The sequence below is a fragment of the Paenibacillus cymbidii genome, from assembly GCF_004764705.1.
Taxonomy (GTDB): Bacteria; Bacillota; Bacilli; order Paenibacillales; family NBRC-103111; genus Paenibacillus_AN; species Paenibacillus_AN cymbidii.
This window is the reverse complement of sequence record NZ_SHLX01000055.1, coordinates 1-47067: the sequence shown is the minus strand read 5'-3', so window position 1 is coordinate 47067 and position 47067 is coordinate 1. Positions and strand designations below refer to the sequence as shown.

Sequence of the window (47067 nt, the reverse complement as noted above, 5' to 3'; positions counted from 1 at the left end):
CTTGCTGCCGCCGCCCGGCTTCGCGCCGCGCCCGAGCTTGCCGCGCGGCCCCGCTGCGGCTGCGCCCTTGCGCCGCCCGCCGGCTCCGCGCTTGCGCTCGCCACCCGCGCCCGGCGGGCGATTGCTCCACTCGCCGCCTTCGCCGCCACGGCTGCTGCCGTCGCCGAGCGCGATGCCGCCCCGTCCGCGGCCGCCGCTGCGCTCGCCACGCCCCGCGCCCGCGCCGGCGCGATCGCGCCCGCGCGAGCCGCCGACGAAGCTGACGAACTGGCCGCGCGGCTTCATGTCGACCATCTCGAAGTCGATTTCGTGTTCGTCGATTTTGACCCGGGCCACGCGCACTTTCACTTCGTCGCCGATCCGGTACACCTTGGAGGTGCGCTCGCCGATCAGCGCATGCTGCCGCTCATGGTAGTGATAGTAGTCGTCCGACAGATCGCTCAACCGGATCAAGCCTTCGACAGTGTTATGCAGCTCAACGAACATGCCGAAGTTGGTCACGCTGCTGATGATGCCGTCGAATTCTTCGCCGATTTTGTCCAGCATGAATTCGGCCTTCTTCAGTGCATTGGTCTCCCGCTCCGCTTCGACCGCCACCCGCTCGCGCTCCGACGACTGCCGGGCAATGTCCGGCATACGCCCGCCCAAGTAGTCGACCCGCTGCGCCGACAGCGTACCCGCCTCAAGCACCTCGCGCATGACGCGATGGATGATCAGGTCGGGATAGCGCCGGATCGGCGACGTGAAGTGCGAGTAAAAGTCGGCCGCCAGGCCGAAATGGCCGAGCGCTTCCGCTTCGTAACGCGCCTGCTTCATCGATCGCAGCAGCACGGTGCTGATGACAGTTTCTTCTTTCGTGCCCTTGATCTCTTCGAGCAACGCCTGCAGGGCGCGCGGGTGTACGGTATTGCCCTTGCCTTTGACCACGTAGCCGAAGTTCGTAATGAATTCCATGAAGTTGAACAGTTTCTCGGCGTCCGGATTTTCGTGGATACGGTACAGGAACGGCACTTTCATATAATGAAAATGCTCCGCCACCGTCTCGTTAGCCTTCAGCATGAATTCTTCGATGATTTGTTCGGCGATCGAACGCTCTCTTTTGACGATATCGGTCGGTTTGCCGTTCTCGTCGACGAGAATTTTCGACTCCTGGAAGTCGAAGTCGATCGCGCCGCGCTGCATCCGTTTCGCCCGCAGCTTCATCGCCAACTCTTCCATCAGCTTGAAGTCGTCGACCAGCGCCGCATATTTCTTCATTACCTCCGGATCTTCATCGGCCAAAATTTTGCGGACATTGGTGTAGGTCATCCGTTCGGTCGTTTTGATCACGCTGGTGAACACGTCGTGGTTCACAACGTTGGCGTTCGCGTCGATCTCCATCTCGCACGACATCGTCAGCCGCTCCACCTTCGGATTCAAGCTGCAGATGCCGTTCGACAGCCGGTGCGGCAGCATCGGAATGACCCGATCGACCAAATACACGCTGCAGCCGCGCGCGTAGGCCTCACGGTCGAGCGCCGAATTTTCGCGCACGTAGTAGCTGACATCCGCAATATGCACGCCGAGCAGGTAGTTGCCGTTCGGCAGCTTCTCGACGTTGACCGCGTCGTCCAAATCTTTGGCATCTTCGCCGTCGATCGTCACGATCCGTTTCGCCCGCAGGTCGCGACGGCCTTTGCGCTCTTTGGCGCTGATTTTGTCCGGGACGGCTTCGGCTTCCGCCATCACTTCGTCGTTAAATGCTTCCGGCAGCTGGAATTTGCGGATGATGCTGATAATGTCGACGCCCGGGTCGTCCTTGTGCCCGAGAATTTCGATCACTTCGCCTTGCGCCGCCGCCCTGCCTTCCGGGTACGTCAGGATACGCACGACGACCTTCTGCCCGTCAACCGCGCCGAGGAACGCCGACTGCGGGATCAGGATGTCCCGCCCGATCCGTTTGTCGTCCGGCTCGACGAAGCCGAACCCTTCGTGGCTGCGGAACAGCCCCACGACCTGCGTCACCGCCCGCCCCACAACACGTGCGACTTCGCCTTCGAACCGGCCGCCTCCCTGGCTTTTGGCCGTGATGCGCACGAGCACGGTATCCCCGTTCATCGCCGACCCCATGTCGTTCGCATGTATGTACACGTCGGGGTGATCCTTGTCGTCCGGCAGCAGGAAGCCGAACCCCTTGGCATGCGCTTGCAGCTTGCCGCGCAGCAGGTTCATCCGCTCCGGTATGCCGTAGCGCTCCGAGCGCGTACGGACGACTTTCCCTTCTTGCTCCAATCGATTGAGCAGCTTGAGGAACTCCTTGAAGTCCGCCGCTCCCTCAATTCGAAAATGTTTCTCCAGCTCGCCATAGGTCATCGGCTTGTATGCCGTTTCCCGCATAAATTCGAGCAATTCTTGTTCTTCGATCATCATCGCCACCTTCTTTATGGTTATTATTCACCGTTTCCCGTCTTCCGAAACACACCCCGCAGCCAAACAAAAAGCAGCAGGGACGGTCCCCTGCTGCAGGCGTTTGTTCATGAAGTTAAAGCTTATTCACCGCATAAGCCACTAACACGGCGAGCAAAATGAACGCAATCGCAAACCCGGTCGTTACCCGGGACAAAAGCAGGTCGAGACCGCGCGCCTTCTGTTTGCCGAACAAATGCTCCGCACCGCCCGAGATCGCTCCGGCAAGTCCGGCGCTTTTCCCTTTTTGCAGCAGAACCGCTGTAATCAAGCCGATCGAGGCAATAACGAGCAGGATTTTAAACAAGACTTCCATCGTAAACCCTCCTACAATCATGAAGACAGTAAGGGTATTATAACACGCCCGGATGCAAAAGACAACCAGTAGGACGATGAGCAACCGGTATGACAGAAGCCGGCCGATGCGGCATCGCGCGAACAAAATATTTTACCACGAGCACCCTATTTTTCCTTATTTCCTGCTATAATTTAGTCGAAAATTCCATTCCTATCCCATATAAGGAGAATCGCATGGAGACAGAATTGCAAGCCCGCCCCCGCTCGGAAGATTGGAGGCCCTGGCTGCTCGTCTGGTTCAGGCCGCGTTATACGATTCGTCAGTTTCTGGATTCCGCACAGCCGCTGCGGCATTCGGTGGCGATCTGCATGATCGCCGGCACGTTCAACATCCTGCAAAGAGCCTTGGAAAAAGGCATCGGCGGCAAAACCGGTATCGGCGAACTGCTTCCGATATCGGTCTTAACCGCCTGCACGGTCGGTTTCCTCTTCTATTACCTCGCCAGCGTCGTGCTGAAGGTAACGGGCAAATGGCTGGGTGGGCAAGGCACCAGTGCCGATCTTCGCGTCGCTTTGACCCGCGGGGTCAACGCACCGGCGATCCTGCTCGGATTGTTGTGGCTGCTGCAGTTGCTTGCGCTCGGGAAAGAGGTGGGGGCCGGCGACTCGATGTTCGACCTCTATTCGTTCCGCGACCGCCTGGAGTTCCTGTTCGCTGTAATCAACCTTGTACTCGGCATCTGGATCCTGATTATCGCATGGAAAGCGATCGGCGAAGCGCATCGTTTCTCCGCTGTCAAAGCGTTTCTGAGCATGCTTATTCCCGGTGTGATTATTGTCATGCTCATCGCGGTCGTCACGGTCGTTTATTCGATGGCAAGCTGAGCCGCGCGCCATTCCCGACGCCTACAACGCTCCCACCAACCGCCCCGCCGCCACTTTGCCGACCAGTTCCATGGTCGCCACCGCGTCCGCTCCTGCCGGCTGGGGCATCGTTCCCGCCCGAAGCGAGTCGAGAAAATAACGCATCTGCTGCGGAAATCCGTACGCGTAGCCTTTCAGCTGCTCCCCGGCCACGCCGCCCACCGGCTCCGGCTGCGGCTTGAAGGTCGACGCAAGCACGTTGTCGCGATACAGCACGACTTCGTCCGGCAGCGAAGCGTAAAGCGAATAGCCGTGGCCGTGAAACGAATAGCGCTCCACCCGGGCCCCGGACAACCAATGCGAGCTCAGCAGTCCCGTCGCGCCGGAAGCGAATTCCAGCGCCGCCTGATAACCGTTGGCGTAGGTGGAGTCGTCGCGGCGGATCATGCTCTGCACATGCGTCACTTCGCCGAGCAAAAAACGGAGCATGTCAAGGGAATGGACGATGGTCGCCTCAAGGGGCGTTATGCCGAACATACCCGGAAAATCGATCGGTTCGTACTTGTTGAACTCCGCCGTGGCGTGCCATACGGGCGGCAGCTCGGCCAGCAGCCGGCGAATGTGGCCGACGACCGGCATGTGCCTGCGGTTGAACGCCGCCAGCCAAGGAACGCCGCCGGCGCTTGCGGCTGCGGCGATTCGCTCCGCTTCCGCCCGGTCGAGACCGGGCGGCTTCTCCGCATACACGGGAATCCCGCGCCGGAGCGCGGCAATGGCCAGCTCGCACGTGTATTTGGGCGGGACGGCGACGAATACGGCATCCAGCGGCTCCGCGTCAAGCAGCTCCTCCGCATCCGCATAACCGCGCGCGACGCCGAACTTCGCCCGGTTGACATGCAGCCGGTACGGCTGCACGTCGCAGATGGCGCGGACGGCGACGTCCGGCCAGCGGCACAGGTTGGGCAGCAAAATGTTCTGCCCGATATGGCCGAGCCCGACGACGCCGACCCGCAGGGGCGCCGCGCTCATCGCGAAGCCGCGATGCGGTCGTAAGGAAACACGGTCGACTTGAACATGCGCTAACCTCCTCGTTGCTCCATGTGTTTGGAGCTGGTTTATCTCTACAGCCGTCGCATCAGCTCGAGCGCCTTGTCGTCATACAACTGCCGCCATTCCGGGGCGAGCAAACATTCCATTACTTCGTACCCGCCCTTGTCGTAGTGGTCGACAGGCGGCGCGTAGTGCATATACCCGTTGGTAAAAGCGGCGACGAACGTAAACGGATGCGGCGACACCTGCTTCAACTGCAAACCGACTTCCACCAGCAATTCGGCCGGGGCGGTGACGATCGCACAATCGCCGATCCTTATGGCTTGCACCTCGGCCGGGATGTCAGGCTCGCCCGCCGCCTCGTTCAGCGCCTGATGAACCTTCATCGTGGCGATATCCTCCTGGATGTGGATCAATTGCTCCATGGTGCGGATGTTCGCGACGTAACGCGCCAGATTGCCCCGGTTGTGAGCGTCCATCGAGGTCAGTTCGATGGAGCCGATTTTGGCCTCCTGCATGTAGCGGTAGGCATAGTCCGCCGGGTAGTCGGGGGAAAGCGCGTATTTCAGATACAACGGCAGGAACGACTTGAAATTGAGCGCCGTCCGGCGCAGCGACGCCACCAGTTCCTCCTGCTCCCGCAGCCGGGCCTCGATCCGGGCGGTTATGTCCGTCCGGCGCGGCAGCCGAATCGTTTCGGAGAGCACGCCGAGGTCGGCGTCCGGCTTCGTTGCGATGGCGCGAACGGCGCGCAAGGTGCTCAAGCCAAGCATGACGCCGGCCGTTTCGCAGTTGCGGGGGCGGTGAACATCTTTAAAATGAAGCTCGACGATATCCCCGCAAGCGCCCTGCAGAAACAACGCCATCGCGCCATGCCCGAGGTTCTCTTCGATCGTCCGCGAGGCGAAGCCGATCATGTTGGCGGTGACGCCCCGGTCCGGAACGCCGATCAGCAGATGGCAAGCGAAGTTGTACACGACCGCAAACGGTCGGCCGTCCAGCCCATCGAACCGCAGCACCCCGATCGCCGGATCGATCGGCCCCGTATCGGCCACTTCTTCGTCCGGCGGGCACGGGTGGGCATAACGAATGGCCCCGTGCCGGCCGTCCTTCATAATCAGGTTGCGATTGACGCTGATTCGGTCCTCATGGCCGAAGCCTGCGCCAACTTTCACTTCCGTCATATGCAGACATGCTTGCCGAACCGCTGCGAACGATCGCTCGACCTGCTCGTCATCCTCGCAGAGCAGCCGCCCCTGGGGATGAGTGTGCGACGCGTTGACCAGCACATGGCCGCCGGGTATGCCCAGCTCGCTTTCGATCCGTTCCCGCAGCCTCGGCAGGAAGCTGTCCGGGATATCCCCCAGCCCGCCGCCGATCGCCAGCGCATCCAGCGCCAGAATGACGAGCCGGGTGCCGCCGTCGTCCAGCACCAGCGCCTTGGCCAGCAGCGGATCGTGAATCCGCACGCCTTCGGCGCTTGTCGTCAAATCGCTTGCGCCTACTCCCGCGCGTAAACTCATGCTTTTCCCCTCCCGCTTCGCCGCGTTTATCCTTTAATGCCCGAATAATTCATGCCCTGTACAAAATATTTCTGCGTAAACACGAACAGAAACAAAATCGGAATCACGGAGCTGACGACTCCGGCCATGATGCCCGGGTAGTTCATGTGTTCGATGTCGTCCGACATGACCTTCAAGCCGATCGGAATCGTATAGAGCGTGGCGGTGCGAATGTACAGCAGCGGCGCCTCGTAGTTGTTCCAAGTGCCGACGAAGGTCAGTACCAGCAGCGTAACAAGCGCCGGCTTGGTCAAGGGCAGCAGCACGCGCCAATAAATCGTGGCGTGCCCCGCGCCGTCCATTCGCGCCGCCTCGGCCAGCTCATCCGGCACCGACAGGAAAAACTGCCGCAGCAGAAACGTGCCGAACGTACCGCCGAAGAAAGCCGGCAGCCACAAGGCCATATGGGTGTTGAGCAAGCCGAACTGTTTGTACAGAATAAAAGTCGGCAGCATCACGACCTGGAACGGGATCATCATCGTCGCCAGTTTGATCAGGAACAGGGCGTTGCGGCCGGCGAATTTGATTTTGGCATAGGCATACGCCGCCATGGAGCACGACAGGAATGTGCCGAACAGGACGATCGCCGCCACCTTGACCGAATTCCAGTAGAAAAGCGCGAACGAAACGCCGATCAACGATCGTTTCCAGACATATATATAACCGTCCCAAACGAGCGGGTGCGGAATCCATTCGATTGGATAGCGGAATACCTGGGCGTCCGTCTTGAACGAGGTGGACACCATCCACAGGAACGGGAAAATCATCGATGCCGCCAACCCGTACGAAAATACGATGCGCAGGAGCGTGCCCCATTTTTTTGCGTTGCGCACAGTTGTCTCCTCCCGCTACATATAATTGACCCACTTCTTCTGTCCGCGCCATTGCAGCAGCGTAATGACCAGTATGATGACGAACAGCACCCAGGCCATCGCGGAGGCGTAGCCCATTTGGCTATGGACGAAAGCCGCCTTGAAAATGTAATAGCCGATCACCGTGCTTGCGGTGCCGGGACCGCCTTCGGTGAGGATCTGGATCTGCGACCACATCATGAACGTGTCGATCATGGAAATAATCAGGATAAAGAACGACACCGGCGAAATCATCGGCAGCGTGATGCGGAAGAAGCGCTGCGCTGCGGATGCGCCGTCCACTTCGGCGGCTTCGTACAAATCTTTGGAAATGCCCTGCAGGCCGGCGGAATAGAGCAAAATTTTGTAGCCGAGCCCCTGCCAGGTCAGCATGAGCAGTACGGCGGGCTTCACCCAGACGCTGCTGCCGAACCATTTGGGCGGATGCTCGAACCCGAGGCCGAACAGAAACTGGTTGACCACGCCTTGCGTCGGATGAAGCAGTTGAAACCAGATGAGCGAGATGGCGACGAAGCTGGTGATGTAAGGCAAATAAACGACGCTGCGCACCAGATTGCGGCCGAAAAACTTGATGTTGAGGATGGACGCGCATACGAGCGCCAGCAGCATCTGCACCGGAATGAACAGCACGAAAAACAAATTGTTGAGCAGCGACTCCCTGAACCACGGGTCGTGCAAGCTGTCGCGGTAATTGGCCCAGCCGATAAAACGGATGTCGCTCCAGCCGGACAGCATATCCCAGTCCGTGAAGCTGATCGTCAGCGAAAACAACACGCCATACACCGTAAAGATGCCGAAGCCGACCAGATTCGGCAGGATGAACAAATAGCCGGCCGCGTGCTCTCTCCATCGCCCGCGAGACATGGCGGGCCCTCCTTCCCCGGGATGCCCGGTTCGAACGCGGGCGAGGACTTGCACCTTCCGCTCCGCGGTGTACCGCACGAGCTTCGGCAGGAAGCAAGCCCTCATCCGTCCGTTCACACAACCGGGATGTCTCCCTTACTTCTTCTCTTTGTCGTAGATGGCTTGCGCCGCCTTCTGCGCGTCGGCCAGCGCCGGTTCGACCTTCTTCTCGTCCGCCAGCACCAGCGTCAGCTCTTTCGTCAGTTCCTCCAGCATGCGGGACGAATATTCATAATCCGCTCTGTATTTGGGGAAAATCGCCACCTGCGCCGGATCGACGATCTTCTTGTACATCTCGTTCCGGCTCTTTCCTTCCACAGGCGTCCCGTTTTTGTCCTTATAGAAGCGCCAGTCCTGGAACAGCTGCTTGCTGTCCGCCTTGGTCCAGGCGGGAATCCGTTTGGCCACCTTGGCCGAAAGCTCCAGCCCCTTGGTGGTGTACCACTTGAGGAACTGATACGCTTCGTCCGGATGCTCCGACGTCTTCGTAATGGAATAACCCGTGACGATCGTCGTGATCTGGTTGGCCGGGCTGGAGGCGTCCCACCGCGGCATCTTCGCCATGCGGATCCAGTTCTTGTCGTCGGCCTCCTGCGTCATTTGTCCGGTTACCTTCCAGTCGTCCAGCCCCAGCATGTTGTTGGAGGCGGCGAGCGTGGAACCGAGTTCGCCGGACAGCGTGCCATAGACGGCATTCAATTTGGTGGCGTTGACGTCGGCGTTCGACGGCATCGATTTATCGGTGAAAATCGCCTTGTAGTACAGGTCCGCCGCCTTTTTCAGAATCGGGCTGTTTATGTTCGGCTTGCCGTCGGCCGTCACGATGTCCCAGCCGCCGTAAATGGCAAGATCGAGAATGCCTTTCAGCGCTCCCTGCCAGTGCATCCCGCCGAAAACCGTCGACTTGCCGTCGGCCGACTTCTGCGTCAGCTTGGCGATCCAGTTGAAGTAGTCGTCGAACGTCCATGTGTTTTCGTCCGGGAGCGGTACGCCGGCCTTATCCAGCACGGACTGGTTGTAAATGACGACGCTCGGGGAGAGGATCTTGGCGATGCCGTAAATGTCGTCGCCGATCATCGTCGCTCTGCCGTATGCGCCGAACTCTTGCAAGTAGTTCAAGTTGTCCTTCTTCATCAGGTCGTTCAGCTTCAAATACATCTTCGAAGCCTTGTCGCGGAACGTATCGCGCTCCATGATCGCGATGTCGATCTTCTCTCCTCCGGCGATGCCGATGCGGATTTTGTCCCAGGAGTCCGCGCCGGTCAGCACGACCAGTTCGACGCCGATGTTCGGGTGCAGCTTGTTCCATTCCGGGAGGATCCGGTCGAACTCGTCCTTGTCCAGCGCCGACACGGTATACAGCCTGAGATTCACTTTCTTGTCCGACTTGTCCGACTTGTCCGACGTGTCCGCCTTGTTCGTCTGGGTCGGCGTTGCGCTGGCGACGGTCTGCCCTGTCGTCTTGTCGCTCTTGCCGGAGCAGCCTGCGACCAGCATCGCCAGCAAGCCAACGATCAGCCAGGCGGCCAACCACCCTTTCCTCTGTCTCATTCGGCAACCTCTCCTTTACGCATCTTCAATTCGCGATTCGCGCTTCGGTGCGCCTTGCGGTGCACCCGTCTTCTATTTAAGCGCTTCCGGTCCGGGCCGTACATCGCCGGATCTGATCTTTGCTGTGCGATTCCGACTTCTCAGTTCAGGACGACGCCCATTTCGTCGAACCAGGCTTCATGCCCCGCGGTCGTGGAATTGTCGACCGTCGCCATGATGCGCAGCACGTGATCCGGCGCGGAAGGCGCCGTGAAGGTGACGGACTGGGCAGCCCAGGACGTGTTCGTAAACGTGCGCGAAGTCAAGTCGACGCCGGCCGTCAGGTCCGTTACCCGCACCCGTCCGGTCGTTCCCGCCCCGGCCACCTTGCCGGCAAACGACATCGTATAGGAGGCGTTCGGCACGTAGCCTTTCCACTCGTAGTAGAGGAACTTGATCGCCGCCGACGCGCTGGACGTCACATGAAGCGCCGATGTCCCGGCGCTCTTGTCCGCCGCGTCCAGCTTGACCTCCGCTGTCGTATTGCCCCCGTTGCGCTTCCAGTAGCGCGGCAGGGCCGCATCGTACAGGTCGGCCGTCTCGAAGCCGCCGTTCGGCAGATCGGAATCGGCCAGCGCCGGCAAGGCCCGCACTTCGTCGAACTGAACCTCCGCACCCGCCGGCGCGCTAGAGGCAGGATGCAGGCGAATGCGCACATCATGCCCGGCTGGCGGCGTCACGAAAGCAAACGTGTCGTCCGCCCAAGCAGTATTCGCAAACGTGCGGCTGCTGAGCGTCGAACCCGCCGTCACATCGTACGCCTCGACGGTGCCGCTAACCGTACCGTCCGTTATGCCCGAGAACGCAACAGTGTATGCCGTTTGCGGCTCGTAGCCGGTCAACTTCTGCTCCAGCCCTTGTACGGCGGCGCCGTCGGTACGCAGCACCGCAACATGTTTGCCCGCGTAGGGCGATGTCCCGGAGACAAAGGCGGTGCTGGCCGTAGACAACCAGCGGTCCCAGCCGGCCGGCAAAGTGGCGTCGGTTGTCGACGCCAGCTCGAAGCCGGGATTCGACGTTTTGTTCGGGCTGCCCTTGAACACGCCGGAAGCGGGATATACCGTACAGATGTCCGTGCGGCAAATCGCGTTCGCAATGTCCCATACTTCCCGGTTGAACGGGCTGAGATCGACCCAATGATGGAATAAATACGTGCGCAGCACGTCGTCGCGATGATACGGCGTGCGATTCAGGTACCAGGACAGCACCGGCTGCGTCAGGCTGCCGTTCCAGAGCACGTTGGTGAACGTGCGGGCGAACTTGTCGATGTCGCTGCCGCCCATGACGAATCCTTCGCGGTAAGCGGCGAGCACAGCAGGCAGGTTGGCGGCCGCATGCGACAGATCGTCGGAATACTGCGCGTAATTGACATACAAGCCGTCGTCCCAGCTGCCGAGATTGTCCCAATAGTTCCATTCGTACGCGCCGCTGTCAATCGTATTCGTACGCAGATGGCTTTTGAACGTACGCATCAAATCGTTCGCCCGGCTCAAGTAGTAAGGCCGTTCCGCCGCATAGGCGGGAATGCCTTCGGTGGCCGCATACAGGTTATAAAGCAAAGTGACGTAAACGTTGTAGTGGTTGTGCACCTCGCTGCGGGTCGGGAACCATTCCGTGTCGTTGCCGGAAGGCAGCAGGTAAATGCCGGTGCCGTTATCCTGGCCGTCGGTGCCGGTCAGCTGCACCCAGATATTGTCCCACTTGCGGAACAGGTTGTCGGCGGCAAACGCCAGATAGCCGTCGGCAATCGCCTTGTACTTGGCGTGCAGGCGAGCATCCTGGTAAACGGTGCGCACGAATTCGACAATCGGCGCGCCGATCCGGCCGTCGTAATGGAAGTGTTCCGTGATCGGTGCCAGCACTTGTTTGGCGTAATATACTTGCATCGTTTGCCCGGCTGTGCCCGATGTCATGTACACTTCGGCCTGAAGCTCGTGCGTCGGGTCGGCCGGCGTCGTGAAGTCGAGCAGCTGCGAGCCGCTTGTGTTGAACGTCTTCGCGGCAATAACGGCGCCGGCCGTGACGTCGCGGATGCGCATGCCGCCCGTCGCACCCGGGGAAAGCGCCGTACGAATTTCGAAAGCGTGCGGAACGGACGGTTCGTAATTCAGAATCCGCTGACCGATCAGCGGATCGTTCGTGCCGTCGTGGACAAGCTCCATGCCCCAGTCGCCGTTCGGGTAGGCGTCGGGGTCGTTCGTGCGGTGGGCGTTGCCAAGCGGCGTCGTGGCGCTGCGCGTCCAGCCCCCCGCTTCCGTCTGCACGATCGAACGGATCGAGAAGGTGTCCACCGTCACTTCGAATCCGTTCGGCGCGCTGTTGTGGTACACAACGAGCTGCAGATCCTGCCCGGCCGTTGCCGGCGCCGCAAATTCAAACGCATAGCGGGTCCAGCGCGTATCGGCAAACTCTTTGGTTACAATTGGGGTGTTGGTTGTCGCGTTCAACAGCTGCACCCGTCCCCTGTAGTTCGGATCGGATACTCTTCCGTTGAAGGTAACGACGTACTTCTGGTTCGGCGTGTAGGTCAAATGCTGGTAGATTCCCTGAAAAGCGGACCCGCTGCTCTTCACTCGCAGCCCGTACGTGCCGCTGTGCCAGTTGTTGATGCCTGATGCCAAATAGACATTGGCGGAGGTGGAAACGGGAAACCTCGTCCAGCTTTGCGGCAGCGTCGCGTCCCCGGGATCGACGATTTCCATGCCGCGGTTGTTGACGAGCTCCGGACCGGGCGCGTCCGCCAGCTTCACGCTGACGTTGTCGAAGCGGGCTTTCAGCCCCGCCACGTCCGTGCCCTCGAGCCCCAGCCGCAGCTGGATCGTGCCGCTGGACGGCGCCGTGAACTGGAACGGGAATTGCTCGTAATTCAGATGGTGCACCCGGGCAAAAGCAAGCACCTGCGAGGTGGTAGCGTTGTACACCTGGATAAGCCCGTTGGCCTGTTCGGTTTCCACGCCGCTGTAGGCGCTGACCGCATATGTTTTGCCGCCGGCGAGGCCGGTGATCGTCTGCACCAGCCAGTTCGCGTTCGTCCCGTCCAGTTCGACGGTTGCGCCGGCGCTGCCGGCGAATACGTCCGGCGCCGCCGTCGAACGCTGCGACTTGGCCGAATTGACGCCCGGCGTCCACCCGTCGGGAATGCCGTTCGCGTCCGCGTCCGTTTCGAAGCCGCCGTTGACGATCAGCTCAGGCGACGAGGAGGCGCCACCCGCAGCGGCGAAGTCCGTATTTTTCAGCAGCCAGTGGGCCGTTCCTCCGTCCGACCAGCCTTCATAACCGTCGCCGTTGATGTCCTGCGCGCCGGCGATAATCCGGTCGGCGTGTTCGACGATTTTGTCCAGCCACTTGGTGTCTCCGGTCGCATCGTACGCATTCTGGTAAGCTTCCATGAAGTAAGAATCGCCCCAGGCCAAATCCCCGCCGATCGGCGATTCCGAATACCCCAGGCCGTTGTTGACGGCCTGGTCCTGAACCAGCAGCTCGTCCAGGCTGGTGTCCGCCGCCCGGACGTTCGTCGCTGCGCCGAACATCGCGAGCGCCATCGCCGCAATCGCTATTCCCCGCATCGTTCTGTACACGAATCGTTCCCCCTCTTCGTTCGAATGATGAGACACCCCCATTAAAGCATATCGATTTCGCCATGGACATCGTCAGAACCGACCTTTGATTCGCAGAACCGACCGGATCGCCCGCGGCACGGCAAAAGCCACCACGCGCCGTCGATCGGCGGGGATGGCTTTTGCCTGGAACCTACGCTTCACCTAGTGCCAGCTGCACAGCTTCTCCCACTCGGTTGCGCTCTGCACGACTGCGAACGGTTCGAGCCGGCTGCGGGCGATGTGGCCGCGCGTCCACCGGTTCGTCGGCTGCGTCGCGTCCTGGTAGCGCCAGTCCACGCTCCAGCGGATGCGGTCCGACGTGTTCGGCTGCCCGTAATGGAACATCAGGTTGTTGAACAGCACGATGTCGCCGGGATCGACTTCGATATCGACGGCGTCCTTCAGCAGCGGCGCAAGCACGGAGGCGACGATTTCGATATACGGCTCCTTGTCCACGTGCTCGACGACGCCCAGCTTGTGGCTGCCGGGGATGAACTGCATGCAGCCGTTCTGTTTGGTCGCCGGCACCAGCGGCGCCCACACGTTAATCATCCGGAACGTGTCCACCTCGGTGCCGCTGTCCACATGCTGGCTTTTGCGTTTGGTATAGCCGCCGTCCTGGTGCCAGAGCACATGCGTCCCTTCCCAGAGCGGAAACTTCGGCCGCACCGTGTAGTTCGGATACAGGCGGAGCTCTTCGCCGAGGAAACAAGCCATCACATCAAGCAGCTTGCGGTTGAAAAACAGTTCGTACAGCTCGGCCACGTGCAGCGTGTGGTCAAACGATTTTGGCGCGAGGTCCATCCGGTCCTTGAACAGCCGGTACAGCCGCTTGTCGAACGGCTCCCGCTCCATCGCGTCCTCGACGACGCCGTTCGCTTTCAGCTTGTCCGCAAGCGCGTCCACCTTCTCGCTGCACACAAGCTTCACCTGTTCGATCAGCGCCTGATCGAAAAACTGCCGAATAATGACGTACCCCTGCGTGTCAAACCGTTCGCCAATCTCCTTCAGCAGCGCTTCGCGATTCGTTTCATCCCACGTTAACGGTTGCATGCGCATCCTCCTCCTCTTTCCCTCTCGTCTCCTTGTCGCGCGCCGTCGCCACGATTGGGTCTGGCGGCCATTTCATCTTACTTGTATGATGGTCATGAACGAATGGACGATAACGAGACGAATTTGCACGATTTCGTATATCGGGGTATCGGGGAGGTGCCGCCGCATGCTGGAGCTGAATCTCGATCATGTGCTGCTGAAGCGCGAATTCGAAAAAACCCAACTCGAGCCAAGTTGGAACTTGAATCGCGTCGGGCCGATCCGGGATTACGACCTGTGGTACATTTGGGAGGGAGAAGGGGCCATCACGCTGAACGACACGCGCTTCCCGGTGTCCGGCGGAAGCTGCCTGCTGATTCGCCCCGGCGATTACATCTCCGGCACGCACAATCCGGCGAAGCCGATTCTCGTGACTTATTTGCATTTTGCGCTGCTTGCGGAGCCGCAGTCGGTCCCGGATCATTACCGGAACATCCACGAATCGACCCATTTCGGCTATTTGCTCGACCGGTACGTCTCGCAGATGCGGAGCAAGATGTACGGCAGCGAATGGGAGGCCAAATGGATTCTGATGCAGCTTCTGCTGCACCTGGTCCGCGAGGACATGCAGCCGGTCCGGCAGTTCACCGCCATACAGGCGATGGCCGAGGTGGTCCGTTACATTCACCAGTATCCGGCCAGACGGCATAAAATCAACGAATTGGCGCAAAGGGCCAACTACTCCGCCGGCTATTTCGGCAAAAAGTTCAAGGAGCTGTACGGGCAATCGGTCGAGTCGTACATCATCAAGGTGCGGATGGAGCGGGCCGACTATTTGCTCAAGCAGAGCAGCATGAACGTCGCCGAAGTCGCCGATGCGCTCGGCTATCCGGACGTCTATTTCTTCAGCCGCCAATTCAAGCAATACATGGGTTTGCCGCCTTCCAAAGCAAGGTAGCGCGAGGGCATGCCCGTTCATCCTCCCCGGTAGTCGGTGACCGATTTCCCCGTTACTTTCTTGAATATTTTCGAAAAATAATTCGGATTCTGATACCCCACCCAGTAGCCGACCTCGTAGCTTTTGACCGTAATGTCGTTCAGCAGCTCCTTCGCCCGTTCGATCCGGTATTCGTTCAAATAGTCGACGAAGCCAAGACCGGTTTCCTTGCGGAACAACCGGCTGACATAGTCCGGGTTCATGAACAGCGAATGCGCAATCGTCTGCAGCGAAAGCGGTTCGCGGTACCGTTCGGCGACGATTTGCCGAATCGCCTTGACGATGCGGCTGTGGCTGTTGTCGCGGCTGTCGAGCACACAGTCGATCACGAGCGTGAAGCTGGCGAGCAGCCCGTCCTTCAGCTGCGCCAGCGTCTCGAATTCCGCCAGCCTGGCGTGCAGCAGCCGGTCCTCATCGAACAGCTCGACGATGCGTTCGGACAAGCTTTTGAAGTGGCGCGACAGCAGCAGCACCAGCTCAAGGCAAATCGCGCGAACCTGCTCCGGCTCGAGCCGCTCGTTATCGAACGCCGTGGCGAACAGCTCGCCGATCGCCCGGGAAACGGCCGCCCGGTCGCCGCGATCGACCGCTTCGGCCAGCCGTTTCTCCGCTTCCTGCGGGTAAGCCGGCCGTTCGTTGTCCGCGAACCGCGGGTCGTAAGGAATAACGGCGCCGAAGCCGCGGAAGAAGCTTCTGCTTGCGGCAGCCGCCGCTTCCCGGTAGGCGTCCCGCACGCCGCCCCGGCCGGCCGCCTGGTCGCCGATTCCGATCGCGGCGCGAAGCCCCGCCTGCTGCAGCACTTGCAGCAGCTCCCCGGCAAGCCGGGTCGCCTGTTCATCTGCGCCCACTACTGCCAGGCGGCGCGATTCGTCGGCGACGGGAGGCAGCATCCCCCGCCGGTCCATTTCGCCGGCGAGCAGCCGCTTCGCTTCGGCGATCGTGTTGTCGTCGGGGAAGCCTTGGAGCTGAATGACGAGAACGAACGGATCGCGTGTGGAAAGCGCTTCCACCGCGTCCGTTGCGGCTTCCTCCGGCCCGAACAGCAAGTTCCGCACGGTCCGCTCCCGCTCCTCGCTCGCGCCCCGTTCGATCAGCCGCCTGTCCCGGTTGCGCCGGTCGAGCGTTTCCTTCAGCCTGCGGAACTTCGCCGTAAGCTCCGGCAGCTTGGTCGGCTTCAGGATATAATCGAACGCGCCGAGCTCCAGCGCCTTCTGCGCGTATTCGAAATAGTCGTAGCCGCTGAGAATCATCACTTCGACGCCTTCGTACCGCAGCTTGATCTGCTCGAGCAGCGCGATGCCGTCCATGAGCGGCATGCGGATATCGGTCAGCACGACGTCCGGAGGTCCTTCCGCCTCCATCCGCTTCAGCGCTTCCATCGCGCTGGCCGCATCGCCCTGCACGGCGAAGCCGAGCTCCGGCCAGGGGACGATCGTGCGAATCCCCCGGCGAATTTTGTCCTCGTCGTCCACGATCATCACGTTGTACATTTGCGGACACCTCCTTGGGCTGGCTGCCTGAACCTTGCTCGCATGCTAGCTGGCTTCTTCTTTCTGCCGCGTTACCGTTCGTTCTCGCCGATATGCGGCGGGAGCCGCACCTCGATCCGCGTCCCTGCGCCTTGTTCGCTGTAGATGGTGATGCCGTACGCCTTGCCGCAGTAGAGCTGGATTCGTTCGTTGACGTTGTGGATGCCGATCCCTCTGCCCGGCTCGGGGTCCGTGTCGTGAAGGGACAGCCGAACCGCGTCCAGCTGTTCCGGGGACATGCCCAAGCCGTCGTCGATGATTTCGACCAGCAAATAGTCGGGCCGGATCGACCCGTTGATCCGGATCAGGCCGCGGTCGTGCTTCAGCTCGATGCCGTGGTAGATCGCATTCTCCACCAGCGGCTGCAAAATCAGCTTCAGCGTACGATAGCCGTACAGCCGCGGATCGATGTCCCACTCCACGTCGAATTTGTCGCTGTAGCGCTCCTTCTGGATGAACAAATAGTTTTTCACGTGGTTAATCTCGTCTTCGAACAGCACGATCTCCTTGCCTTTGCTGATGCTGAGCCGCAGCAGGTCGGACAGCGCGGTCACCATCCCGCTCACCTTGTTGGCCCCGCCCGTCATCATCATCGCTTCCCAGTTGATCGATTCGAGCGTGTTGTACAGGAAATGCGGGTTGATCTGCGCCTGCAGCGCGTTCATTTCCGCTTCCTTGCGGCGAATGCCCTGGCGGTAATTGTCCTCGATCAGCTCCGACAGCTGGGCCATCATCATGTTGAACCCTTCGGCCAGCCGTTCGATTTCGTCCCCCGTGCGCAGCGCAATCCGCACCGCCGTATTCCCCCCGGCGGCATCCGCCATCGCCAGATTGATCTGGCGGAACCGGCGGTTCATGCGATGGATGAACCAGTAGATCGCGGCCACGATGAACGCCAGATTGGCGGCCACCAGCCCGTAGGAAACGCGCCGCGGCCAGCCCATGGACGCCGCAAGCGCAGCCGTCGGCACTTCGCCCACGATGCGCCAATCGGCCGTTGCGAGCTTGCTGTGCACGACCAGCAGTTCGTCCCCGTCCGTCTCATCGAAAAAATAGCCGCCGCCGCTCGTGCCGAGAATACGCTCCCGGGCCGGCTCGCGCATTTCCCCTCCCACCAGCAGCTTGTCCGGATGGGAAACCACCTTTCCTGTTTCGTCGATCAAATAAACGCGCATGTCCGGCTCCTGCTTCCCCATGTTGTACGCCCGTTCGACGGACAGCTCGTTGACATGCAGCGCAATGTAGCCGAGGGAATCGAAAAAAGCGATATTGCCGTAATTCTCCAGCGCGATCAGCCGTTTGCCGAAATTGAGGTAATACGTGCCGCAGCCCTGCACCACGCTTATCCATCGCGTCGCGTTCCGCTCCGACAGGACGCTGCCCAACTGTTCCTTCAGCAGCGGCTGCCGGCATCCGCCGGAATAAACGGGCTTGCCTTCCGGGTCGAGCAGCGTCAGGCCGACGCTGCCGGAGGCGATCTCTTCGATTTTGCCCGCAATCCGCTGCACCCGCCCGCCCAGCTCCGTTTCGTCGATGTCGCCATTGGCGAAGGCCGCCATGGCGGTGTTCAATTCTTTTTCGCCGAACAAATAGTCCAGCCACTGGTTGTCGTTCTGCAAGCCGATATCGATCTTCTGCGCGGCGAGCTCCAGCTTGTTGCGATAATACGTGATCGATTGCCGCTCGATCGTCTCGGCCGAACGATGGTTCAGCACGAGCACCGACAGGAGAATCGGAACCGTGATGATGACCGTGTACATCAGCACGATTCCCGGTATGCTGCCGGGCAGCAGATGGCGAAGCGAACGCGTCGTGTCTATGCGTTGGGAGAAATCGCCTTTGCCTTTGCGAATGCTGCCCACAATCAGCTCGATGCGGTGCAGCGGTGTCGTGTAGCGGTAGGAAACGAACAGGGACAGGATGATGGAGCTGAGGAAGCAGCTTACCCCCACCAGAAAAATGAGGTTGCGGAGCGCGCTGATTTCCGCCAGCAGCTTGTCGGTGCTCATGATGCTGACGATTTTCCAGGACGTGTAGGCCGAAGTGGCGTAGGCGACAATCGCCCGCCCGCGATTCCCGGCCAGCGTGAAGCCGCCGCTGTCCGCTGACCAGAGGCCGTCGTTCGCGCCGATGCGCGCCGGGTCGGCCGCCGCTTCCGTTTGTCCGTATTGGAACAGCACACTTCCTTGGGCGGAATGGATTTGCAAATTGATGCGAATGCCGGCAAGCAGCTCGTTCCAGATCCCGCTGCGGACGTAGACGACGATATAGCCCCGGCTCTCGCCGGTTTGCCGGTCCGTAATCCGTTTGGCCATCATCATCTTGCCGTCCGTTGGCGCCGCTTGCGCCCCGTCCGTTCGAGGCGCGGCGTTGTTGCGGTCGATCCATGCCGAGTCTTTGCCCTGCAGCAGCTCCTCGAGCCGGGCATACGTGTAGTTGTTGGCGTAAGCGTCGCCCGTCGACAAGCGGTACAGGGCTTGCCGGTCCCGCGGAATGATTTCGAGGTAGTCGATCTCCTTGTTGCGCTTGAGCACCACATCGTTCAGCGCCCCGCCCAGCGCGATGGCCAGCCGGTTCCGCGCTTCCGGGTCCGTCTCCCCGCCGCCGTCCAGCAGCCGGTGCACGACCGGGTTCGCTTCCAGAAGCAGCACTTCGCTTTCGATGCGGCCGAGCACGAGATCCATATTGCGGCGCACCGATTCCAGTTGGTCCCGGTTCGTGTGCTTGGCATTGTCGGTAACGATCCGCGCCGAGTACGAGTAAAAAAACAAGCTGGTGACGAGAAAACAAAGCAGCGACACCGCCGCTGCGTACAGGGTCAGCTTATGCTTGATTTTGCTCCACAATCCGCTTCCCCCCACCCGCTGCCGAACGTCGCCGCTTCGCTGCTCCCATTATACCATTGCCTATTCTCATTAAAGTACAACCGCCCGGCCGTTTACAGGTCGAATTCCGACTTCTGTGGTACAAAACCGACTGTATGCCGGTTCACTCCATCGGTTCGAGCGGGGAGGGCGGCGAAATAAGCCACCTTTTATGGCCTATTTCGCTAAAAATGGGGAGTCGCGACGAAATAGCCAGCGATTTCACTGGCTATTCGCGTCAAGCTGCCCGGATTGGCGTCATTTGGAGCAAATAACCAGTGTTTTTACTGGTTATTTTCGACGAAGCAGGCGAAATGAGGACAATAGGCCATTTTTCATGGCCTATTTTGTTCGCCGCAGCGCCAGTCGTGGCCGCCAAGCGGGGTTAGCCGCTTTTGCAACCGCAGCATTGTTGTATCCGCGATTATAGTTTGTATATCGGCGCTCGAGAGTCCGCTGCTATACTCAAGGGCATTCGGGAGGAGGGATGCGGCACACATACTTTTTTGCAGGTTTGCCGTAACAAGCAAGGGGTTCGCACCAACGATCGATTGGGGAGGAGTGCCGGTTTGGAAAACATTTTGCCCATCCGCAGCCGACTGTCGCTGCGGGAAATCGCCGCCCTGCTGGCCGAATGGCAACGCAGCCGGCCGCAATACGCCGACGTGCGGGCGATCGGCCGCAGCGGCGGGCACGACATTTGGCTGGCGGAGCTGACGGACCGCAGCATCGATGCCGAGCACAAAGACGTGGTGCTCATCACGGCCATGCATACCGGAATGGAAATTTCCGGCGGGAACGCGGTGCTGACGCTCGGCAAATGGCTGCTTTCGGACGATCCGAAAGCGCGGGACATTTTGCGCAAGCTGGTCGTCGTGCTCATTCCGTGTCCGAATCCGTTCTCGTACGAGAAAGCGGATATCAACTACCAGTTCCGCAACGAAAAGGCCGGCGACCCTTATCAGGCGCCGTGGTCGTTCGAAGGCGTCAGCGATCCGGAGCTGTACCCGGAGGCGGAAGCCGTGCGGCAGGCGATCGACCGCTACGAGCCGGACGTGCTGTTCGACAGCCACGGCGTCTGGAGCGCCGGGCAGATCATGGTCGAAACGATCAGCGTCTCCGCGTTCGGCCTGTACAAAAGCTTCAACCGCCGCATCGTCGACGACATTCGCGCGGCAGCGGAAGCGGCCGGTTATCCGCAGGACAGCGAAGACGACCGGCAGCGGCTGCTGCCGACGGACGCCGTCTGCCGGGACGCCAAATGGCGGCACCACTTCCAGAACGTCAAGGAAGGCTGCAACCAGGGCATCTACGCGTACAACAAGTACCATGCCATGGTGATGTCGATCGAGGTCGCGTTCGAGGAAAGCGGATTTCTGCGCATGCGCCGGCTGCTCGAGATCGGCACCGAACGGGCGCCGCTCGAATATTACCCCGGTTACCCGAACCGGGGCATGAACGGCGGGCTGTTCCACTCGGTGACAGCGTATGGCGCCACGCCGGGGCAGCGCCGCCGCAGCCGCGTGGAGCTATGGGACAAAATCGGCGGCTTCACGACCGGCCTGATGCATCCTGAGCTTCCCGGGAGGCTGATGTATGTATGCAGCACGTCGCGGGAGACGGATCGCGCCGTGTTCGAGCGGGCATTCGGACAGCCGATCCGGGACTTCATCGGCAGGCTGGACGGACGCGCCGGCTTCGACACGCAGCGGCTGCGCGCGTTCATGGACCCGGACCCGGGGCTGTACCTGGCGCTCGACCTGCAGCGCACGAAGGAGGAAGCGCTGACCGACGCCTCGCGCGTCATCCCGCTTCCGTCCGGGAACGAGCCGGACACAAACCGCGACAGCGCCATCCGCCACGGCATCGCGTTCAAGCTGCGTATTCCCTATCCGCACGCGGTGCTGCAGGACGTATCGCTGAACGGCAACCGGCTGGCCGAATCGGAAACCGATGGGTATGTCGCGTGGAAAGACGGCTGCTGGACGATCGTGCAGGTGAACGTGCCGCCGGGAGCGGACAGCGAGCTGTCCGTCGTGACGGTGGCGTACGATCCCGTCGACGTGCGGCTGGAAGGCGTCTTCGATCCCGCGAACCCGCCGAACCCGGAGCGGCTGCTCCTCGGCGGGTCGGTCGGGCCGATCCGGCCGCTCGCCAAGCAGGACGGCGCGCCGGTGAAGGAGGCGGACAGCCCGTGAAGCCGCCGGTATCGATCGGGACGCGCGTCGAACCGTTCGTCGACGATTGGCTGATCGACGAAATGGCGGCGCTGCGGCTGAAGCTGCACCCGCCCGAGCGCAAGGAAGTCGTCTTCGTGCCGGACCGCCCCTGGGAAGGGCCGACGAGCGGCTACTTCTCCGTCATCCAGGACGAAGACCGGATCCGGCTGTATTACCGCGGCTACTGCCCCGGCGAAGACAGCCATGCCGAGCAGACGACCTGCTACGCCGAAAGTGCGGACGGCATTCATTTCGTCCGTCCCGAGCTTGGGTTGCACCCGTTCGGCGGCAGCAACCGCAACAACATCATCCTGCGCGGCGTGGCGGCGCATAACTTCGCGCCGTTCCTCGACCGGTCGCAGGCGGCCGGCAGCGATGCGCGATACAAGGCGGTCGGCGGCGTCGGCACCGGGCCGGCGCGGCTCAACGTCGGCGAGCTGTTCGCGCTCGCGTCCGCCGACGGCGTGCACTGGCGCTATATGCAGGAGGGGCCGGTCATGACGGACGGCGGCTTCGATTCGCATAATGTCGCCTTCTGGGACGACACTAACAAACGATACCGCTGCTACAACCGCTACTTCCACGACGGCCGCCTGCGCGCGATCCAGAGCGCCGAATCCGTGGACTTCCTCGCCTGGGGCCCGCAGCGGCGGAACGAGTACGCGGCGGACGCGCCCGAGGAACATTTTTACACCAATTCGACGATCCCGTGCCCGGGCGCGGAGCAGCTGTACGTGTCGTTCCCGATGCGCTTCGTGCCGGAGCGGCAGCTGATCGCCGAACACGCCCACCCGGGCGTCAGCGACACGTTGTTCATGACGAGCCGCGACGGCGTCCGCTGGGACCGCAGCTTCCGCGAGGCGTGGCTGCGCCCCGGACCGGACCGGCGCAACTGGACCGACCGCAGCGGCATGGCGGCGTTCGGCGCCGCAGAGCTGGCGGCCGAGCCCGGCCGGCTGTCGTTCTACGTGACGGAGCATTACCGCTGGGACGACATGCGGCTGCGGCGCGTCTCCGTCCGCAAACACGGCTTCGCATCCGTTCACGCCGACTACGACGGCGGCACGTTCGTCACGCGCCCGCTGACGTTCGCCGGCAGCAGACTGCTGCTGAACTTCGCCACGTCCGCCGCCGGCTCGATCCGCGCGGAGCTGCTGGACGCCTCCGGCCAGCCGGTCGACGGCTACCGTCTCTCCGACATGGAGCCGCTGTACGGCGACACCGCGGACGGCCTCGTAGAGTGGCGAAACGGCGCCGATCTGACGCCGTGGATCGGCCGCACAGTCCGGTTCCGCTTTGAGCTGAAGGACGCCGACCTGTTCGCGCTGCGAACCGCGCCGGCAGACGCATAACGCGCCGCCGAACGGCAGCCAAACGCAAGCCCGTTGTATTTTCGCAACAGGTTTGTATGGAGCGCGGCGCGAGAATTTGCTATCGTTACTATCACACAGCGACGTTTCACATCCACAGAGGGGAAGGGATCACATGCATGTGACCAAATGGGCGGCTCCTGCCGCCGCAATCGGCCTGCTTGCCGCTGCCGTCGTCGGCTGCTCGTCGAGCAAGGACGCCGACAAACCCGCATCGTCCGCACCTGCAGCCACGAGCGCGGCAGCGACTGGCTCGCCGGCCAAAACCGAAGAGAAAAAAGATTTCGGCTCCGCCGTCTTCATCACCGCCCCAACGTTCGAGAAGCCGGGCCTCAAGAAAGTCTCCGACTATATCAAAGACAAGACCGGCGCCGGCATCGAGCTGAAATTCGCCGAAAACGCGGCGCAAACATTCAACCTGATGATCGCATCGGGAGAGAAGGTCGATTCCGTCGGCTTAACTGCAAGCGATTTCAACAGCGCCCGCTCCAAGGGGCTGCTCATGCCGCTCGACGACCTGCTGGCCAAATACGGCGCCAACCTGAAGAAAAACATCCGCCCCGATCTGTGGGACTGGACCAAGGGCGACGACGGCAAAATATACGCCATCCCGAACGAAGCGTTCATGTTCCCGAACGTGCCGTACATTCGCGCCGACTGGCTCGCCGCCGTCAAGCTGCCGGTGCCGCAGACGATCGACGATTTCGAAAAAGCGATGCGGGCGATCAAGCAGCTCAACCCGAGCAACGCGACCAAAAAAGGCGAGCTGTACCCGATCTTCATCGAAGCGACGCGCGCCGACCAGGCGCTGCTGGGCGGTTTCCTGAAGAACGGCGTCTCCTGGTGGAAAAGCGCGGACGGCACCTACCTGCCGCCGGAGATGGACCCGGACTACAAGACGTATTTGCAAACGCTGCAAAATTGGTACAAGGAGAAGCTCGTCCATCCCGAAACGTATGCGATTACGGCCGACGGCGGGGCAACGAAGCTGAAGGAGTTCATCGGGCAGGACCTGGTCGGCGCAACGATCGGCTCGTACGGCCGGGATAACGGGCAATACGACAACCTGATCAAGCTGGCGCCGAAGTACGCCTACGAGCCGACGGCCCTGTCGCAGAAGTACGCGAACGGCGTCGCCGCGATTCGCCAGCCGGGCGGGTTCAAGGTCATCAGCGCCAAGGCCAAAAACGCCGAAGCCGCCATCCGCGTCTACGACTGGATCGCAACCAGCATCGAAAACACGACGATTTCGCGGCGCGGCCTGCCGGGCATCATGTACGACTACACGGACAAGGCCAAAAATAAAATCAAGGTAATCGACAAAGTCGATCCCGCGCAAGAGTTCGCCGTCGGCGCGTTCGAATTCCTCGACATCGACAACTTCGTCGAAGAGACGGAAGGGCCGTACTGGGACTACTACTACGAGAACCTGCGCAAAATGCGCAAGCTGACCAACTACACGCCGCTCGACCAGGCGCTTAACCTGAACGAGCTGATCCTGCCGTCGGTGCAGAAGAACAAGGCGACGCTCGACGCCGCCAAGCTGGAGACGTTCATCCGCATCGCCACCGGCGAGCTGCCGGTATCGGCCTGGGACGAGTTCCTGACGAAGTGGCGCAAGATGGGCATGGACGACATCATCAAGGAGAAGAACGAGATTTACAAAAAAGCGGGAAAATGAGCCGTCGCGCCGAGCATAGAGACGCCCGTCTTTATGCTCGGCGCGCATCATAACGGCAACGGAGGAGAAGCCCCTTGGCAAGAGGCATATTGCGGCTCGGCAAGCACCGGGCCTTCTACCTGATGGCGCTACCGGGACTTGTCTACTACTTGCTGTTTCATTACGTTCCGATGGTCGGCGTCGTCATTTCGTTCAAGGACTATTCCCCGATCGACGGGCTGGCCGGCATTTTTACATCGCCGTGGGTCGGGCTGGAGCACTTCGAGAAGTTCTTCGGCTCCTACTTCTTCGTCCGCGTGTTTACGAACACCATCGTCATCAGTTTGCTGAAACTGGCGTTCGGGTTTCCGGCGCCGATCGTGCTGGCGCTGCTCATCAACGAGGTAAAGAACCGCGTGTTCCGCCGCATCGTGCAAACCGTTTCGTATCTCCCGCACTTCATTTCGTGGGTGATCGTGTCGAGCATGATTTATTTGCTGGCGTCGCCGTCGTTCGGCATTGCCGGCAGCGTGCTCGAGTGGTTCGGTTACCGCGAAGGCTTTTACGCGCTGAGCTCGAACGATTTTTTCCGCGGCATTCTGGTCGGCAGTTCGATCTGGAAAGAAATCGGCTGGTCCAGCATCATCTATTTGGCGGCGATCAGCGGCATCAATCCGGAGCTGTACGAATCGGCGATGATCGACGGGGCGTCGCGCTGGAAGCAGGTTCGGCACGTCACCCTCCCTTCGATCACGAACGTCATCAGCGTGCTGTTCATCCTGAACGTGGGCGGGCTGCTTGACGCCGGGTTCGAGCAAATTTTTCTGCTGTATTCGCCCTCGGTGTACGCCACGGCGGACATTATCGACACCTACGTGTACCGGGAAGGGCTGGTGACGTCCAATTTCAGCTTCGCCACGGCGGTCGGCATGTTCAAATCGGTGATCGCGATGGCGCTGATCGTCTCCGCGAATGCGCTGGCCAGACGTCTGGAGGCGGAAAATTTATGGTAACGCCGCTCTCCCGAACCGCGATTTATGCCGCCTTGTCGCTGCTCGTCGCCTCGATCGCGCTGCCGTTCCTCTATTTGCTGGCCGTGTCGCTTACGAACGAAACGCTCGTGCGCAACATGTCGTTGTCCGGCGTCTCGTTCGGCGCTTATGAGTTCCTTTTTCGATCCAGCGGCAAAATCGTGGCGTCCTTCCGGATGTCGGTGCTGCGGACCGTGCTCGGTACCGTATGCAACATGCTCGTTTCGATTCCGCTGGCGTACAGCTTGTCGAAAAAACAGCTGCCGGGGCGCAAGGCGATGATGCTGTACATCGTCATTACGATGGTGTTTCACGGCGGACTCATCCCCACGTACATCACGGTGACGTCGTACGGGCTGATCAACTCGATTTGGGCGATGATTTTGCCGGCGCTGGTCAGCGCGTACAATGTGATTTTGCTGCGCAATTTTTTTATGGCGATTCCCCCGGCGCTGGAGGAGTCGGCCCGCATCGACGGCGCGAGCGACTATGCCGTGCTGCGCAAAGTAGTGCTGCCGTTGTCGACGCCGGTGCTGGCGACGATTGCGCTGTTCTACGCCGTGTACCACTGGAACGAATGGTTCAACGTGCTGCTGTACATCCGCCGCAGCGACATGTGGACGATGCAGGTGCTGCTCCGCAACATCGTGATGGAGGCGTCGGCGGTCAATGAATGGATGAGCATGGACACCGCGGGCCGGATGACGCCGGAATCGATCAAAGTGTCGACGCTGCTGGTGACCATTTTTCCCATTGTGCTGCTGTACCCGTTTGTGCAAAGATATTTCATACAAGGAGTCATGCTCGGCGCGGTCAAGGAATGAAGGGGGCGAAACGGCCGATGAGAAGATGGTCCGTGCAAGGGAACGTGTTTGTTCTGCTGTTCGTGGCGATCGCGCTGTGCATCGTCGTTTCCTCCTGGATGATTTACAAGAAGAGCGTCGTGGACAAGATGGACGGCAAACTGCGCGACCAGTCGATCATCCTGCAGCAATACCAGAAAAACATCGACCTCGTCTACGAGCAAATTTACAACAACGCCAAAAAATTCGGCCTCGACAGCCTGTTCGACAAGTACGACAACGGCGGCACGCTCGCACAGGCGGACAAAGTGGACGTCATCACCAACCTGAAGCTGATGAAACAGACGAACCGCTATATCCGCAACGTGTATTATGTCCGCAACGTCAAGGAGAACAACCGCGAATATATCGACGCCGATCTCGAATACGCGAATATGCCGTTTCACGGCGACTGGCAGCCGCTCTTCGGCCAGACCGACGCCTCACTGGAAAGCGCCCGCGCGGAAAACATCCGGCTGCCGGACGGCAGCGACAAGGTCGTCGCAACGATCGTGCTGCGGCTGCCGTTCAATTCCGCCTACAAGACGAGCATGCTGCTGCTGCAGGTCGACGTCGGGGCGCTGATCGGCGACATCGTCGGCGACATGGACGGGCAGCATATCGTTGTCGCTGGCCGCAAGGGCGATGTGCTGCCGGTTGGCGCGCCGCCGGCCGAGCTCGACCTGGACTGGAGCGAACATACGCCCGCAGGGGCGAGCGGGTTCGATTACCTCCATGCCGAGGGAACGGAAATGATCCGCATGCACGCGCTGGTCAACTCGCTCGACCTCTACCTGATCAAGCTCGATCGCAAAAGCCGACTGCTAGCCGCCGAGCTTGCCTTGCGCAACAGCATCGCCATCGTCGGCTTCGTGCTGCTCGCATTCGGCGCCTGCTTCTCCTACGTGCTGTCGGTCATCACGCTGGCGCCGATCCGCCGCATGTTCGCGGCGATCAAGGAGATGCTGCCGAAAGGCGAACCCGCCGCAGCGAACATGAAAATGACCGAAGAGATTCGCTACATCAACCGCAATATCGGGCAGCTGCTGCACGAGAACAGCGATCTGAAGCAAGCCTACCGCAAAATGCTGCCGCAAATGAAGGACCGGTTCTACTACAACCTGTTAATGGGGCATTATTTGTCCGAGGAGGAAATCGAGCGCCAGGCGGCGTTCCTGCAGCTCGACGTCGGCCGGCGCCGTTACGGCGTCATCGTGCTGGAGCTCGACGCGGCGGCGGGCGACCAGACGGGCCGTTACGACGAAACCCGCGTCTCGCTGCTCGGCTTCTTCGAGGAAGCGCTGTCGGGACAGCGCCGCCCGGTCGTCGTCGAGATCGGCAACGACTGCTGGACGCTGCTGCTGGAAGTGGCGCCGGACGCCGACGAGCGGGAGTTCAACCGGCAGGCGTTCGCCATCTGCGAAAGCATCCAGCGGCAGATGGAAAGCGGCTTTGCGCTTTCCGTTTCGTGCGGCATCGGCCTGTGCGGCGGCGGGCCGCAGGAGCTGCACGCCGTCTTCAAGCAGGTGCGCGGCCTGCTCACCTACCGGATCAACCTCGGCGACGGCATTATCGTCAACCGGCAGGAACAATCTTGCGAGGAGCCGGTCGACCGCGAGCCGACGATTCTTGAGGATACGGGCAAGCTGGCGAACATTTTGCAGACCCGCAACGTGGCGGATGCGGAGCTGTTCGTGGCCCAGTACGTGCGGCAGCTGTTCGACGGACATCAGCCGACGTACCGTCAGGAGAAGCTGATCGACTTGCTGCAGGTGGCGCTCAAGGCGGCGGACGCGATGGCGATCGGGCGCGGCGAGTTGTTCGGCGACAGCCGCAACGGGTACGCCGAGCTGCTGCAGCTGCAGGAGCCGGCCGTCATCGCGGCCTGGTTCGGGCGCATCGTGCGCGACATCGTCGACGGCTCGAACAGCCGGATGCGGCAGGAAGAGAACCAGCTGACGCAGTTGGTGTGCGCGTATGTGGAGAAGCATTACGGCAACCCGAATTTGACGATCCGTGTCGTCAGCGAGGCGTTCAATCTGAACCCGATTTATCTTGGGCGCATATTCAAGAACGGCAAGGGCCTGTTCGTGATGGAGTACGTGAACCTCGTGCGGATCGAAAAAGCGAAGGACCTGCTCGGCCTGTCGGATACGAAAATTTACGACATTTCCGCCGCCGTCGGCTTCCAGACGACCCACTATTTCATCAAACTGTTCAAGGAAAAATACGGCGTCACGCCGGGCCAGTACCGCAAGTATGTGCTTTCTGTCAGCGAGGAGGCGTGATCTGGGGAGTCTCAAACAGCGAATACCCGGCCCGGCGAAACCGGCTCCCGCTGCTCTCCCCTTCCCATATGCACCTGCCCCTTTATGCAACTGCCCCCTTATGCGCCTGCTCCTTCTGCCCGCTATCCCCTTCGCTCAGACTGGAACGGGTCGCCCCTCTCCGCAACTTGCTTTCTGCTCGGTATCCCCTTGACTCAATCTCTCGCACAACAAATATTATCCCACTTTAAGCAAAGTCCCCCCTACGCTGCAGTGTCACCCTTCAGGTACACACTCCAAACTCGATACACACAAACCCCAACTTGAGCCGACGGGATAACCGGCAGACATGAACTGCTGCCGAACACAAACTCGCTCATCCCTTCCTTCCTGCGCTCGCCGCCACGCTAGCCTGAGCCAATGGGATAACCAACAAACACGTACTTCAGTTGACCACTTTATCATGGCTTGGAGTATCAGCGAACTAAGGCTGTTTCAGCCTTATAATGGCGTTTCGCCCCTGCTTAACCCTCTCATAGCAGACACACTGCACAAAGCCGCGGCATTCACCCCTCCGCCAACTAACAAATTCGCTTTTTGTGCCGCTCCGATGAAGCATCTTGCCAAATAGACCATATTTTATTGCCTATTCCGCCACAAACGGGCAGCATCGTTAAAATAACCAGTGAAATCACTGGCTATTTCAGCTAAAAGGCCTGATTTGGAGCCCGGCGAGGCAAATAGGCCATGTCTTCACTGGCTATTTTCACGGGACCGGCCAAAACGGGCAAATAAGCCATTTTTTATGGGCTATTTTCGTTCCCTGGCGGAAACAGAAAAGGCGGCGCAGGGGAACCCGCTCCCTGCGCCGCCTTTGTTTCCGTCATACGCCCCGCGTCAATCCATCAACTGGCCGCCGTTCACTTCGATAATTTCGCCCGTCACGTAATCGGCGTACGACGACGCCAGGTACAGCGCGGCTCCGACTGTTTCCTCCGGAGTGCCTTCGCGGCCGAACGGGATCGAGCCAAGCGTTTTGGCGCGAATGTCGGGCGGCGTGAACCGGTCGTGGAACGGCGTGGCGATGACGCCCGGCGCGATGCCGTTTACGGTAATGCCATAGCCGATCAAATCTTTCGCCAGCGCCCGCGTCATCGTGCTGACGCCGCCTTTGGCCGAGGCGTAAGCGATCGAGCCGTAGCCGCCTCCGTTGCGCGCAGCGATCGACGTCACGTTGACGATGCGTCCGCGGTCGGCGCGTTTGAGCAAGGGCAGCGCTGCCTTGGTCACGAGGTAAACCGACTTCAGGTTGACCGCCATGATCCGGTCCCACAGTTCTTCGTCCAGATCCTCCAGCCGCGCCCGCTGGATCAGCGAGCCGGCATTGTTGATGAGGATGTCGAGCTGGCCAAACCCCGCTTCGATCTCCGCCGTCATCCGCTCGACCTGCGCCCGGTCCGCCACGTCGCCCTGCACGAGCAGGCAGCGTCTGCCCAGTTGCTCCACTTCCTCTTCCAAAACGCGCGCCGCTTCCACGCTCGACTGGCAATGGATGACCACATCCGCGCCGTGCCCGGCGAACGCAAGCGCCGCCGCGCGGCCGATGCCGGTCGAGCTTCCCGTCACCCACACCACTTTGTTGTGAAACGTAAACATGCCCCGCCTCCTCCCGATTATGCCGCGGCTTACTTCGTCAATTCCGGCAGCCGCCCGCGTCGCTGCTGATTCTCCGCGGCGAGGTCGTACGGATAGCTGACCGGCACCTCGCTGGCGTCGTCAAGCCGGCGAATGTGCTCCGCGGACAACGTCCAGCCGCTTCCGCCGAGGTTGTCCTCGAGCTGGGCGACATTCCGCGCGCCGATAATCGGCGCGGTGATGACGCTGTTGCGGCTCAGCATCCAGTTCAGCGCGACCTGCGCGGGCGACTTGCCCGCTTCCGCCGCCACAGCCGCAAGCGTGTCCAGCAGCTGCCAGCTGAACTCGTTGTCGTGCCGTTCCCAAGTCGCCTTGTTGCCGCCGACGCGCGTCGCTTCCTGCGGCTGCTCGCCGCGACGGAACTTGCCGCTCAGCCAGCCGCCGCGCAGCGGGCTCCACGGGATGACGCCGATTCCTTCATGCTCGCACAACGGCAGCAGCTCATACTCCGTCGCCCGGCACAGCAGGCTGTACTGAGGCTGCAGGCACACGAACGGCTCCCAGCCGCGGGCGCGGCTCGTGTAGATCGCCTTCTGCAGCTGCCAGGCGCGGAAGTTGCTCGCCCCGATGTACCGCACCTTGCCGCTGCGAACAAGATCGTTCAGCGTGCCGAGCGTTTCCTCAAGCGGCGTCATCGCGTCCCAGGCATGCACCTGCATCAGGTCGATGTAGTCGGTGCCGAGCCGGCGCAAGCTGTCGTCGACGGAAGCGAGAATGTGCTTACGGCTGAGGCCGCCGTCGTTCGGGCCGTCGTTCATCGAGAAGCGCACCTTCGTCGCCACGACGAAAGCGTCCCGCCGCTGCGACTGCAGCCAGCCGCCGACGATTTCTTCGGAGACGCCGGTGCCGTATACGTTGGCCGTGTCGAGAAAATTGCCGCCCGCCTCCGCGTACCGGTCCATGATGCGGAAGCTTTCATCCTTGTCCGCCGTCCAGCCAAATGTCATCGTACCGAGGCACAGCTCGCTGACGCGCAGGCCCGTCCTTCCCATGTAACGCGTGTTCATGATCGGGTCCCTCCTGTTATCGTTTTGTCTTGCTCGTGCGACAGGTCATTTTGTTCACGCTCGTCCGACAAAGTGCGGTACACCCGAACCATGCCGGCCGCAATGTCGACGCAATCGCACTGCTCAAGCAACGGACTGATTGGCAAAAAGACGGTGCGAGCGAGCAAATCGCTCGCTGTCGGGCACATGTCTTCAGTATACACGACCGGATGGCGGAACGGGTAACAGAAAGGGAATGAGTCCTTGTCCGCCGTTCGTTGGCGAAGGATTTGCGGGGTGCAATAAACCGGTTTGCCGTTGTACAGCAGGTAAGTATTGATGTTCTCCGCCTGCAAAGCGCGGTTGAAAGCGGCGGCGAAGGCAGCGTCCGGACATACGATGCCCAGGTTGGAGCAACCGTTGCCTTCCCGGTCGACGATCGTCCGCAGCCGCAGCGACGGAATGGCCGCAACCAATTCCGCTTCGATGCGTTCGTAATGACGGCGCATGACGGCCAGCATGCCGCCGAGCTTCTCCCACTGCTTCAGCAGCACGGCGCCGCTTAGTTCGCTCATCCGAAAATTTTGACCGACAAAGGCATTCGTTTCGTCCGAAGAGTCGATGCCATACAGCGCCCGGTCGCGGAACATGCCCTGGTCGTGATAGCGCACCGCCCGCTCCATCCATTCGGGCGACCGGGTAAGAAGCGCGCCGCCTTCTCCCGCAGTCAGCATTTTGTTGAGCTGGAAGCTGAGCACGCCGATGTCGCCGATCGTTCCCAGCAGCCTGCCCTTATACCGCGTCCCGAGCGATTGCGCGACATCTTCGATCACATAAATGCCTTTGCGCCTGGCGAACGACATGATCGCATCCATCTCGCAGGCATTGCCTAGCAGAGGTACGGCGATGATCGCTTTCACTTCATCGTCGTACGCCTCTTCCAGCCGATCCGGGTCGAGATTGAGCGAATCGTCGACATCCGCAAACACGGGAACCGCATGGCTGCACACAACCGCGCCGGCGGTGGCGATCCAGGTGACGGCGGGAACGATGACTTTGTCGCCGTAGCCGATGCCGAGCGCCTTCAGCGCGGTAATGAGCGCCGCCGTGCAAGAAGTCACGCCAAGCGCATAGTCGATGCCCATATCGGTCGCAATCGTTTGCTCGAGCTGTCTTACTTTGTATTGCAGATTCGGGCCGTAATAACGAAAAGGGGACTGGGCCTGAAGCACGCCAGCCACCTCGTCCGCCTCTTCCCGCCCCATTAGCATGGCACCCGGATAGTTGGGCGGCAACGGCGCGCAACGCGCCGGCTTGCCGCCATAAATGGCCAGGCTGTTGTTGTCCATCTGAGGCCTTCCTTTCATCGTCGCACCATGCCGCAAGGCGCGCTTTTACGATTCCGCAGCGGCTTTGACCTGCCGGACGAGCCGTTCGAGCACGGCTTTCAATTCGTCCTTGTTGGTGCTCGGTTTAAATTCCTGTTTGTCGATGACCAGCGGGGCGCCGACGACGACGAGCGGCGCGCCGAGCTTCGGCATCTCCGCCGCCTGCTCGATCGTCAGCCCGCCCACAGCCTGCACCGGTACGGAAACGGCAGCCACGACGGCCTGGAGGTGATCGTACGGCGAACGCGCCGGGTCTTCCCCGCGCTCGTCGAAACTCGTATGCACCAGAATGTAATCGACACCGTTGCGCTCCAGCATCATGGCGCACGCCACCGGATCCGGAGCGGCCATAATGTCGCCCATGACCTGGATGCCGTAATCCCTCGCCGCCCTTACGACGGCGCGTATCGTTGCCGGATGGGCGACGCCCATTACGACCACGTGGGTCGCTCCCGCTTTCGCCATCATTTCCGCTTCGAGATAGCCGCCGTCCATCGTCTTCAGATCGGCGACAATCGGATGATGCGGGAACGCCCGGCGCAGCGCCGCCACGGCGTGAAGCCCTTCGCCAAGCAGCAGCGGCGTGCCCGCCTCGATCCAGTCGACTCCCGCCTCGACGGCAATATGCGCCACTTCCAGCGCCTCGGTGATGTTGGTCAAGTCAAGCGATATTTGCACGATCGGTTTCATTGTATCCTCCTGCTCGTTCCGTCCTGTTCTATTACTACCCGTTCGCTTGCAAAACGTTCGGCAACACCACTTCCAGGACGTTCAGCACTTCGTCGATGTCCGCTATGGAATGCTGCACCGAATAGCCGTGATGCACCGGGCTTCCGCCGTAATCGTGGAAGTAGACGCCACGTTCCCAGCAGCCTTTTACGATGGCGAGCATCCGACTTCGATCGTGACAGAAGGTGTCTTCGTAACGCAGCGGCGGCGTGCGGCGGCCAAGCACGATATCGAACCGCGCTCCGTAATGCGGCACGACCATCTCCAGATCGTATGCCGCCACGATCCGGTCCATTCCTTCGTGGAAACGCCTTTCCAGCCGGCGCAAATGCTCATAGAACGCCGGCCGCTCCGCCTCGGCATAAAATGCCAGCCCGCACAGCACCGCAACGAGATGCGCGTTGAACGTGCCGCTGTGCTGCACCGGACCTTCCGGCTGGAAACGATCCATGATGTCGGCGCGTCCGCAGAACGCCGACAGCGGCAGCCCGCCGCCAAGCGATTTGCCGATCGTACATACGTCGGGAATGACACCGAAATCTTGCTGGGCGCCGCCGAGCGACGTTTTGAACGCCGACTGGATTTCGTCGAAGAACAGCACGATGCCCGCTTCGCGCGTCAGCTCGCGCATGCGCCGCAAATAGGCGGCATTCGGCAAGATACAGCCGCAGTTGAAATTGACCGGCTCGAGGATGAGCAGAGCGGCTTCATGCCCATGCTCGGCAACGGCGCGCTCCAGCGCCTCGATGTCGTTGTGCGGGATGGGCACGATCCATTGGGCCAACTCGGCGGGTACGCCCGGCGACTCCATATAGGGCGAACGACGATTGTCGGGCCATGCGGCTTGCGGCGGATGGCCGCCGATGTAAATCGTGTCGTGATAGCCGTGGAAATGCCCTTCGACGCGAATGATTTTGTTGCGGCCCGTGTATTCCCTGCAGGCGCGAATGAGATGCATCGTCGCTTCCGTACCCGACGAGCAGAACCGCACCTTGTCGGCGCAAGGCAAATGGGTGACCACCTTGCGTGCGAGCTGCTCGCCGAACCCGGTTTCGAACGCGTTCAGCAGACCGAGCTCCGCCGCTTGGCGCAGCGCTTCGGCGATCGCCGGATGGCCCAGGCCGAGCAGGCCGGCGCCGTGCGCGCAGCACATGTCGATGAACGCGTTGCCGTCCGTATCCCACACACGGCTCCCTTGCCCTCTCGCCGCATAAAACGGCGTGCCGATCGCCCGGTTGAGGCGGGTCGACGAATGAACGCCGCCCGGAATGACTTCCCGGGCGCGCGCATATAACGTAAGCCTGCTTGTCATGCGGCTCTTCTCCTTCGCTTTTAAGGATGCGGCACCAGACTCAGATTGCCGCCGTCAATCGCCAGGCAAGCGCCGTTGATGAAGCCGGATAACGGATCGGCGAGAAAAACGGCCAACCGGGCAATCTCCTCCGGCGTCCCCCAGCGTCCGACCGGAATGGCCGCTTTCCACTCCTCGAGCCGCTGCGGCGCCAGCGGGTCTTCCAATGTCCGCTCGGTGGCGATCGCCCCGACGACAAGGCTGTTCGTGCAAATGCCGAGCGGTCCGTACTCGACCGCCAGCGCCCGCGTCATCGCGTTCAGGCCGCCTTTGGACGCCGCATACGGCACCCGCCCGGGATTATTGGCCAGGCTGTGCACCGAACTGATGTTGATGATGCGGCCCCAGCCGCCGGCCGCCATGTCGCGCAGCACCTCGCGGGCGCAGAGCAGCGCGCCGCTCAAATTGACGGCGATGACGGCAAGCACTTCGTCGGCTGTAAACTCCCCCAAATGCTTCGCCGGGCTGATGCCGGCGTTGTTGACGAGGATGTCGGCGCCTCCCCACTCGGCGCGCAGCCGTTCGAACATCCCGGCGATGTGCCGCGGATCCGCCAGGTCCGCCTCCAGCGTCAACGCCCGGCGGCCAGCTTCTCGCACGCCTGCCGCCGTCGCTTCGGTTCCTTCGCCTCGCGTGCGGTCGTGAACCGCCACATCGGCGCCGGCTTCGGCGAGGGCAAGCGCGATCGCACGGCCGATGCCGGTCGACGCCCCCGTCACCAACGCCCGCTTGCCGGCCATCGGCAGCACGTTCCGCGCTTCACTCATGCGAACCGCCGCCTGCCGGACGCGCATGTCCCCATGCCGCCACTTCAAAGTGCGGCTCGAACGCCGGCTGGAACGGATACATCGGCTGCGGCAGCCGGGCGAACGGCATCCGCAGCAAATTGGCGCTGCTCGCGCCAGGCGTATCGACCCAGTAGATGGCCGATGCCATCGGCTCGTAATTGACCCGAAACGCCGTCGGCGACTTGACGACGACAATGTCGGCGTCGCGGGGCTCGAGGCCGACCGAGCGGTACAGCTCCGGGTCCCAGTTGAACGCCGGCCGCTCCATCGCGACGATGAACGTGCGCCGGATTTGCAAGACGGCGGTTCGCCCCATGCGATGCTCCACGCCGGTAAATTGCGGCCCCTTGAACGTAAACGAGCCGTCGCCGATCAGCTTGACGCGGGCCGTCGCCCGCACCGGCGTTTGGAACCGGCGGTCGATTTTGCCGCCAATGTCGAACGCGCCGCTGTTGCCGACGCCGATCGCGATCGCCCGCTCGACCGTCTCCGGGTCGACGACGCTGACGTAAGCGCGCGCGTTCGTTTCCCGGCAAAGCAGCTCGCGGATAATCGCCGTGCCGTCGCCGGGCGAACCCGAGCCGGTGCCGTCGGCGGAATCGGCGAAGACGACCGGCCCGTTGCCGGCTCGTTCGGCCGAGAGAGCGAAGTCGACGGCTTCCGCCAGCGGCGTCAGTTGGACGGAGAATTGCTCCCGTATGCGCCAGAAAAAGTCGGCCAGCGAGCGCGCGAGCGACTCGGCCAGCTCCCGTTCTCCGTTCGTTACCGCAAGCACGGCGCAGCCGGCGTCGCCGACGTCCAGCCATGGCTGCATCTGGAATACCGATACCGAAAGCGCGCCTTCGCACGCTTCCGCTTCCCGCACCCGCTCCATCAGCTGCTGCATCGGGCCGGCCGACGTCGAGCCGTTCTCGCCGCTTACGAGCATCGGCACCTTGACCAGCGCACCGACCGGCCGAATGTCCCCGCGCAGCGTGCGCAGAAGCAAATCGGCAGCCTTGCGGCCGGTTTCGTACAGGTCGACGTGCGGATACGTCCGGTAGCCGACCAGTATGTCGGCGGATTCCGTCATCAACGCGGTCACGTTGGCGTGCAGATCGAGCGTGGCGGCGATGACAACGCCGTCGCCGGCGCTCTTCCGCAGACGCGCGAGCAGCAGGCCGGTGGCATCGCGGTCCGGCGCAACCAGCATCGCGCCATGGCAGCAGACGAGGATGCCGTCCAGCGGCCCATGGGCGAGCGCGTCCCGCTCGATCCGCGCAGCGATCTGTTCGAACGCGTCCGGCTCAAGCGGGCCGGAGCTGACGGCATGAGCCGCCACGGACGGCACGATCGCCGCATCCGCCTCGCGCAGCGCGTCAATGAAGCCGGCCATCTCCGTTGCGGTTCCTTCCAGCGTCGTCAGCACGGCGTCGCCTTCGAGCAAGACCGCTTGCCGGAACATCGCGATGCCGCTTGCGACGGGCGAGAACGAATTCGTTTCCTGCTGGAATTGCGCAATCAGCACTTTCATTGCCGTACGTCCGCCTCCGGCTGTCGCGCGGTCGCTCCAGGCAAGATCGTGGCGCGGTCGACAATCGGGCACGCGTCTCGCCGCACGATGCCGTTCCGGGTTAATTGCGGATTGCTCCAGGCGGAATAACACATAATAAACGAGCGGCGATGGCGATCCGAAGCGTTGGCGGCGGAACAGTGCAGCAGATTGGCGTCGAAGAACAGCACCGAGCCGGGAGACATCGTCACGTGCACCGTTTCGTACATCCCTTCCAGTTCCTTCATTCGCGCCGGGTCCGCGCCGGTCTGCCCGCCCACATTGCCGTGATCGAGGCGGCCGAGCTTGTGCGATCCCTTCAGCACCCGCAAACAGCCGTTCTCCACCGTCGCCGCATCGAGCGCAACAAACGCGCTGATCATGCCCGGATACAGGAAGCCCTGATTGTACCAATAGCCGTAATCCTGATGCCACTCCCAGGCGCCGCCCGTGCGCGCTTCCTTCAGCATCACCTTGCCGTGGAAGAAGCTTGCTTCTTCGCCGAGCAGCAGCCGCACCCTCAAGGCGATGCGGGCGTCCGTGCTGGCCGCCGACCAGATGTCGCCGATGAGCTGCTCCCAATAAGCCAGCTTGACTTTGTTTCCTTGCGTATCGCTCGTATTGAGCTCGCTTTCGGACAATCGTTTGCCCCCGTGCACTTCATTCAGCATCGCTTCCACTTCCTCCGGAGCGAATACATCGTCCACCAGCAAATAGCCGTCCCGGCGATACTGCTCGATATCCTGAAACGTGATGCTCATCCGCCGTTCCTCCTGTCATCCAGATGTTAGCTTGCGTATGCGGTCCACGTGTCTCAACGACCGCCGACGAATCGTGCGAAGCCGTCTTCGCCGCCCGTCGGACAAGGCTCCCTGTAGACGACCCCGTCCGCCGTCACTTGCGGATTGCCACAGGCGGAATAGCACGAAATATACGAGCGTCGATGGAAATCGGAATGGTTGGCGGCGGAGCAATGCAGCAGATTGCAATCGAAAATAAGCACGGAACCGGCCGACATTTCGCATTCGACCAGTTCATACATCGCTTCGACCTGGGCGATGCGCAGCGGATCGATCGCCGTTTGCCGGCCGACGCGGCCATGGTCGAGCCGGCCGAGCCGGTGCGAGCCGCGCAGCACCTTCAGGCAGCCGTTCTGCACAGTTGAAGGATCGATCGAGACATACGCGCTGATCATATGCGGATACAGAAAGCCCTCGTTGTACCAGTAGCCGTAATCCTGATGCCATTCCCAGGCGCCGCCGGTGCGCGCCTCTTTCAAATTCGCCTTGCCGTGGAAAAAGGAAACCTCTTCCCCCATCAGCAGCCGGATGTTGTGTAGCAGCTTCGGCGCTGTCGAAACCGCCGACCACACATCGTCTCCCACTTCGAACCAGATGGACTGGCGCACGGTTTTGCCGCTGCCGTCCGTCGTCGTATCCGCCGTTTCGGCTACGCGACCGCCGTCTAGCGCTTTCGCCATGCAATCGACTTCTTCCGGCGAAAACAAATTGTCAAGGAACAAAAAACCGTCCCGCCGGTACTGCTCTACCGCTCTCGCATCCAGTCGCACCCTGTTCCGCTCCCGTCTCCATGTAGTTGCTGTTTACTCGTCCCGCCCGATCGCGAGAACGCCCCACGACGCCATTATTCCGCGATACTCGTCGTCACGCCGCCGCCGGGCGGCACATGCAAGGCAATCCGCCTGCCGGGCAGCTCCAGCACGCCGGCAAACGGAGTGCCGCCGCTGCGATTGACGATGGCGATGCGCCCCGCCGAACGTAGGATGTCCAGCTCCGCCGAACCAAGCCTATCCGAGGCCAGCGTACAATCGCCCTCCAGCATGCCCGCGCGAAGCGCCGGCGTTTCCTGCGACCAGCCGTATGCACCGCCGCCGATTCGCGTCACCCCGTCGTAAATCCGTACCGGCGCCGCTCCCAGCTTGCGCGAGCCGGCGACAAGCGTCCGCTCCGGCAGCAGATTGACGAAGACGAGCCGGCCGGCCGCTTCCAGCGCCATCGTGCCGGAGGCGGCGCTTTCCAGCAACGTATAGCGGGCAAGCACTTCCTTCGTTTCCGCCGCCGTCCGGTTCGGCAGCGTGACGGCCACGAACGGCGGCAGCGTTTCCCCTCCGGCGAAAACGCCCCCCGCCCTGTCGTTCAGCACGAGGCAATCTTCGACCGCCTTCCATTTCGGATACTGATGCCGGTTCAGGTAGCGCACCCCGTTCGTGCCGAACAGCACGTAACCGATTTCGTCGTCGACGTTGACGAACGGAGCCGGCGGAAACAACCGGTACGCATCGTCTTCCCGGCCGAAGAAACCGCGGAACCGCTCGAAGGCGCCGCCGACGTAAACGGTTCTCCTTCCCGGCGCCAGATGCGGCATGCCCGCATATCGTTCGTTGCGCACGCCGATCAGCCCGGTGTGCATCGCCGCCACGCGGCACGGCGCCAGGATGGCGAATTGTTCGGCATATACGCTGCTGCCGTCCGGCAGCGCGACGAATGCCGCCCGCTGCCGGATGCGACCGTTGCCGTGCAGAACGGAAAAGACGGCGCCGAAACCATGCTCCCACGGCTCGATATGATGCCGCTCCGTTTCGGTGACGATCCCGCCGACGGCAGGCGTAATCGGTTCGCCGGGTGCGTCGTCCGCGAATACTACTTTGCCGATATAACTGTTCTCAATCGGGGTAATCGTCCACAGTCCCTTGGCCGGCAGCGTTGTCGCCATGACGCGGTTGCGCCAGCTGAACGAGGAGAAGCTGGCCGGGGTCCGGCCGATTACCGTCGCACCGTACGGATAATGGTACGTTTGCGCAAGACGTTCGCTCATTTCGCGTTCGTCCGAAGGGGCAACGCCGGGACCGCCGAACAGATGCAGCATATAGGAGAGCGCAAGCGTATAGGCGGACAAGCTTTCGAAGTCCCGGGCCGTCTGAAAATCTTTCGGCGAAATCGGATACTGTTCGCCGTCCTCCTCGAGCAGGCAGCCGGTGGAATGGCTGTCCTGCAGCGCCGCAATCGTCTCCATCGTCTTGCGCTCCAGCAGCGCCGCATCGGCGTCGCCATGCACGACGTTCATGCAGGTGTGCACGAGCATCGCATCGTGCTGCCGGTTGTACCACCAGTCCTGCGACTGGACCGGAATCGGCAGACCGTCAAACTGCGTCCAGCGTTTGATCGTATGTTCGTAAACGTTGACGTTGTTCCACAGCACGGCGGCTTCGGGTATGCCGTCCCCCTTCAGGAAGCCGAGCACCGTCGCAATCGAACGGAACGAAATCGCCGAAGCGACATAATTCGGATGAACCATGCCGTGGTTTTCCGTCGTATAGTCGGGAAACAGCGTCGACGTCCGGATCCACTTGTCCCGCAGCGGCGCCCCGCGGTATTCGTCCCGGTTGAAGCGATCTTTCGGCACGGTAGCCGAATTGAAGTTCCATTTCAGATAAGCTTCCAGCCAGACGGCCCGCTCCGGATGCTGCGGGAACAAGGTCGCCGCGCCGAGAATGCCGGTGGCGGTCCAGGCGTTTTCTTCGCTTTGCGTATCGAAGAATGAACCGTCCCGGGGCTCGACCTTCGACCAGCGGTCGGCATAGGAGACGAGCACCGCAGCCGCCATCGTTCGCGTTTCTTCGTCCAGCTCGTTCCAGAACGCCCACGCCGTAAACGCGATCATCGAAACGGTATTCCCCGTCTGCGTCGCCTGAAAATACCGGTCGTTGCGGCCGCCCCATTTGTTGCCGCTGTTGAATTTGTTTTTGCCGATCGGCCTGACGCAATCGTCGGGGCCGGTATCATGGGTGAAGCACAAATAACGAAGCGCCATGATCGCCCGTTCCCTCAGCACATCGCGCTTAATGCCGCTGACCGATTCGTCATAGTCGCCGAACGCCGCAAGCGCCGTATACGTGTACATTGGCAGCGACGTTTCCATGCCGTACCAATACGCGCCGTCGAGAAAATAACCGGCGTTCGGCCGGCCGTCCCAGACGCGAAAGTGCCGGTCGATGAATGCAACCCACTTGCCCAGCACGCGGGCAATTGCCCGCGACGGTTCGTTGTCCCGCGCGTTCTCCCATGCTATGGGCGGCACCGTGCGCCAATGGTCCCGTTTTCCGTTAGACGAATGCATCGCCTACACCCCTTCCGGCGGCAGCAACAGCGCCTGGGCCAGCCGACCCGTGATGATGTCTTCGATCTCCGGCACGAACGGACCGCGCAAATCGAAGAAATAGTTGCTTTCCGCTTCATAACCGCCCTCTTCGAGTATGCTTCGCGTTGGCACGTAGCAGAACACGCCGTTCGTATAGCCGAGCACAATCAAACGACCGTTGCCGAACAACCGTTTGATCAGCAGCGAATACTGCGTAGATACTTCGCCTTCCAGCGCGACGATCGTCGTTTCCTCGCCAAGCCGCCACACCCCGATATAGTAAGGAAGCCGTTCCCGGGCGGTGCCGTTCGCAATCGACTGCAGCAACCGCCTTGCCGCTGCGCGGTGGAACGCTCCCAGCTCCGGATTGGCGGCCAACCGTTCGTATACGGCTGCCGGCGTCCGTTCCGTATACAGGAACGGATCGTGCAGCTGCGATTGAAACTTGCCAAGGGCGGGGGCGAACAAGCCTTGCCGCAGCAGCGTCAGCACGTCGTCCGCCAAATACTCGCCAGCCCTTTTCGTCTGCTCCGGGTCGCACGGGACGAACCGGTCCTTCTCCGCGCTGTGCAGCGGCTTCAATTCGCCGGCGCAGCCCTGCAGGTACATCGCGGTTGCCCCGGGACAAGCCTGCTCCAGCCTGGCGGCGGCAAATCCGGCAAAGTCGCCCGACAACAAATAGTTGCTCGCCCCCATGGCCGTCGTGTGGCAGCCGTAGTTGAACAAAATCCCTTTCGTATTGCCGGCGCGGTCGATCAGGCGCAGCACGAACAGGTCGCGGTCGATCTCCGCTTCCGGATAAGGTTGCCACGCCACCCGCCCGCCGCCGACCGGCCTTCTGCGGCTGACGGCAAAATCGGAGGACGAACGCCCGACCTGCAGCTCGCCTTCCTCCAGTCCGGCGAAGCACGTCTCGACCATCCGCAGCAATTGGTCGCGCACGAATACGAAATAGGCCTCGTCGCGCGTATAATCGATGGCCCGTTCGTCGTCCATCCATCCCGATTGCCCCATGCTGTAGCCGCCCCGGCGCAGCGAAACGTCCGTTCCCGTCAGGAAAACGGAATGGTGCGTGTGGGAGAAGTTGATCATCACCTGGGCGTGCGTCAATCCGAACCGCGCTTGCAGCGCATCCTTGATGCCCACGGTAAAGCTGCGATCGGAGCCAAGCGCGTCGATCGTGACGAGCAGCAGCGCTTCGCCTGCAACCATGAGCGCCGCCTTCATATAGAGCGGATCCAGCACGCCAACGCTGGCATGCGTCCTCGCCCCGAAGCCGTTCATGAACACCGGTTCGTCCGGTGTAATGTTCGCGGTGGACATACTGAATTTCATCTGCTATCTACTCCTTCAGCGAGCCGAGCATCGCGCCTTTGACGAAATATTTTTGCAGAAACGGGTATACGATCAGAATCGGCACCGTGGCGAAAATGACGATGCCCGCCTTCATCATCTCCGGCGTGGCGGCGAGACTCATCTGGATTTGACCGCTCTGCATCATCGAATTGACATCCGATTCGACGACCAGGTTGCGCAGCAGCACCTGCAGCGGCAGCAAGCTTTTGTCGCGAATGTAGATCAGCGGAGCGAAATATTGGTTCCATTGCCCCACCGCATGAAACAGGGCGATCGTCGCCAGCACCGGCCCGGACAACCGCAGCACCACGTTCGTATACAGGCCGAACTCGCCGCTTCCGTCGATCTTGGCGGCGTCGAACAGCTCGCTCGAAATGCCGAGAAAAAACGTGCGCATAATGATGACGTTAAACGCGCTGAGCGCGCCCGGAACGATAAGCGCCCACAGCGTATTTTCCATGCTCAGCGCCTTGATGACCAAATAGCCGGGAATCAGCGGGATCGAAAACACCAGCGTAACGATAATGCCTCTGAGAAACCACGACTTGAGCGGCATCGCCGGACGGGACAAGGCGAACGCCAGCGAGCTGGCGAGCGCCAGCGCCGCCGCCGTGCCCGCCACTGTAATGTATATCGACACGCCCATGGATCGCCAAAGCGTTCGCATGCCGACGATCGTCCGGTAAACGTTCAGGCTCGGCTCCTTCGGCCAGAAACCGACCAGCCCCGCGTCCGCATAACGAGCGGAGCTGAGCGACACCGCCAGCAAATGCACCAGCGGCGCGATCATGGTCAGGCAAGCAGCCAGCAGCACCGCCGTCAAACCGGTTTGAAACCATTTTTCGCGCAAGTTGTTCAACAGCCTGGCCCTCCTTGCCTCCGATAAGCCTGCCTAATAAATGCTCTCGCCGGTCAACCGTTTGCTCAGCTGATTCATCGACAGGACGAGAATCAGGCCGACCGCCGATTTGAACATGCCGATCGCCGTCGTATAGCTGAACCGCGCTTCCAGAAGGCCGACCCGGTAGACGTAGGTGTCGATCACTTCGCCCACGTCGCGTACGAGCGGATTGAGGAAAACGAGCACCTGCTCGACGTTGTTGTCCAGCACGCTGCCGATGCGCAGCAGGAACAACACGACGATGGCCGGCGTGAGCATCGGCAGCGTAATTTGGAACATGCGCCGCCAGCGGCCCGCGCCGTCCACCATCGCCGCTTCGTACAAATTCGGGTTGATGCCGGCGAGGGCGGCCAGGTAGATGATCATGCCCCAGCCGACCTCTTTCCAGATGCCGATCGAGATGAGAATGCCGCGAAAATAGGCGGGCTCCGTCAGCAGCGACATCGGTTTGCCCGTCAGCTGCGCGAGCAGCGAGAACAGCATCCCTTTTTGCGAAAGCAGGTTGATGAAAATGCCGCCGATAATGACCCAGGATAAAAAATGAGGCAAATACAGCAGCGTCTGCATGTACCGTTTCCAGATCAGGCTGCGCAGCTCGTTCAGCAGCAGCGCCAGCGCCAGCGGCGCGGGAAACCCGAACACGATCGAATACAAGCTGAGCAGCACCGTATTCCGCAGGATGTCGTAAAACTCCGAATACCGAAACATTTTGCGGAACTGCTCCACCCCCGCCCACTCGCTGCCCCATATCCCGTCAAAGATGTTGTAGTTCTGAAAAGCGATGATATTGCCGGTCAGCGGCACGTACTTGAACACCGCAAAGTGCAGCAGCCCCGGCAGGGCAATAAGCAGCAGGATGATCGCATCCTTCGACAGCCGTCTTTTCGTCATTCGCCGTTCCCCGCCCGCTTGATGGAATTGCCGTGCGTTCATGCTTTATTTGACGCCGTTGTACGATTTGTACCAGTCGGTCGCTTCCTTGATCGCCGCTTCGCCGCCGCGTTTTTTCCAATCGGCCGCGAACGCGTCGAACGCCGGATCAAGCTGCTCCTTGCCGGTAATCACCTTCGCGAACATGTCGAGGAAGAGCGAGCCTGCGGCCGTGCCGGGAATCAGCTCCGGCGAACCCGACAGCGCTTGCAGCGCCGGCATGTTCAGGTTGCCCGGCTTGTAGCTGTTTTTGGCTGCGGTAGCCGCGCCGTTCTTGTAAATATCCCGCTCCGCATCCGACATGACTGCCAGCACCTTGTCGCTGAATTGCGACGAGCCGCGCGGGTTCAATGCGACGCGATACGCCTGGAATTGCGATTTGTCGCTGTTTTTGACATTGTTCGGATCCCAGCTCACCTTGCCGCCGCTTACCGTGTAGTTCTGCCCTTCGATACCGTATGCGAAAAAATTGTCCGCCTTTTCGTCCGACCATGCCCAATCGAGGAATTTGATGATTTCCTCCGGATTTTTCGTCTTGGCCGGGATGACCCAGGTGAAATAAATGCCGTCGGTTTGCGAAATCAGCCCTTTGTCGCCGTTCGGTCCCGTTGGCGCCTCGATCATTGACACTTTGGCGTTCGGCTCGTTGACGAATTGCCCCGGCTTCGGATAGCTGTTGAGGTCGGCCAAATAAACGCCCGCCTGCCCGGCGTAGATGCCTTTGGCCCAGTCCGCCCCTTTGTTCGTGAACAGGTTCGGGTTGATATAGCCTTTGTCGTACAGCATCTTCCAGAATTTGATCGCGTCCTTCATCTTCGGATTGATCATGTCCGGAATAAGCTGGCCGTTCACATACGACCAATCGGCCGGGTATACGCCGAACGATTTGAAGAACAGCTCGCTGTAGGAAAGGTTCTCGCGGACGAGGAAGCCGGATTCGTCGTTCGGATCGCCGTTGCCGTTCATGTCCTGTTTCTTCACTTCTTCGAAGTAGGCCAAATAATCGTCCAGCGTTTTCGGCACCGGCATCTTCAGCTTGTCGAGCCAATCCTGGCGGATGTAGACGACCCGCGAAGACGGTGCGTCAAGCAGGGCGGGAATGGCGTAAATTTTGCCGTTTTTGGTCACCTTCGGGCTTTTCCATGCTTCCGCCGGGATGTTCTTCTTCAGGTTCGGCCCGTACTTGTCGATCAGCGGCCCGAGGTCGAGGAAGACGCCCTTGTCCACGGCGCCCGCATGCGCCGGCGAATCGATGCTGTTGGTGCGAATCAGATCGGGCAAGTCGCCCGAGGCGAACCGGACCGTCAGCTGCTTCTGGTAATCGTCCGCATGGCCGAGCACCTCGATGTTCAGGTCGTAGCCGGACAGCCGCGACAGCTCTTTGATATAGGGGTCGTTTTTGGCATCGATCTGCATCATGTACGGTTGGTTCGTGTGCGAGATGAGCATGTTGATTTTCGGCGGCACTTTCGGCGACGCCGATGCCGAAGCGGATGCGCCTGCTCCCGGCGATGGCGATTTCCCCCCGCTGTCCGCCGTTTTGCCGGTACTGCATGCGCTTACAAGTAAACTGATTGCCAGCATGCCCGTTGCTGCCGCCACCATACTTCGTCTTGCCTTCCATTGACTCATGCCTGTTCCCCCTCGTGTATCATTCGCTTGCATCTCCCATTATAAAAACCCTCCCGGGCGTCCAACATGCGATATCAAACTATTTCTGGTCTTTTGAGCAACGAAAAAAGCGAAGTCGATGTCAGCCAACAAATACTCGGCGAAACCGGCTCCCGCTGCGCGCGGGGGGTGGTATTCCGATCGCTTCTTGTTTTCCGGATTCTTTGAATAGACAGACCAAGGGGGAATCCGGAAAACAAAGGCGAACGCTGCCGCTTCTCCATACCCCCCCCCGCCCTTCGCTCCCGCCACCACGCCTCTGTTTAACCCTCGCAAAAGCAGACACGTTGCACAAAACGCGGCTTTCTCCCCGCCGCCAACTAACAAATTTGCTTTTTGTGCCGCTCCGATAAAACCTCCTGAAAAATAGGCCCTATTTTATTACCTATTTCACCAAAAACGGGCCTTCTATCGGAAATAACCAGTGAAATCACTGGCTATTTCGACTGAAAAGCCCGATTTAGGATGACGTACAATAGTGTGTGTAACCAAGATTTGGAGCCTAGCCAGGCAACAAAAAAGTAGGGTATTCTCGGGATGGTCAAAGTCACCAAGAAAGGAACCCTACTCGATGACTACTATAGCGGAAA

Annotated in this window: 33 protein-coding genes; 8 read left to right on the top strand and 25 right to left on the bottom strand. The window is 60.9% G+C overall.

The annotated features are described in order from the left end of the window. Positions 1-2406 (bottom strand): ribonuclease R (rnr, locus tag EXY20_RS37725; RefSeq protein WP_135557609.1); only part of this gene is annotated, 2406 nt, incomplete at its 3' end. Between the two features lie 115 nt (positions 2407-2521). Continuing rightward, positions 2522-2761, bottom strand: a complete 240-nt coding sequence (secG, locus tag EXY20_RS37720; protein ID WP_135557608.1) for a preprotein translocase subunit SecG — start codon at positions 2759-2761, stop codon at positions 2522-2524. A 215-nt stretch (positions 2762-2976) separates the two neighbouring features. On the opposite strand from secG, the gene EXY20_RS37715 reads away from it, so the two are divergent. After that, positions 2977-3627 (top strand): YIP1 family protein, encoded by a 651-nt coding sequence (locus EXY20_RS37715; RefSeq protein WP_167859801.1) that lies wholly within the window; start codon positions 2977-2979, stop codon positions 3625-3627. 21 nt (positions 3628-3648) lie between these two features. Here EXY20_RS37715 and EXY20_RS37710 read toward each other — a convergent pair whose 3' ends face one another. The 7 genes from EXY20_RS37710 to EXY20_RS37680 all read right to left on the bottom strand — a co-directional run bounded on the left by EXY20_RS37710 (position 3649) and on the right by EXY20_RS37680 (position 14235). Then, a complete protein-coding gene (locus tag EXY20_RS37710; RefSeq protein WP_135557606.1) occupies positions 3649-4635 on the bottom strand; it encodes a Gfo/Idh/MocA family protein in 987 nt (328 codons plus the stop codon). A 92-nt stretch (positions 4636-4727) separates the two neighbouring features. Beyond that, positions 4728-6179, bottom strand: coding sequence for a hypothetical protein (locus tag EXY20_RS37705; protein ID WP_135557605.1), 1452 nt, complete (start codon positions 6177-6179; stop codon positions 4728-4730). A 26-nt stretch (positions 6180-6205) separates the two neighbouring features. Continuing rightward, a complete protein-coding gene (locus tag EXY20_RS37700) occupies positions 6206-7051 on the bottom strand; it encodes a carbohydrate ABC transporter permease (protein WP_135557604.1) in 846 nt (281 codons plus the stop codon). Positions 7052-7066: 15 nt separating this feature from the next. Beyond that, positions 7067-7954 (bottom strand): carbohydrate ABC transporter permease, encoded by an 888-nt coding sequence (locus EXY20_RS37695; protein ID WP_167859800.1) that lies wholly within the window; start codon positions 7952-7954, stop codon positions 7067-7069. Positions 7955-8089: 135 nt separating this feature from the next. Continuing rightward, complete coding sequence (locus EXY20_RS37690; protein WP_135557602.1) at positions 8090-9544, bottom strand: ABC transporter substrate-binding protein; 1455 nt, start codon at positions 9542-9544, stop codon at positions 8090-8092. 140 nt (positions 9545-9684) lie between these two features. Next, positions 9685-13161: a hypothetical protein gene (locus EXY20_RS37685; RefSeq protein WP_135557601.1), complete on the bottom strand. Its 3477-nt coding sequence runs from the start codon at positions 13159-13161 to the stop codon at positions 9685-9687. 183 nt (positions 13162-13344) lie between these two features. Further along, on the bottom strand, positions 13345-14235 hold the full coding sequence (locus tag EXY20_RS37680) for a phytanoyl-CoA dioxygenase family protein (RefSeq protein ID WP_167859799.1): 891 nt from the start codon (positions 14233-14235) through the stop codon (positions 13345-13347). 166 nt (positions 14236-14401) lie between these two features. Here EXY20_RS37680 and EXY20_RS37675 point away from each other — a divergent pair, with 166 nt between their 5' ends. Further along, positions 14402-15172, top strand: coding sequence for a helix-turn-helix transcriptional regulator (locus EXY20_RS37675; RefSeq protein WP_167859798.1), 771 nt, complete (start codon positions 14402-14404; stop codon positions 15170-15172). A gap of 17 nt (positions 15173-15189) precedes the next feature. On the opposite strand, the gene EXY20_RS37670 is transcribed toward EXY20_RS37675, so the two are convergent. Together EXY20_RS37670 and EXY20_RS37665 are read right to left on the bottom strand one after the other, a co-directional pair. Beyond that, a complete protein-coding gene (locus tag EXY20_RS37670) occupies positions 15190-16701 on the bottom strand; it encodes a response regulator (RefSeq protein WP_135557598.1) in 1512 nt (503 codons plus the stop codon). Between the two features lie 71 nt (positions 16702-16772). Continuing rightward, complete coding sequence (locus tag EXY20_RS37665; protein WP_135557597.1) at positions 16773-19586, bottom strand: cache domain-containing sensor histidine kinase; 2814 nt, start codon at positions 19584-19586, stop codon at positions 16773-16775. Positions 19587-20173: 587 nt separating this feature from the next. Here EXY20_RS37665 and EXY20_RS37660 point away from each other — a divergent pair. From EXY20_RS37660 to EXY20_RS37635, 6 genes are all read left to right on the top strand, one after another. Continuing rightward, positions 20174-21802 carry a M14 family zinc carboxypeptidase gene (locus tag EXY20_RS37660; RefSeq protein WP_167859797.1) on the top strand — a complete coding sequence of 543 codons (1629 nt, stop codon included), beginning with the start codon at positions 20174-20176 and terminating at the stop codon, positions 21800-21802. Then, the gene (locus EXY20_RS37655) at positions 21799-23175 is read left to right on the top strand and encodes a hypothetical protein (protein ID WP_135557595.1); all 1377 of its coding nucleotides are present in this window, start codon (positions 21799-21801) and stop codon (positions 23173-23175) included. Before EXY20_RS37660 ends, EXY20_RS37655 begins: the two co-directional genes overlap by 4 nt. A 133-nt stretch (positions 23176-23308) precedes the next feature. Further along, a complete protein-coding gene (locus EXY20_RS37650; RefSeq protein ID WP_135557594.1) occupies positions 23309-24874 on the top strand; it encodes a type 2 periplasmic-binding domain-containing protein in 1566 nt (521 codons plus the stop codon). Positions 24875-24948: 74 nt separating this feature from the next. Next, positions 24949-25866, top strand: coding sequence for an ABC transporter permease (locus EXY20_RS37645; protein WP_235886396.1), 918 nt, complete (start codon positions 24949-24951; stop codon positions 25864-25866). Then, the gene (locus EXY20_RS37640; protein WP_135557593.1) at positions 25860-26708 is read left to right on the top strand and encodes a carbohydrate ABC transporter permease; all 849 of its coding nucleotides are present in this window, start codon (positions 25860-25862) and stop codon (positions 26706-26708) included. Before EXY20_RS37645 ends, EXY20_RS37640 begins: the two co-directional genes overlap by 7 nt. Before the next feature lie 17 nt (positions 26709-26725). After that, positions 26726-29014, top strand: a complete 2289-nt coding sequence (locus EXY20_RS37635; protein WP_135557592.1) for a helix-turn-helix domain-containing protein — start codon at positions 26726-26728, stop codon at positions 29012-29014. Between the two features lie 876 nt (positions 29015-29890). Here the strand turns inward: EXY20_RS37635 and EXY20_RS37630 are convergent. The 14 genes from EXY20_RS37630 to EXY20_RS37565 all read right to left on the bottom strand — a co-directional run bounded on the left by EXY20_RS37630 (position 29891) and on the right by EXY20_RS37565 (position 46438). Next, positions 29891-30649, bottom strand: a complete 759-nt coding sequence (locus tag EXY20_RS37630) for an SDR family NAD(P)-dependent oxidoreductase (protein WP_135557591.1) — start codon at positions 30647-30649, stop codon at positions 29891-29893. Between the two features lie 29 nt (positions 30650-30678). Continuing rightward, on the bottom strand, positions 30679-31695 hold the full coding sequence (locus tag EXY20_RS37625; protein ID WP_135557590.1) for an aldo/keto reductase: 1017 nt from the start codon (positions 31693-31695) through the stop codon (positions 30679-30681). Next, positions 31692-33023 (bottom strand): DegT/DnrJ/EryC1/StrS family aminotransferase, encoded by a 1332-nt coding sequence (locus EXY20_RS37620; protein ID WP_167859796.1) that lies wholly within the window; start codon positions 33021-33023, stop codon positions 31692-31694. Before EXY20_RS37620 ends, EXY20_RS37625 begins: the two co-directional genes overlap by 4 nt. A 45-nt stretch (positions 33024-33068) precedes the next feature. Then, positions 33069-33752: an orotidine 5'-phosphate decarboxylase / HUMPS family protein gene (locus EXY20_RS37615; protein WP_135557588.1), complete on the bottom strand. Its 684-nt coding sequence runs from the start codon at positions 33750-33752 to the stop codon at positions 33069-33071. 34 nt (positions 33753-33786) lie between these two features. Further along, positions 33787-35103, bottom strand: coding sequence for an aspartate aminotransferase family protein (locus EXY20_RS37610; protein WP_135557587.1), 1317 nt, complete (start codon positions 35101-35103; stop codon positions 33787-33789). A gap of 20 nt (positions 35104-35123) precedes the next feature. Further along, a complete protein-coding gene (locus EXY20_RS37605; RefSeq protein ID WP_167859795.1) occupies positions 35124-35909 on the bottom strand; it encodes an SDR family NAD(P)-dependent oxidoreductase in 786 nt (261 codons plus the stop codon). Further along, a complete protein-coding gene (locus EXY20_RS37600; RefSeq protein ID WP_135557585.1) occupies positions 35902-37443 on the bottom strand; it encodes a M81 family metallopeptidase in 1542 nt (513 codons plus the stop codon). The genes EXY20_RS37605 and EXY20_RS37600 overlap by 8 nt, the downstream gene beginning before the upstream one ends. Next, positions 37440-38222: a phytanoyl-CoA dioxygenase family protein gene (locus EXY20_RS37595; protein ID WP_135557584.1), complete on the bottom strand. Its 783-nt coding sequence runs from the start codon at positions 38220-38222 to the stop codon at positions 37440-37442. The genes EXY20_RS37600 and EXY20_RS37595 overlap by 4 nt, the downstream gene beginning before the upstream one ends. Before the next feature lie 53 nt (positions 38223-38275). Continuing rightward, the gene (locus EXY20_RS37590) at positions 38276-39031 is read right to left on the bottom strand and encodes a phytanoyl-CoA dioxygenase family protein (RefSeq protein ID WP_135557583.1); all 756 of its coding nucleotides are present in this window, start codon (positions 39029-39031) and stop codon (positions 38276-38278) included. 74 nt (positions 39032-39105) lie between these two features. Continuing rightward, a complete protein-coding gene (locus EXY20_RS37585; protein ID WP_135557582.1) occupies positions 39106-41598 on the bottom strand; it encodes a hypothetical protein in 2493 nt (830 codons plus the stop codon). A 3-nt stretch (positions 41599-41601) separates the two neighbouring features. Next, the gene (locus EXY20_RS37580; protein WP_135557581.1) at positions 41602-42954 is read right to left on the bottom strand and encodes a neutral/alkaline non-lysosomal ceramidase N-terminal domain-containing protein; all 1353 of its coding nucleotides are present in this window, start codon (positions 42952-42954) and stop codon (positions 41602-41604) included. Positions 42955-42961: 7 nt separating this feature from the next. Then, the gene (locus EXY20_RS37575; RefSeq protein ID WP_235886395.1) at positions 42962-43834 is read right to left on the bottom strand and encodes a carbohydrate ABC transporter permease; all 873 of its coding nucleotides are present in this window, start codon (positions 43832-43834) and stop codon (positions 42962-42964) included. A 33-nt stretch (positions 43835-43867) separates the two neighbouring features. Beyond that, positions 43868-44767 carry an ABC transporter permease gene (locus EXY20_RS37570; protein ID WP_135557580.1) on the bottom strand — a complete coding sequence of 300 codons (900 nt, stop codon included), beginning with the start codon at positions 44765-44767 and terminating at the stop codon, positions 43868-43870. Between the two features lie 45 nt (positions 44768-44812). Continuing rightward, a complete protein-coding gene (locus tag EXY20_RS37565) occupies positions 44813-46438 on the bottom strand; it encodes a type 2 periplasmic-binding domain-containing protein (protein ID WP_167859794.1) in 1626 nt (541 codons plus the stop codon). Positions 46439-47067: the final 629 nt, after the last annotated feature.

Excerpts from the sequence above, each read along its gene's own strand:
- secG (WP_135557608.1), bottom strand. The coding sequence starts at position 2,761 with ATGGAAGTCTTGTTTAAAATCCTGCTCGTTATTGCCTCGATCGGCTTG.
- EXY20_RS37715 (WP_167859801.1), top strand. The coding sequence starts at position 2,977 with ATGGAGACAGAATTGCAAGCCCGCCCCCGCTCGGAAGATTGGAGGCCC.
- EXY20_RS37710 (WP_135557606.1), bottom strand. The coding sequence starts at position 4,635 with ATGAGCGCGGCGCCCCTGCGGGTCGGCGTCGTCGGGCTCGGCCATATC.
- EXY20_RS37705 (WP_135557605.1), bottom strand. The coding sequence starts at position 6,179 with ATGAGTTTACGCGCGGGAGTAGGCGCAAGCGATTTGACGACAAGCGCC.
- EXY20_RS37695 (WP_167859800.1), bottom strand. The coding sequence starts at position 7,954 with ATGTCTCGCGGGCGATGGAGAGAGCACGCGGCCGGCTATTTGTTCATC.
- EXY20_RS37690 (WP_135557602.1), bottom strand. The coding sequence starts at position 9,544 with ATGAGACAGAGGAAAGGGTGGTTGGCCGCCTGGCTGATCGTTGGCTTG.
- EXY20_RS37680 (WP_167859799.1), bottom strand. The coding sequence starts at position 14,235 with ATGCAACCGTTAACGTGGGATGAAACGAATCGCGAAGCGCTGCTGAAG.
- EXY20_RS37675 (WP_167859798.1), top strand. The coding sequence starts at position 14,402 with ATGCTGGAGCTGAATCTCGATCATGTGCTGCTGAAGCGCGAATTCGAA.
- EXY20_RS37670 (WP_135557598.1), bottom strand. The coding sequence starts at position 16,701 with ATGTACAACGTGATGATCGTGGACGACGAGGACAAAATTCGCCGGGGG.
- EXY20_RS37650 (WP_135557594.1), top strand. The coding sequence starts at position 23,309 with ATGCATGTGACCAAATGGGCGGCTCCTGCCGCCGCAATCGGCCTGCTT.
- EXY20_RS37640 (WP_135557593.1), top strand. The coding sequence starts at position 25,860 with ATGGTAACGCCGCTCTCCCGAACCGCGATTTATGCCGCCTTGTCGCTG.
- EXY20_RS37635 (WP_135557592.1), top strand. The coding sequence starts at position 26,726 with ATGAGAAGATGGTCCGTGCAAGGGAACGTGTTTGTTCTGCTGTTCGTG.
- EXY20_RS37630 (WP_135557591.1), bottom strand. The coding sequence starts at position 30,649 with ATGTTTACGTTTCACAACAAAGTGGTGTGGGTGACGGGAAGCTCGACC.
- EXY20_RS37625 (WP_135557590.1), bottom strand. The coding sequence starts at position 31,695 with ATGAACACGCGTTACATGGGAAGGACGGGCCTGCGCGTCAGCGAGCTG.
- EXY20_RS37620 (WP_167859796.1), bottom strand. The coding sequence starts at position 33,023 with ATGGACAACAACAGCCTGGCCATTTATGGCGGCAAGCCGGCGCGTTGC.
- EXY20_RS37615 (WP_135557588.1), bottom strand. The coding sequence starts at position 33,752 with ATGAAACCGATCGTGCAAATATCGCTTGACTTGACCAACATCACCGAG.
- EXY20_RS37610 (WP_135557587.1), bottom strand. The coding sequence starts at position 35,103 with ATGACAAGCAGGCTTACGTTATATGCGCGCGCCCGGGAAGTCATTCCG.
- EXY20_RS37605 (WP_167859795.1), bottom strand. The coding sequence starts at position 35,909 with ATGAGTGAAGCGCGGAACGTGCTGCCGATGGCCGGCAAGCGGGCGTTG.
- EXY20_RS37600 (WP_135557585.1), bottom strand. The coding sequence starts at position 37,443 with ATGAAAGTGCTGATTGCGCAATTCCAGCAGGAAACGAATTCGTTCTCG.
- EXY20_RS37595 (WP_135557584.1), bottom strand. The coding sequence starts at position 38,222 with ATGAGCATCACGTTTCAGGATATCGAGCAGTATCGCCGGGACGGCTAT.
- EXY20_RS37585 (WP_135557582.1), bottom strand. The coding sequence starts at position 41,598 with ATGCATTCGTCTAACGGAAAACGGGACCATTGGCGCACGGTGCCGCCC.
- EXY20_RS37580 (WP_135557581.1), bottom strand. The coding sequence starts at position 42,954 with ATGAAATTCAGTATGTCCACCGCGAACATTACACCGGACGAACCGGTG.
- EXY20_RS37570 (WP_135557580.1), bottom strand. The coding sequence starts at position 44,767 with ATGACGAAAAGACGGCTGTCGAAGGATGCGATCATCCTGCTGCTTATT.
- EXY20_RS37565 (WP_167859794.1), bottom strand. The coding sequence starts at position 46,438 with ATGAGTCAATGGAAGGCAAGACGAAGTATGGTGGCGGCAGCAACGGGC.